This window comes from Serratia sp. PL7 (assembly GCF_945957435.1).
The window spans coordinates 57672-106400 of the sequence record NZ_CAMFLB010000030.1 but is presented as its reverse complement, the minus strand read 5'-3'; the positions used below and the strand labels follow the sequence as shown (position 1 = coordinate 106400).

27 protein-coding genes (1 of these 27 cut by a window edge) are annotated in these 48729 nt (G+C 56.7%); 12 read left to right on the top strand and 15 right to left on the bottom strand.

Annotated elements, in window-relative coordinates; genetic code table 11:
- Positions 1–331: 331 nt before the first annotated feature.
- The 5 genes from csrA to pncC form a co-directional block, all read right to left on the bottom strand.
- The gene (gene csrA / locus N6G83_RS47680) at positions 332–517 is read right to left on the bottom strand and encodes a carbon storage regulator CsrA (RefSeq protein WP_004091602.1); all 186 of its coding nucleotides are present in this window, start codon (positions 515–517) and stop codon (positions 332–334) included.
- A gap of 254 nt (positions 518–771) precedes the next feature.
- Positions 772–3399, bottom strand: coding sequence for an alanine--tRNA ligase (gene alaS / locus N6G83_RS47675; RefSeq protein ID WP_211136619.1), 2628 nt, complete (start codon positions 3397–3399; stop codon positions 772–774).
- 131 nt (positions 3400–3530) lie between these two features.
- The gene (recX, locus tag N6G83_RS47670) at positions 3531–4064 is read right to left on the bottom strand and encodes a recombination regulator RecX (RefSeq protein ID WP_065686950.1); all 534 of its coding nucleotides are present in this window, start codon (positions 4062–4064) and stop codon (positions 3531–3533) included.
- A 58-nt stretch (positions 4065–4122) separates the two neighbouring features.
- Complete coding sequence (recA, locus tag N6G83_RS47665; RefSeq protein ID WP_065686951.1) at positions 4123–5187, bottom strand: recombinase RecA; 1065 nt, start codon at positions 5185–5187, stop codon at positions 4123–4125.
- 112 nt (positions 5188–5299) lie between these two features.
- A complete protein-coding gene (gene pncC, locus N6G83_RS47660) occupies positions 5300–5788 on the bottom strand; it encodes a nicotinamide-nucleotide amidase (RefSeq protein ID WP_024530726.1) in 489 nt (162 codons plus the stop codon).
- A gap of 203 nt (positions 5789–5991) precedes the next feature.
- Here pncC and N6G83_RS47655 point away from each other — a divergent pair, with 203 nt between their 5' ends.
- From N6G83_RS47655 to N6G83_RS47635, 5 genes are all read left to right on the top strand, one after another.
- Complete coding sequence (locus N6G83_RS47655) at positions 5992–7383, top strand: MFS transporter (RefSeq protein WP_074032097.1); 1392 nt, start codon at positions 5992–5994, stop codon at positions 7381–7383.
- A 684-nt stretch (positions 7384–8067) separates the two neighbouring features.
- Complete coding sequence (locus N6G83_RS47650; protein WP_260524219.1) at positions 8068–24519, top strand: Ig-like domain-containing protein; 16452 nt, start codon at positions 8068–8070, stop codon at positions 24517–24519.
- Between the two features lie 188 nt (positions 24520–24707).
- Positions 24708–26105 (top strand): TolC family outer membrane protein, encoded by a 1398-nt coding sequence (locus tag N6G83_RS47645; RefSeq protein WP_211136436.1) that lies wholly within the window; start codon positions 24708–24710, stop codon positions 26103–26105.
- Between the two features lie 26 nt (positions 26106–26131).
- The gene (locus tag N6G83_RS47640) at positions 26132–28270 is read left to right on the top strand and encodes a type I secretion system permease/ATPase (protein ID WP_211136437.1); all 2139 of its coding nucleotides are present in this window, start codon (positions 26132–26134) and stop codon (positions 28268–28270) included.
- Positions 28271–28280: 10 nt separating this feature from the next.
- Positions 28281–29450, top strand: coding sequence for an HlyD family type I secretion periplasmic adaptor subunit (locus N6G83_RS47635; RefSeq protein WP_046808076.1), 1170 nt, complete (start codon positions 28281–28283; stop codon positions 29448–29450).
- A 57-nt stretch (positions 29451–29507) separates the two neighbouring features.
- Here N6G83_RS47635 and dinQ read toward each other — a convergent pair whose 3' ends face one another.
- Positions 29508–29591: a damage-inducible type I toxin DinQ gene (gene dinQ / locus N6G83_RS55005; RefSeq protein ID WP_363135933.1), complete on the bottom strand. Its 84-nt coding sequence runs from the start codon at positions 29589–29591 to the stop codon at positions 29508–29510.
- 387 nt (positions 29592–29978) lie between these two features.
- Entirely contained in the window at positions 29979–31058 is a 1080-nt protein-coding gene (mltB, locus tag N6G83_RS47630; RefSeq protein WP_098928622.1) for a lytic murein transglycosylase B, read from the bottom strand.
- A 264-nt stretch (positions 31059–31322) separates the two neighbouring features.
- Here mltB and N6G83_RS47625 point away from each other — a divergent pair, with 264 nt between their 5' ends.
- The 4 genes from N6G83_RS47625 (at position 31323) to N6G83_RS47610 (ending at position 36340) form a co-directional block, all read left to right on the top strand.
- The gene (locus N6G83_RS47625) at positions 31323–32060 is read left to right on the top strand and encodes a carbonic anhydrase (protein ID WP_098928624.1); all 738 of its coding nucleotides are present in this window, start codon (positions 31323–31325) and stop codon (positions 32058–32060) included.
- A gap of 201 nt (positions 32061–32261) precedes the next feature.
- Positions 32262–32735, top strand: coding sequence for a (2Fe-2S)-binding protein (locus N6G83_RS47620; RefSeq protein ID WP_074031689.1), 474 nt, complete (start codon positions 32262–32264; stop codon positions 32733–32735).
- Complete coding sequence (locus N6G83_RS47615; protein WP_211136438.1) at positions 32732–35002, top strand: molybdopterin cofactor-binding domain-containing protein; 2271 nt, start codon at positions 32732–32734, stop codon at positions 35000–35002. The genes N6G83_RS47620 and N6G83_RS47615 overlap by 4 nt, the downstream gene beginning before the upstream one ends.
- Before the next feature lie 6 nt (positions 35003–35008).
- Entirely contained in the window at positions 35009–36340 is a 1332-nt protein-coding gene (locus N6G83_RS47610; protein WP_211136439.1) for a c-type cytochrome, read from the top strand.
- A 377-nt stretch (positions 36341–36717) separates the two neighbouring features.
- Here the strand turns inward: N6G83_RS47610 and N6G83_RS47605 are convergent, their stop codons facing one another.
- The 3 genes from N6G83_RS47605 to N6G83_RS47595 are packed head-to-tail and all read right to left on the bottom strand — an operon-like array spanning position 36718 to position 39983.
- Positions 36718–38061 carry a sigma 54-interacting transcriptional regulator gene (locus N6G83_RS47605; protein ID WP_074031679.1) on the bottom strand — a complete coding sequence of 448 codons (1344 nt, stop codon included), beginning with the start codon at positions 38059–38061 and terminating at the stop codon, positions 36718–36720.
- The gene (locus N6G83_RS47600) at positions 38048–39820 is read right to left on the bottom strand and encodes a PAS domain-containing sensor histidine kinase (RefSeq protein ID WP_211136393.1); all 1773 of its coding nucleotides are present in this window, start codon (positions 39818–39820) and stop codon (positions 38048–38050) included. The genes N6G83_RS47605 and N6G83_RS47600 overlap by 14 nt, the downstream gene beginning before the upstream one ends.
- Complete coding sequence (locus tag N6G83_RS47595; RefSeq protein ID WP_260524218.1) at positions 39810–39983, bottom strand: hypothetical protein; 174 nt, start codon at positions 39981–39983, stop codon at positions 39810–39812. Before N6G83_RS47595 ends, N6G83_RS47600 begins: the two co-directional genes overlap by 11 nt.
- 154 nt (positions 39984–40137) lie before the next feature.
- Between N6G83_RS47595 and N6G83_RS47590 the strand changes: the two genes are divergently transcribed.
- From N6G83_RS47590 to N6G83_RS47580, 3 genes are all read left to right on the top strand, one after another.
- Positions 40138–40590 (top strand): periplasmic heavy metal sensor, encoded by a 453-nt coding sequence (locus N6G83_RS47590; protein WP_074031669.1) that lies wholly within the window; start codon positions 40138–40140, stop codon positions 40588–40590.
- 329 nt (positions 40591–40919) lie between these two features.
- Positions 40920–41387, top strand: coding sequence for a glycine zipper 2TM domain-containing protein (locus N6G83_RS47585; RefSeq protein WP_199062777.1), 468 nt, complete (start codon positions 40920–40922; stop codon positions 41385–41387).
- A gap of 148 nt (positions 41388–41535) precedes the next feature.
- The gene (locus tag N6G83_RS47580) at positions 41536–42990 is read left to right on the top strand and encodes an alpha/beta hydrolase (protein WP_211136391.1); all 1455 of its coding nucleotides are present in this window, start codon (positions 41536–41538) and stop codon (positions 42988–42990) included.
- 44 nt (positions 42991–43034) lie between these two features.
- Here N6G83_RS47580 and N6G83_RS47575 read toward each other — a convergent pair whose 3' ends face one another.
- The 5 genes from N6G83_RS47575 to N6G83_RS47555 all read right to left on the bottom strand — a co-directional run.
- Entirely contained in the window at positions 43035–43613 is a 579-nt protein-coding gene (locus N6G83_RS47575) for a helix-turn-helix transcriptional regulator (RefSeq protein ID WP_199062775.1), read from the bottom strand.
- A 123-nt stretch (positions 43614–43736) separates the two neighbouring features.
- Entirely contained in the window at positions 43737–44909 is a 1173-nt protein-coding gene (locus tag N6G83_RS47570; RefSeq protein ID WP_211136390.1) for a fimbrial protein, read from the bottom strand.
- A gap of 108 nt (positions 44910–45017) precedes the next feature.
- Complete coding sequence (locus N6G83_RS47565) at positions 45018–47666, bottom strand: fimbria/pilus outer membrane usher protein (RefSeq protein WP_211136389.1); 2649 nt, start codon at positions 47664–47666, stop codon at positions 45018–45020.
- Between the two features lie 75 nt (positions 47667–47741).
- Positions 47742–48443 (bottom strand): fimbria/pilus periplasmic chaperone, encoded by a 702-nt coding sequence (locus N6G83_RS47560; RefSeq protein ID WP_211136394.1) that lies wholly within the window; start codon positions 48441–48443, stop codon positions 47742–47744.
- Between the two features lie 54 nt (positions 48444–48497).
- Positions 48498–48729, bottom strand: partial view of a fimbrial protein gene (locus N6G83_RS47555; RefSeq protein WP_074031659.1) — the 3' end only. The gene runs 314 nt beyond the window's last position; the window shows 232 of its 546 coding nt (coding positions 315–546); its start codon lies off the right edge, out of view; it ends in the stop codon at positions 48498–48500.

Sequence of the window (48729 nt, the reverse complement as noted above, 5' to 3'; positions counted from 1 at the left end):
GTACGCTTCTTGCGAATCGTGCCTAACTTGCTTTAGAGAAGCTCATCGGCACTGCGTGGCGCACATATTACTTTCGTGGGTTTATAAGTCAAACAATTTTTCCCAACTCTTGCGCGTTTGCACAAATCACAGGCAACATGAGTGATTTCACGGCAAAAAGAGTGCTTTATCAACAAGAAAATGCCGTGTTACCGCGGATAAGAGTTTGATCGCAGGAGAAAGATTATTGTCAAAAAGTGGGGGCAGATAACGATAAGTGTGAAAAGGAGGGGGAAAGCGGGTCAGTAAAAGCAAGAAGCGTCTCGTTATAGAACGAGACGCTACTTAGAAATCAGTAAGTCGTCTGTTGAGACTTCTCGGCCTGGATGCGCTGGTAGATTTCTTCGCGGTGAACAGACACCTCTTTGGGGGCATTCACACCAATACGAACTTGGTTGCCTTTAACCCCTAGCACTGTGACCGTAACCTCATCGCCAATCATGAGGGTTTCACCAACTCGACGAGTCAGAATTAACATTCTTTGCTCCTTGAAAGATTAAAAGAGTCGGGTCTCTCAGTTTCCCCGCCATTATCCATTATATGCAGTGAAAACGTAAGTCAAGAACCCACAATAAATGTAAGCAGACTTGGTGTCACTCCAGATTAAGAATAAGTTTAGCCGACCTGGAAAACTTTGTTCCCGCAATTGTCACTACATTGTGTTAGCACAGTCTAAAAACGCCATAAGCCACAGTGGCTTACGGCGTCAGTAACGCGCCTATTTATTTATATTCACAGTTTCGCGGCCACCCAGGCCTCTACGCTGTTTAATGCCGCAGGCAAGGCGCTGGCATCACTGCCCCCAGCCATTGCCATATCAGGGCGTCCACCGCCCTTGCCGCCAACCTGCTGTGCGATGTTGCCGATCAGCTCGCCGGCCTTAACCCGGTCGGTCAGATCTTTGGTAACACCCGCAATCAGGCTGACTTTGCCTTCTTCCACCGTGGCTAACACGATGATCGCAGAACCCAGCTGATTTTTAAGATCGTCAACCATGGTACGCAGGATCTTCGGCTCAACGTTATCCAACTGGCTGACCAGCAGCTTCACGCCATTGACCAGCGTAGCCTTACTCGACAACGAAGCGCTTTCCTGTGCAGCTTGCTGATCTTTCAACTGCTGCAGCTCTTTTTCCAGCGCACGAGTGCGATCGAGCACCGCACGCACTTTATCACTGAGGTTATTGCTGTCACCCTTCACCAAGTGAGCAACATCTTGTAACAGGTCACTTTGCTGATGCAAGGTCGCTATCGCCCCTTCACCCGTTACAGCTTCAATACGGCGGATACCGGCTGCTGTACCAGATTCACTCTGGATGCGGAACAGGCCGATGTCACCGGTACGGTTGGCATGCGTACCGCCACACAGTTCGGTAGAGAAATCGCCCATGGTCAGCACACGCACGTGATCATCGTACTTCTCGCCAAACAGCGCCATCGCGCCTTTCTCTTTGGCATCGTCCAACGCCATCACTTCGGTCTGCACCGACAGGTTACGACGGATCTGCTGGTTAACCAAATCTTCTACCGCGCGGATTTGTTCTGGCTTCATCGCTTCGGAGTGTGAGAAGTCAAAACGCAGGTACTTGTCGTTAACCAACGAGCCTTTTTGCGCTACGTGCTCACCCAGGATCTGGCGCAATGCCGCATGCAACAGGTGAGTAGCGGAGTGGTTCAGGCGGATACGGTTACGGCGTTCGCTGTCGATCACTGCATCAACGCGGTCATTCAGCTTCAGCGAGCCGCTAGCCAGCTTGCCCAGATGACCGATAGCCTGGCCATATTTCTGCGCATCGCTCACGACGAATTCGCTGCCAGCCGTTTTCAGCACGCCTTTATCGCCGACCTGACCACCCGATTCGCCATAGAATGGCGTTTCGTCCAGCACCACCACGGCTTCTTCACCCGCATGGATCTCAGCCACCGGCTGACCATCACGGAACAGTGCGGTAACTTTCGCCTGTTGCTCTTCGCGATCGTAACCATTGAACTGGCTTGCGCCGTCAACACGGATCAGACTGTTGTAGTCCGCGCCAAAACCGCTGGACTCACGCGCACGGCGGCGTTGAGCCTCCATCGCCAGCTCAAAGCCTTGCTCATCAACCTTAAGGCCACGCTCACGGCAGACGTCGGCGGTCAGATCCACTGGGAAACCGTAGGTATCATACAAACGGAATGCCGTTTCGCCATCCAGGGTATCGCCCTGCAGCTTGGCCAGTTCGTCGTCCAGCAGCGCCAAACCGCGCTCCAGCGTACGGGCAAACTGTTCTTCTTCGGATTTCAGTACCTGCTCAACCTGAGCCTGCTGGCGTTTCAGCTCGTCAGCGGCCGGGCCCATCACTTCGATCAACGGAGCAACCAGCTTATAGAAGAAGGTATCCTTCGCGCCCAACATGTTGCCATGACGGATCGCGCGGCGAATGATACGGCGCAGCACGTAGCCACGGTTTTCATTCGACGGGATCACGCCATCGGCGATCAGGAAGGCACAAGAACGGATATGGTCCGCAATCACGCGCAGCGACTTGTTACCCATATCGGTTGCGCCGGTCAGTTTAGCGACGGCGGCAATCAGGGTGGTGAACAGATCGATTTCGTAGTTGGAATTGACATGTTGCAGCACCGCAGCGATACGCTCGAGGCCCATACCGGTATCCACCGAAGGCTTCGGTAACGGCAGCATGGTGCCATCAGACTGACGGTTGAACTGCATGAACACGATGTTCCAGATCTCGATATAGCGATCGCCATCTTCTTCCGGGCTACCCGGAGGGCCACCCCAGATATGGTCACCGTGATCGAAGAAGATCTCGGTGCACGGGCCGCATGGGCCGGTGTCGCCCATCTGCCAGAAGTTATCGGAAGCAAAGGCCGCGCCTTTGTTATCGCCGATGCGGATGATACGTTCCGCAGGCACGCCAATCTGCTTCTGCCAGATGTCGAAAGCTTCGTCATCGGTTTCATAGACGGTGACCCACAGCTTTTCTTTCGGCAGGTTGAACCAGTTTTCACCGGTCAGTAGTTCCCACGCGTAGCTGATGGCATCGTGCTTGAAATAGTCACCGAAGCTAAAGTTGCCCAACATTTCAAAGAAAGTATGGTGACGGGCGGTATAGCCGACGTTTTCCAGGTCGTTGTGCTTGCCACCGGCACGCACGCAACGCTGTGAAGTGGTGGCACGCGAGTAGGCGCGCTTGTCCAGCCCCAGGAAAACGTCTTTAAATTGGTTCATGCCGGCATTGGTAAACAGCAATGTCGGATCATTGTTAGGTACCAGGGAGCTGCTTGCTACAACCTGGTGGCCTTTACTATGAAAGAAATCGAGAAACGCTTGACGGATCTCAGCGGTGCTCTTGCTCATAATTTTCCCGGAAAGACTAGAATAACGATGCGTGAAAGAGGCTCGACATCCTGACGATATCCTCTGGCTCACGAACTAAATGTGGGGATAAGATAAATTTTCTTCGGGGGGAAGTAAAACGCCGTGTGCATTCATTGCTCAAAATCACGGTAAATCGACTGAATTTCTTCCTGGAAGAAGCCGCGATAGAGCAGATAGCGCAACACCTTGGCTTTCTCTTTCCATTCTACCGGTAACGGATCGCCAAATTTGCGCAGCGCGATCTCCCTGGCTTGCTCACACCAGTCGATTTCGCATTCTGCCAAGGCATCCTGCACCATCTCTTTATCCACGCCCTTTTGCATCAGTTCTGAGCGAATGCGTTGCGCGCCATATCCCTTGCGGCTGCGGCTGGCGATAAAGCTATTGGCGAAACGCCGATCGTCCAGCCAGTTATGCTGGTAGCAATAGCTGATCACCTGTTCAATGATTGCGGGATCGACGGGTTCTTCGGGGGGAGTTGTAGGGGATTTGCTACCGAATCTGGCGTTCGCCATAAATGGCGGCGCCGCAAGTTTGCGGCGCAGTTCGGCTTCACTATGATCGCGTTGTGACAATAGCCGCATCGCACGGCTAATCAACGTATTTTGCTGATTACCAACAGATTGGGAACCTACATCATTCATATCTGCAAGCCTTGGTGATCGGTATACGCCCTAAGGGGCGTATACCCACCGGCAAAGATTAAAACTCTTCGCTGGTTTCTGCTTCGTTGTCATCGGCCTTCTCGGCACTGGCAGCAGCCGGTTCACCATTGCTGTGCAGCAACAGGTCACGCAGTTTTTTATCCAGTTCCGCAGCAATGGCCGGGTTTTCTTTCAGGAAGTTACAGGCATTGGACTTACCCTGACCGATCTTCTCACCGTTGTAGCTGTACCAGGCACCGGCCTTCTCGATCATCTTGTGTTTCACACCCAGATCGACCAATTCGCCACGGCTGTTGATCCCTTCGCCATACAGGATCTGGAACTCTGCCTGTTTGAACGGCGCAGCGATTTTGTTCTTCACCACTTTCACGCGGGTTTCGCTGCCGATAACTTCATCACCTTCTTTGATCGCACCGATACGGCGGATATCCAGACGGACAGAAGCGTAGAACTTCAGGGCGTTACCCCCGGTGGTGGTTTCCGGGTTACCGAACATCACGCCAATTTTCATACGGATCTGGTTGATGAAGATCAGCAAGGTGTTGGCGTTCTTCAGGTTACCGGCCAATTTACGCATGGCCTGGCTCATCATACGTGCCGCCAGCCCCATATGTGAGTCACCGATTTCGCCTTCGATTTCCGCCTTCGGCGTCAGCGCCGCTACGGAGTCGACGATGATGACGTCAACCGCGCCGGAACGGGTCAGCGCATCACAGATTTCCAGCGCCTGCTCACCGGTATCCGGCTGAGAACACAGCAGATTGTCGATATCCACGCCCAGTTTCTTGGCGTAGATAGGATCCAGCGCATGTTCGGCATCGATAAACGCACAGGTTTTACCTTCGCGCTGCGCAGCGGCAATAACTTGCAGAGTCAGGGTGGTTTTACCGGAGGATTCCGGGCCATAAATCTCGACGATACGGCCCATTGGCAAGCCACCTGCACCCAGTGCAATATCGAGTGACAGCGAGCCGGTGGAGATCGTTTCTACGTCCATGGAGCGGTCTTCACCCAGACGCATGATGGAGCCTTTGCCGAACTGTTTCTCAATCTGGCCCAGTGCCGCAGCTAACGCCTTTTGCTTGTTCTCATCAATAGCCATTTTTGCTCCTTCGTTGCGCAATGTCAGAGTGACTCACATTGCCGCTGAATGTATGTTGTGCAGGAAATTGTCGCTAATTATACTGTATGGTCATACAGTATCAAGCCTAATTTTACAAAAATTCATCAAGCGCCGTTTGCAGCGCAAAAAGGGTTGCCTGCAGACGCACCGCGTCACGATCGCCGGTAAATTGCATTTTGCGTGCCAGCACCCGGCCGGAACGTTCGGCAAAACCAAACCAGACGGTGCCCACCGGTTTTTCCACACTGCCACCGTCTGGGCCGGCAATGCCGCTGACCGAAAGCGCCAGATCGGCCTTGGCCGCATGCATCGCGCCCTGCGCCATCTCACGCACCACTTCCTCACTGACCGCGCCATGAGCCTGCAGGGTCGCTTCCGCCACCCCTAGCAGTTCGTGCTTTGCCGCGTTGCTATAAGTGACAAAGCCGCGATCGAAATAGGCCGAGCTGCCAGCGATATCGGTAATTGTCTTGGCAATACCACCGCCCGTACAGGACTCTGCGCAGCTGATCCAACGCCCACTGGCCTTTAGCCTTTGTCCGACGGCAATACTGAGCTCACGCAACCGTTTCTCACTCATGGCCTCTCCTTTTAATCAATCAAGGTATATGCGCCTGATGGTAGCATTTATCAAGCCTCTGCGGCATTTTACCGGCCGAAATGCCAAGCGCTTCGCAGTGCTGCGGTTTTAAGCCGTTGTACTAACTGCTAGTATCGGGGATACGTCCAGCTTGTTGCGGCAAACCCATTTGCCTCAATCTTCGACTAAAACAGGAAGGCCGAGTGAAAAAAACGTTAGGTGTATTCTTTCCGCTGTATACCACCACCCTGCTGATGCTGCTGGGTTCAGGGTTACTGACCACCTACATTTCCCTGCGGTTAACCTCCATCAACGTCAGTGGCGCCCTGATCGGGGCCATTATCGCCGCCAACTACATCGGCCTGGTGATCGGTGGCAAGGTCGGCCACTTTCTGATTGCCCGCGTAGGGCATATCCGCGCCTATGTCTCCTGCGCCGGGATCATTACCGCAGCGGTGCTGGGCCACGGCCTGACGGAATACATCCCGGTTTGGGTGGTACTGAGGCTGATTATCGGCCTATGTATGATGTGCCAGTACATGGTGCTGGAGAGCTGGCTGAACGATCAGTCCGAATCCAATCAGCGCGGCATGGTATTCGGCTTTTATATGGCGGCCTCTTATCTTGGCATGTCGCTGGGGCAGATCGTATTGATGCTGCAAGCCAACCTTGGCATCAGCACGCTGCTGCTCATCGCGCTGTGTTTTTCCCTTTGCCTGGTGCCGATTGCTCTGACAACCCGCACCAATGCCCGACATATGTCGCCCGCCCCCATGGAGCTGCGCTATTTTGTGCACGCCATCCCTAAAGTGTTGGCCACCACGCTGGTGATCGGCATGGTGGTAGGTTCCTTCTACGGGCTGGCGCCGGTATATGCCAGCCAGCAGGCATTAACCACTCAGCAAACCGGTCTGTTTATGGCGATTGCTATCTTTGCCGGGCTGGTGGCGCAGTTTCCGCTGAGCTGGCTGTCAGACCGTTACAACCGTACGCTGCTGATGCGGGTTAACGCACTACTGCTGGTGATTGCCGCCTTGCCACTCGCCCTATTGCCCCATATCGATTTCCCGGTGTTACTGATCGTCGGCTTCATGGTCAGCATGTTGCAGTTCACCCTGTATCCGCTGGCGGTAGCGCTGGCCAACGACATGATTGAGCCAGAACGCCGCGTTTCCCTGGCTGCCTGCTTGCTCATGGCGTTTGGCGTGGGGGCCAGCATCGGGCCGCTGGCCGTCGGTGCGTTGATCCAGCCTTTGGGTGGGAACATCCTGTACGTGTTTTTCGCGCTGTGTGGTCTGTTGATTATGGCTTGCAGCAGAACGGTCAAACAGGATGAGTCGCAGTTTGTACAGGATGCGCCAGTGCCCCATATCGCCATGCCAGACAGCCTCTCCAGTTCCCCCCTTTCCCCGGCATTAAACCCGACGTTCGATGAGCAGACCATTCAAGATACGATGCCCGCGCCGGAGGCCGCTCCCGATCCGCTAGCAGAAGCTCCATTGACTGAATCGCTCACGGAAGAAGAGCCTGCCCATCCTCAAGGTGCGGATCCTGAAGAAGACACCGGGCTGAAAAAAGCCTACACCATGCTATAGGTCAGCCAGGCGTGGTCCGCCACGCCTCCTCACCCCAGAATATGAAGGTTTTCTTATGACGCATAGAGAAATCAGTAGCATAACTAATAAATAAAAAGTATTGGCCTCACACTTTCAAAAAACATCTCTTTATTATCAAGAAAAAATATGTCAATAAAACCCGTAAAAACCATTAATTTTGTAATGCCATTATCTTATTTACCCCACCCGGTAGCACCACTTACAAAATAAGTAAAATCTTTAACATAAAAAAATTAAATGATTGATTACAATCAATTAAACATGTAGTAACAGCTAATTTTAATGGTAATTAAAATACAAGTTATCTAATTTAAAATTAAATCACCCCGCTGAATTAAGAAACCATCAATTATCGATGGGTACTTACCCATCGTGGTAAATAAGAATTTTTATCAATATCAAATCAGCACAATAATCATTGCCACCTATGGCATTTTTATCAAAGCTCGCTTATACCTTACCTCACAGATAAGTTAGGAAGATTAATCTTAAAACCCCTTCAGGGATGAGTTTATAGTTAACTTTGTATTAATTAGTCATCAAAACACCAGGTTAAATTTAGCTCTAGGGCCCCCCCTTGGGCATTCCAGCGCGCCTACAAAAGCCACACCAGCGGCTTTGGCGCGCTATGCAAATTAACTTTGGCGTTCAGAGGCTAACCACATGGCACAATCCAATTTTACCCTTGGGGCTGTTGATATTATTGCTCGTCACGGCGGTGCAAAAATCGCAGACGTCGCAACCGGTACCCGTTCCGTAAGCCTGACGCAAAGCAGCATTGTGCGGATCCATGGCACTCAGGCTTTGGTGAGCAGCTATGAACGCCAAGGTAACGATCTGATCGTGCACATGAAAGATGGCACAACGGTGCGTTATCAGAGCTTCTTTGAACTGGACGCCGACGGCAAACACAGCGAATTGGTGTTTGATGATGGCAATGGTGCCATTCAGCACGCGATATTCCCGGCAACCGCCGCTACCGCCGACCCCATGCTGATCACACCGCAGTTTGAATCACTGTCTGACGTTTCGCCTCTGCTGATTAACAATCATGAATTGTCCAACGGTGCCATTGCCGCCATTCTGGCTGGCCTGGCGCTTGGGGCTGGCGTCGCCATCGCTACCGGGACGGGGAAGAACGACCACCGCAATGACGAACCGTCCGTACCGCCAGAACAACCTACCCTGACCGTCGGAAAACTGGGTCAGGACAACGTTCTGAACGCCAGTGAAGTTAAAATTGCCCAGTTGCTGAGTGGCCTGACCACCGGCGTTGCTGCGGGCGCGACCATCACGCTGACGCTCAACGGTAAAAGTTACACTACTACCGTCGGGGCCGATGGCAAGTGGAGCTTTGATTTCAGCTCTACAGCGCTTGCTGGCCTGAAAGACGGCAATTATCAACTGACGGTTAAAGTGACTAACCAGGATGGGATCAGCGTCGAAAAAACGATCAGCGTACTGGTCGATACCACCCCGCCTGTCTTAACCGTCAACAAACTAACCGGCGATGACCATCTGACCGGTGCCGAGTTAAAAGCGGCACAGGCGCTGAGCGGTACCGGCGAAGCCGGGCTGACAATAACCATTACCCTGAACGGAAAAACCTACACCACGACAGTGGGTAGCAATGGCAAGTGGAGCCTGCAACTGCCTGCGGCAGATCTGGCTTTGCTGAAAAACGGTAACTACGAGTTAATCGTGACCTCCGTCGATAAAGCGGGCAACCAAACCACGGTCGATCATCAGATCTCGGTTGATACCACCGTAGTTAATCCTACCCCTCAGATCACGATTAGCGCCCTGACCGGCGATAACGTGATCAACGCCAACGAAGCGAAAAGCACCCAAACGCTGAGCGGCCATACGCAAAATGTCGAAGCGGGGCAAACCGTTACCATCACCTTGAACGGCAAAACCTATAGCGCCGTGGTTCAAGGCGATGGCAGTTGGTCGCTTTCACTGCCTGCCGCCGATCTGGCCGCGCTGGCCAATGGTTCGATCACGCTCAATGCCACCGTCACCGACAAAGCAGGCCAAAGCGCCAATGCGCATGAGAACATCACCGTCGATTTGACCGCCCCCGTTCTGACCGTCAACAAACTGGCCGGAGACGATGTACTCAACGCCGCCGAGGCGCAAACATCACAGACCCTGAGCGGCACCAGCAATCCAGGCCAGAGCATTGTCGTTACCCTGAATGGTAAAACCTACACCGCAGTTACTGGCGCGGATGGCAAGTGGAGCCTGGTACTGCCTGCCGCAGATCTGCAGGCGTTGGCCCAAGGGGATAATCCCCTCACCGTGACGGCCACCGACAGCGCAGGTAACAGCACCACCGTGACGGAGCACTTGCAGGTAGATACCGTGCCACCGGTGCTGACGCTGGATAAATTTACCGGCGATGATGTCGTCACCGCCGACGAGCAAAAATCCGCGCAAAATATTACTGGCACCGCCTCCGTCAGCGAAGCCGGGCTAGTGGTCAGCGTGTCATTCAATGGCAAAACCTATACCGGGATCGTAGGCGCAGATGGCAAATGGAGCATCAGCGTGCCTGCCGCAGATATGGCCGCCCTGACCAACGGCAGCTATGAGATGGTCGCCACGCTTAGCGATCAGGCTGGCAATACGACAACCACCGCGCCGCAGCTTATCACCGTAGATAACCAACTCTCGGCCATCAATATCGGCATTGTCTCTTCCGACGATAAGCTCAACGCCGTCGAAGCCGGGCTTCCTCTTGCCATCAGCGGCACCACGGCCAACGTCGCCACCGGGGCTACCGTTACCGTCACGCTCAATGGCAAAACCTATACCGCGCTGGTACTGGCCGACGGCAGTTGGACATTGCAGGTGCCTAGCGCCGATCTGCAACTGCTGGCCGAAGGCAACAACACCATTTCTGCCAGCGTGACAGGCAACGATGGTTCTACCGTAACCACCACGCACAATCTGGACGTTTACACTCATGATTTGCCTGCGGTGACACTGGACACGCCGTTTGGTGATGGCATCCTGAATGGCGCAGAGGCGGGTCAGCCACAGACGCTTACCGGCACCACCGGCATCACCAGCCCGGGGCAAACCGTTACCGTGACCTTGGGCGGTAAAACCTATACCGGCACCGTGGACGGCAGCGGCAACTGGAGCGTCAGCGTTCCTGCTGCCGATCTGCAAGCGCTGCCAGACGGCACGCCGGCCTTGACCGTCACGGTTACCGATACTGCCGGTAACAGCAATACGCTGAATACCACCGTCACCGTCGATACAACCGCGCCTACCCTCACCGTGGGCCTGATTGCTGGCGATGACGTGCTGAACGCCGCCGAAGTGCTGGTGGCACAGAGCGTCTCCGGCAGCGCCTCAATCGCGGATGCGGGTCGCACCGTCACCCTAACCTTGAACGGCAAAACCTACACCGCCGTGGTGCAGCCAGATGGTTCGTGGAGCGCCAGCGTGCCCGCTGCCGATCTGCAAGCGCTCAGCGACGGTAGCCACAACCTGGTGGCGATCCTCACCGATGCCGCAGGCAACAGCACCAGCGTCACCCACAGCATCAACGTCGATGCCAACCCGGCCAACCTGCCGACCGTCAGCATCGGCGTATTTGCCGGTAACGACATTGTCGACGGTGCGGAAGTCAAAACCGCTCAGACCCTGTCTGGTACCTCCACCCATGTGGAAGCGGGCCAGATCGTGACCATTACGCTGAACGGTAAAACCTATACGGCGACCGTCTTGGCGGATGGCTCCTGGAGCACCAGCGTACCGGCTGCCGATCTGGCGCTACTGGCCAACGGCCAGACCACCATTACCGCCACCGTCAACGACAGTGCAGGTAACCCAGCCAGCGGCAGTCATCAGGTGACCGTCGATACCGACCTCAGCGGGCTGTCGATTGCCGTGATTGCCGGTGATGACAAACTCAACCTGGCGGAAAGCCTGCTGCCGTTGGCCATCAGCGGTAGCAGCACCAACCTGGCCGTGGGGGCTACGGTTACCGTCACCCTGAACGGTAAAACCTACACCGGCACCACGCTGGCAGACGGCTCCTGGAGCGTCTCCGTGCCTGCCGCCGACTTGGCGTTGCTGGCCGATGGCACCACCACCGTGACCGTCACCGCCACCGATCAGGCTGGTAACCCGGTCAGCGACAGCCACAACCTGGGCGTATTTACCCATAGCCTGCCAGAAGCCACCCTGAATACACCGTTTGGCGATGGCATTCTGAACGGCACGGAAGCGGGTCAGCCGCAGACCCTCACGGGGTCCACCGGCATCACCACGCCGGGGCAAACCGTTACCGTGACCTTGGGCGGTAAAACCTATACCGGCACCGTGGACGGCAGCGGCAACTGGAGCGTCAGCGTTCCTGCTGCCGATCTGCAAGCGCTGCCAGACGGCACGCCGGCCTTGACCGTCACGGTTACCGATACTGCCGGTAACAGCAATACGCTGAATACCACCGTCACCGTCGATACAACCGCGCCTACCCTCACCGTGGGCCTGATTGCTGGCGATGACGTGCTGAACGCCGCCGAAGTGCTGGTGGCACAGAGCGTCTCCGGCAGCGCCTCAATCGCGGATGCGGGTCGCACCGTCACCCTAACCTTGAACGGCAAAACCTACACCGCCGTGGTGCAGCCAGATGGTTCGTGGAGCGCCAGCGTGCCCGCTGCCGATCTGCAAGCGCTCAGCGACGGTAGCCACAACCTGGTGGCGATCCTCACCGATGCCGCAGGCAACAGCACCAGCGTCACCCACAGCATCAACGTCGATGCCAACCCGGCCAACCTGCCGACCGTCAGCATCGGCGTATTTGCCGGTAACGACATTGTCGACGGTGCGGAAGTCAAAACCGCTCAGACCCTGTCTGGTACCTCCACCCATGTGGAAGCGGGCCAGATCGTGACCATTACGCTGAACGGTAAAACCTATACGGCGACCGTCTTGGCGGATGGCTCCTGGAGCACCAGCGTACCGGCTGCCGATCTGGCGCTACTGGCCAACGGCCAGACCACCATTACCGCCACCGTCAACGACAGTGCAGGTAACCCAGCCAGCGGCAGTCATCAGGTGACCGTCGATACCGACCTCAGCGGGCTGTCGATTGCCGTGATTGCCGGTGATGACAAACTCAACCTGGCGGAAAGCCTGCTGCCGTTGGCCATCAGCGGTAGCAGCACCAACCTGGCCGTGGGGGCTACGGTTACCGTCACCCTGAACGGTAAAACCTACACCGGCACCACGCTGGCAGACGGCTCCTGGAGCGTCTCCGTGCCTGCCGCCGACTTGGCGTTGCTGGCCGATGGCACCACCACCGTGACCGTCACCGCCACCGATCAGGCTGGTAACCCGGTCAGCGACAGCCACAACCTGGGCGTATTTACCCATAGCCTGCCAGAAGCCACCCTGAATACACCGTTTGGCGACGGCATTCTGAACGGCACGGAAGCGGGCCAGCCTCAGACGCTTACCGGCACCACCGGCATCACCACGCCAGGCCAGACCGTTACCGTGACCTTGGGCGGTAAAACCTACACCGGCACCGTGGATGGCAGCGGCAACTGGAGCGTCAGCGTTCCTGCTGCCGATCTGCAAGCGCTGCCAGACGGCACGCCAGCCTTGTCTGTAGTGGTCTCCGATGCCGCCGGTAACAGCAATACGCTGAACACCACCGTCACCGTTGATGCCACTGCGCCTACCCTCACCGTGGGCTTGGTTGCCGGGGATGATGTGCTGAACGCCGCCGAAGTACTGGTAGCACAAACCGTGTCCGGCACTGCCTCGGTCGCCGATGCAGGCCGCTCCGTCACCCTGACCTTGAACGGCAAAACCTACACCGCCGTGGTGCAGCCAGATGGATCGTGGAGCACCAGCGTGCCCGCTGCCGATCTGCAAGCGCTCAGCGATGGCAGCCATAACCTGGTCGCTACCCTCACCGACGCGGCGGGCAACAGCACCAGCGTCACCCACAGCCTCAATATCGATGCCAACCCGGCCAATCTGCCAACGCTGAGCATCGGCGCATTCGCCGGGGACGATATCGTTAACGGAGCCGAAGCGCTGGTCACCCAGGCCCTGTCAGGTACCACCACTCATGTAGAAGTGGGCCAGACCGTTACCCTTACCCTGAACGGCAAAACCTACTTCACCACCGTGCAGTTAGGCGGCAGCTGGAGCGTTAACGTTCCGGCGGCCGATATGGCGTTGCTGGCCAATGGCCAGGCTACCATCACCGCCAGCGTCAGCGATCTGGCAGGTAACCCGGCCACCAGCAGCCATACCATCAGCGTCGATACGGCGGTGGAAAGCATCGCCATTAACCTGATTGCCGGTGACGATAAGCTGAACCTGACCGAGGCCTCACAGCCACTGACCATCAGCGGGACCACGGTCAATGTGAACGCTGGCCAAACCGTTACCGTAACCTTGAACGGCAAGACCTACACCGGCGTTGTTCTGGCTAACGGCAGTTGGAGCGTATCGGTGAACAGCGCCGATCTGCTGGCGCTGCAAGACGGCCTGACAACGGTCACCGCCAGCGTCTCCAACCCGGGGGTCGATACGGTCAGCAACAGCCATTCACTGGATGTGCATATCCATGCCCTGCCGGAGCCAACCATCAATCTGCCGTTTGGTGATGGTTTCCTCAATCAGGCTGAGGCCGCCACAGCACAACTGCTGAGCGGCAGCACCGGCATCCCTGGTGCGGGACAAAGCGTGATCGTCACTCTGGGTGGAAAAACCTATACCGCAACCGTGGATGGCAGCGGTAACTGGAGCGTTTCCATCCCATCGGCCGATCTGCAAAACCTGCCAGCGGGCAGCAATACCATCAGCGTATCCGCTACGGACTCCGCGGGTAACAGCGTGCCTGGCAGCACTACGGCACAGGTCGATCTGGTGCCACCAACTCTGGCCGTCAAGCCGTTTGCCGGGGATGACAAGGTTAACGCACTGGAAAGCCTCAGCGACCAGGTGGTTTCCGGCACGGCTTCCATCGCCGACGCCGGCCGTACCGTCACAGTGACCTTCAACGGTAAGTCCTATACCGGGGTAGTCGCCAACGACGGCACCTGGAGTGCCACCATCCCAAGCGCCGATCTGCAAGCGATAGGCGATGGCAGTTATCCATTAACCACCACCTTGAGCGATGCGGCGGGCAACACCACCACCGTCACCCATAACGTGACGATCGACGCCAATCCGCTGGATCTGCCAACCCTGAGCATCAATGTGTTTGCCGGTAACGATATTATCGACGGCGCAGAGGTGAAAACCAGCCAGACTCTGAGCGGCACTACCACCCACGTGGAAGCGGGCCAGTTGGTAACCATCACGCTGAATGGCAAAACCTACACCGCCACCGTGCTGGCAGACGGTACCTGGAGCACCAGCGTGCCCGCCGCCGATCTGGGCCAACTGGCTCAGGGCAGCAGCACCATTAGCGTCACCGTCAGCGATACCTCCGGCAACCCGGCAACAGCAACGCATAACGTGGTGGTCAACACGGCCCTGAGCGGCATCGCCATCGATGTGATTGCTGGTGACGATAAGCTGAATCTGGCCGAAAGCCTGCTGCCATTAACCATCAACGGTAGCAGCCTCAACCTGGCCATCGGCGCAAGCGTGACCGTAACGCTGAACGGTAAAACCTACACCGGCATTACGCTGGCGGACGGTTCCTGGAGCGTGCTGGTACCACCGGCCGATCTGGCGCTGTTGGCAGACGGCAATATCAACCTGAGCGTTTCTGCGGTCGATCAGGCCGGTAACCCGGTCAGCAGCAGCCATACGCTGGGCGTGTTTATCCATAATCTGCCAGACGCCACTCTCAATACGCCGTTTGGCGATGGCATCTTGAACGGTACGGAAGCGGGCCAACCGCAGACCATCACCGGCTCCACCGGCATCACCACGCCGGGGCAAACCGTGACCGTAACCCTTGGGGATAAAACCTACACCGGTACGGTGGACGGTAGCGGCAACTGGAGCGTCACCGTTCCGGTTGGCGATTTACAGGCGTTGCCGGATGGGACACCAGTGCTCAACGTAGTGGTCACCGATTCTGCGGGCAACAGCAATACCCTGAATGGCACAGTCTTGGTCGATAAGGTCGCTCCGACCCTCACCGTTGGCGTGATTGCCGGTGATGACGTGCTTAATAGCGCAGAGGTGCTGCTCAACCAGACCGTTTCGGGCACCGCCTCCATCGGGGATGCAGGTCGTACCGTGACGCTGACGTTGAACGGTAAAACCTACACCGCAGTGGTTCAGCCGGACGGCTCGTGGAGCACTTCTCTGCCAACCGCCGATCTCACCGCACTGTCCGATGGCAGCTATAACCTGGTCGCCACCCTGACCGATAGCGCCGGTAACAGCACCAGCGTCATCCACGCCATCGGGGTTGATGCCAGCGCGTTGAACGCACCGGTGCTGACCATCGGCACCTTTGCGGGCAATAATATTATTGACGGTGCCGAGGTGCAGGCAACGCAAACCCTGAGCGGCAGCAGCCTGAATGTTGAAGCCGGGCAGATCGTTTCCATCACCCTCAATGGCAAAACCTATACCGCCACCGTGCAGGCAGACGGTTCCTGGAGCACCAGCGTACCGGCGGCCGATCTGGCTCTGCTGACCAACGGCAGTTTAACGATCACCGCCGACGTAACCGATAAAGCCGGTAACCCGGCCAGCGCCACCCATGACGTTACGGTCGATCTCACCCAGAGCGCCCTGGCGATTGCTCCAATCACCGGCGATAACCAGTTGAACGCCATCGAAGCCGCCGCAGGGATCAGCATCAACGGGAGTTCCACCAACGTTGCCGCCGGTGCGACGGTCACCATTGCACTGAACGGTAAGTTCTACGAGGCGATAGTGCAGGCCGATGGCAGTTGGACGACGACCGTTCCTTCAGCCGATCTGACGATCCTGGGCGATGGCAACCTGACCGTCACCGTCAGTGCCACCGACGAAGCGGGCAATCTGGTCACCGGTTCGCAGCAGTTGGGTGTGCTGATCAACAGCCTGCCGGTTGCCACCTTGAACACGCCGTTTGGTGATGGCTATCTGAACAAGGCGGAATCCACCAGCGATCAAACGCTGAGCGGCACCACCGGCGTCAGCGGTAGCGGGCAAACCGTCAGCGTGGTACTGGGAGGGAAAACCTATACCGGCATCGTCGATAACAACGGCAACTGGAGCGTGAGCGTACCAAGTGCCGATCTGGCGGCCCTGCCTGACGGCCCAACCAGCATTGGGGTCACCGTCGGCGACGTGGCTGGCAACACTTCCAGCATCACCTCCAGCGCCACGGTCGATCTGACCGTGCCGGTGCTGACCATCAACACCGTCAGCGGTGATGACATCATCAACATCGCCGAAAGCCAGCAAGCGCTGCAAATCACCGGTACTGCACCGATCAACGACAGCGGCCAACCAGTGGTAGTGAAAGTCACCATCAACGGCTTGACCTATAACGGGCTAGTGCTGGCGGATGGCAGTTGGAGCGTCACCATTCCGGCTGGCGATTTGGCTAACCTGCCGAACGGTATCTCCTCCATCACCGCCACCTTGACCGACGCCGCTGGCAACACCGGCAGCGTCAGCCACGGCATCACCCTGGATACCGACCCGGCCCAGGCACCGCTATTGACCATCAACACCCTGTCCGGCGATGACTACCTCAGCCTGGCGGAATCCAACCTGCCGCTGACCATCAGCGGGGGTAGCCAGCGCGTCGAACAAGGGCAACAGGTTACCGTAACGCTCAATGGCAAAACCTATACCGCCATCGTCGGCGCGGACGGCAGTTGGAGTCTGCAGGTTCCGGCTGTGGATGTGGGGGCCTTGCCAGACGGTAAAGACACCATCACCGCCACGGTTAGCGATACCTCTGGCAACCAGGCTACCGCCAACCACAACCTCACCGTGATCACCGATGCGGGCAATCTGCCGCAGCTGTCGGTCAACGTGATTGCCGGTGATGACATCATCAACGCCAATGAGGCGAATGCTGCCATCATCATCAGCGGGGGATCCAGCCATGTGCAGCCTGGCCAGGTGGTCAGCGTGCTGCTTAACGGCAAAACCTACACCGCAGTGGTACAAGCAGACGGCAGCTGGAGCGCGACGGTTCCATCAGCCGACGTGCAGGCATTGCCACAAGGCTCGCAGACCGTGACAGCCTCGGTGACCGATATCGCCGAGAACCCGGCCAGCGCCACCCATAACGTCACTGTTGACACCGTGCCACCATTACTGGAGATCGATATCTTCGCTGGTGACGGCATCCTCAACCTGGCGGAAGCGCTGCTGGGGCAAGTGTTGAGCGGGCATACCGATCCGGGCCTGACCGTTACCGTCACGCTGGGCGCCAACGTTTACACCGCCCTGGCGGATCCAACGACCGGTGCGTGGAGCGTGAATATCCCAAGCAATATCCTGCAAGGGCTGTTGGATGGCAACGTGACCATCGGTGTGAGCGTCACCGACGCCGCAGGTAACGGCGTATCAGACTCCATCACGGTGGCGGTCAATACCCATACGCTGCCATCATTGACGTTGAACCCGTTGTTCGGTGACAACATTCTTAATATTGCCGAACTGGGCGTCGCGACGCCAATCGGCGGTGCAGCGGCCAACCTGCTGGTTAACACCCCGGTCGTGGTCAAGATTGGCACCTACGTAGTGAACGGTATCGTGAATAACGATGGCACCTGGAGCGCGCTAATCCCAGCCAATGCCCTGGCCTTGCTGGCAGACGGCACCGTGCAGGTGGTGGTCTCCGCCGTGGATGCGGCGGGTAACCCTGCCAGCGCCGGTGGTTCGCTGGAGATCCTGTCGCATATCCTGCCGAATCCAACCATTAACCTGCCGTTTGGCGACGGCGCACTGAACCTGGTGGAAGCCGGGGTCAATCAGCTGTTGACCGGCACCACCGGCATTATCGGCAACGGTCAAACGGTGGTGGTCAGCCTCAACGGTAAAGACTACAACGCCACGGTCGGCAATAACGGCCAGTGGAGTGTCACCCTGCCAACCACCGATCTGCTGGGGCTGCTGGATGGCCCACACACCATCAGCGTGGTTGCCACCGATAAAGGCGGCAACAGCCACGGCGTGACGCTGGACTTTGACAGCATCCTCACCGGGCTGCCGGTGGCCGGGTTCGACACGCCGTTTATCGATGGCATTGTCAACCACGCCGAAGCCTTGCTGGGCGGAGCCCTTACCGGCACCACCGGCATCGCCAGCAATCTTGGCCAGACCGTGAAAGTGAACGTTAACGGCCTGACCCTGAACGCTACGGTAAATGCTGACGGTAGTTGGACGCTGCCACTCGACAGTGCCACCCTGCTCGGCCTGCCGGACGGCAACTGGCCGGTCACGGTGACGGTTACCGATGCAGTGGGTAACACCAACAGCACTACCGGCTCGCTGGAGATCCTGGTCAACAAGCTGCCGTTGCCAACCCTGGACTTACCGTTTGGCGATGGCCTGCTGAATATTGCCGAAGCCGCGCTGACGCAAACCCTGACCGGCAAAACCGGTCTGATCGGCAGCGGCCAGATCGTCACGGTGACGGTGGACGAAGGTCTGCCAAATCAGCAGACCTTTACCGCTCAAGCCGATGGGCTGGGTGGCTGGTCTCTGCAACTCACCGCAGCACAGCTTGCCGTGTTCACCAACGGGCAGCATACCGTTGAGGTCACCGTCGAGGACCGTGCTGGCAATACGGCTACCACCGCACCGCTGGACGTTAACGCCCTGCTGACGCTGCCGACTCCTACCATCATTCCGCCATTTGGTGTTGACGGTGTGCTGAGCATCAGCGAAGCCGCCGGTGCGCTGACGATCACCGGCACCACCGGGGTGAATGGCGCAGGCCAGGCGGTGAAAGTGGTGATCGATGTCAATGGCGTCAGTTACAACGCGCAGGTTGATATCGACGGCAACTGGTCGTTACCGCTGCCTGCGGCCACCCTGAGCACCTTGCTGGATGGGCCACACGTGCTGACCGTCACGGCGACCGATGCCGCGGGCAACACCAACAGCAGTAGTCTGAACTTCTCCAGCGATCTCACCGCGCCGGTGCCAACCATCAACACACCGTTTGGTGACGGTTTCCTCAACCTGGCCGAGGCCAACCTGGGGCAAATCCTCACTGGCAGCGCCGGTGACGCAGCAACCGTTAGCGTGAAGATCGGTAGCCAAACCTTTACCGCACAGGTCAGCGGCGGCAACTGGAGCCTGGCGTTGACGACACCGCAGTTAACAGCATTGGCCGAGGGCGATAACACCATCACCGTGACCGCCACGGATGCCGCAGGCAACCAAGGCACGGCTGGTTCTTCGGTACATATTTCGGTCAACACACTGCCGTCCGTCACCATCAGTAACTTCACGGCGGATAACATCATCAACTATGCCGAGAGCCAATCGGTACAGCTGATAACCGGTACCTCCACCAACGTCGCGGTTGGGCAACAGGTGACCGTTACGCTCAACAGCAAAACCTATACCGGGGTGGTGTTGGCGAATGGCAGTTGGAGTGTATCGGTGCCACCAGCCGATCTGAAAGCCCTGAGCGGGACACCAAGCATCACGGCTCAGGTCAGCGATCAGGCCGGGAATATTGCCGTCGACAACCACAACTTCACCGTTAACCTGACGCCTCCGGGCCAGATTATTACCGTTGATCCGATCACCGGCGATAACATCGTTAACGCCAGCGAAGTCGGGTTGATCATCAACCTGACCGGCAAAGTGGTTGGTGGGATCGGGCTTGGTCAGGTAGTAACCATTATCGTTGGTGGTTTACCACTGGGGATCCCGGTTACCACCCTGGCGGATGGCACCTTCAGCACTGTGGTGACCTTCCCGGTTGACGGCAATATCGTGGTTTCGGCCAGCACCACCTTGCTGACACCACTGCCAACGGTGTTTACCGCCAGCGAAACCGTGTTGGTCGACCGCATTCCACCGACGCTCACCATCAATACCTTTGCGGGTAACGACGTGTTGAACGCCAGTGAAAGCACCGTCGCCCAGGCGATCTCCGGTACCGCTTCGGTCTCGGAAGCAGGCCGCATTGTCACCGTCACGCTGAACGGCAAAACCTACAGTGCGCAGGTCAGCGGCGCCGGCACATGGTCGGTCAACGTGCCACCGGCAGATCTGGTTAACCTGCCACAGGGCAGTAGCACCATTAATGCCACCCTGTCCGACGCAGCAGGCAACACCACGCCTGCAACACACGTCATTACCACCGATACCACGGCACCGCTGCTGTCGGTCGATCTGCTGACCGGGGACAATATCCTGACGCTGGTAGAAGCCTTGCTCGGCCAGACATTGACCGGGACCGGCGGCATTGGCGAAACCGTCACCGTTACGCTGGGGCCATTGACCGCCAGTGTGGTTGTTGGCCCGGATGGCAAATGGAGCATTCCGCTGCCGTCGCTCGATCTGCAAAGCCTGACCGATGGGCCGCAGATCATCGGCGTCACCCTGACCGACACCGCTGGCAACAGCAGCCATACCGACGTGACGCTGAACGTTGCGCTGAACAAAACGCTCGGTGCGGGGGTTAACGCCCTGTTTGGCGGTGATGGCGTGCTGAACCTGGCCGAATCGCTGCTGACTCAGGTGATCAGCGGTAACGCCACCGGCGATTACAACGGTGCGGTGGTGCATGTCACCGTTGCCGGGATAACGCTGGATGCCAACGTGGGCGGCAACGGCCAGTGGAGCGTCTCGCTGCTGCCAAGCCAACTGAGCCTGTTGGGTGACGGTCTGGCGCAGATACAGGTGCAAATCGTTGATTCCCACGGCAACGTGGTCAACGACCTGATCGATATCGATGTCCTTACGCAGAACCTGCCAGTGATCGGCCCGGTCACCGCCTTTGGCGATGGCCTGCTGAATGCGGTAGAAGCCGGTGTATCACAGACCATCAGCGGGGTGATTAACGGTCTTGGTATCGGCGGCGGCAGCGTTAACGTCAGCCTGGGCACCAAAACCTATACCGCTAGCGTGGGTGCGGGTGGAGCCTGGAGCCTGTCGATCCCACCACTGGATCTGGCCGCCCTGAGCGACGGCAATCTGGCGCTGGGCGTCTCGGTGACCGATTCTGCCGGTAACGTGGTGAGCAAAAACATCGATATCACCGCCATCATCCACAATCTGCCGCACATCGTGCTGGATCCGATCTTTGGCGACGGCATCCTCAACGTAGCGGATCTGCTGCTCAACCAGACCATCAGCGGCACCGTCACCAATCTGGCGAAGGGTGCCACCATCAATCTGGATATTGCCGGTTCGCAAACGCTGACGGCCACCGTAGGCGATGGTGGCAAGTGGAGCGCCACCGTCACGCCGGATATCCTCGGTATCCTGCAAGGGCTGGGCAACGGTAACTTTACCGTCACCGCCTCGGCGACCGATGCGGTGGGTAACACCACCAGCGCCACTGCCGGGCTACAGCTGGATGTGAAACTGCCGGTGATTACGCTCGATCCGCTGTTTGGTGGTGATGGCTTCCTCAACGCAGCTGAAGCGTTGGTAGCGCAAACCGTCAGCGGTACCGTGGCCTTCGCCAGCGCAGGTGCGCAGGTACAGGTTTCTCTTGGCGGTAAAAACTTCCTGACCACCGTCGGTGCCGACGGCAAGTTCAGCCTGGTGCTGCAACCTGCCGATCTGCACACCCTGCTGGACGGCAATATCAACGTTGGCGTTTCGGTGCTGGATGGCTCCGGCAACACCGGCGTGCTGAATACGGCGATTAATGTGATCGTCAACAAGCTGCCAACGCTGGCGCTGAACCCGCTGTTTGGCGGCGACGGCTTCCTCAATGCGGCCGAAGCGCTGCTGACCCAGACCATCAGCGGTACCACCACCAATGCGGCGGCGGGTTCCCAGGTGGTGATCAAGGTCGGTACGCTGCAACTGAACGCCACGGTCGGTGCCGACGGTAGCTGGAGTACCACCATCAATCCGCTGCAGTTGGCGGATCTGGCGGCGGGTAACCTGATCGTCAGCGCCACGGTCACCGATCCGGCAGGTAACACCAGTGGTGCCAGCGTAGGCCTCAACGTGGCGACCATCCTGCCAACGCTGACGCTGAACCCGCTGTTTGGCGACGGTACGCTGGATCTGAGCGATCTGCTGTCACCGCAGATCCTGAGCGGCAACGCAGGTAACGTGTCGGCCGGGACCACCATCACCTTGACGCTGGGCAGCCACACCTACACCACCAGCGTCGATGCCACTGGCAAATGGCAGTTGCCGATCCCAACTCTGGATCTGCAAGGGTTATTGGATGGCCTGACCAACGTCACCGCCAGCCTCACCGATGCGGCAGGTAACACCGTGAGCAAGGTCAGCCCGCTCAACGTGCTGATCAACGCCCTACCAACCCTGACGCTCGATCCGCTGTTCGGCGGTGACGGCCTGCTGAATGCACTGGAAGCGACCAGCAACCAGATCATCAGCGGTCACGCTACCAACGCACCGGGTTCGACCATTCAGATTCACCTTGGTAGCAATACCTTCACCACCCAGGTGAAAGCCGATGGCAGTTGGTCACTCAGCCTGACACCGCTCAACCTGTCCAGCCTGCTGGATGGCAATCTGTCACTGGGGGTTTCGGTCACCAACTCCGCAGGGAAAACCGGCAGCATCAGCGCCGATCTGGGCGTAGGCATCCATAACCTGCCGACCGTCAGCCTGGGCAGTCTGTTTGGCGATGGTTTCCTCAACCTGAGCGAAGCCAACCTGAACCAACTGATCGGCGGCACCACCACCAACGCCATCGGTGGTAGCGTCAGCGTTAATGTGGGGGGACTGGTATTGAGCGCTGCCGTAGGCAACGACGGGAAATGGAGCGTCAGCGTTCCTACCCTGAACCTGGTCAATCTGGCAGATGGACCATTGTCGGTTGGCGTTACCGTCACCGATCGCTACGGTAACACCAGCTCGGCCAACGCCAACGCCACGGTGAAAATCCACGCGTTGCCGCTGTTGGGTATTGATGCTCTAGGAACCCTGACTGGCGCGCTAGGCATTCTGACCAACGGCCTGACCGTCAGCGGTACCAGCCTGAACGTGCAGCAAGGCGCGAAGGTTAGCGTGACCTTGCTGGGCAGTACCTTGCAAGGCACCGTGGATGCCACCGGACATTGGACGGTGAAATTCGACACCACCAACGCCCTTAAGGGTCTGAACGTGCTCAACCTGATCCCTACCCTGTTGGGCACCGTAGTGGCGGCTTCGGTCACCGACCTGGCGGGCAACGGGGTCAGCGTTTCTGCGGGGCTGACATCCGGTATCGAACTGCCACTGCTGATGACCGCCAACGCCGCGGTCGAAACGCTGTCGCTGGATACTTCAGGTTCTGAAAACACCACTACCGACAGCACTACCGATCACACAGCGGTACAGCATGCTCAGGTAGCCGCCGTGCAACACACCACGACAGAAACCAGCACGCCAACCAGTGAGGTCAGCAGCACTCCTACTACCACGGATACCAGTGAACCAGCCACCAGCACGCTGGTGGTGAACCCAACGCTGCCGGTGGATACCACAAGTGAAACCAAGGTTGAAGACAGCACCTTCAGCATTGGCGGCGTCACCATCAATCTGGCGGATGGCACCACCGCCAGCGGCGACACCATTCACGGCAGCAGCGGTAACGATGTGATCCACGTCAACGCCCTCGACTTCCTGTCGATCGACGGCGGCGCGGGTATCGATACCCTGGAGCTGGATGGCAAAAACCTCAACCTGGATCTGACGGCGCTGGGCCTGAAGGTGCAACACATCGATATCTTCGATTTAGGCACCAGCGGCACCAACAGCATCACGCTGGATCTGCACGAAGCGCTGACCGTGAAGGACGCTTCCAGCGACGATCTGCTGATCAAGGGGACTACCGGCGACCAGGTCAATCTGACCCAGGGCGAAGGCGGTACCTGGAGCACCGTAGGTCAACGGACGGTAGACGGCCAAGTGTTTGATGTTTACCACAACTCAGCCCTCGAAAGCGGCAACACCCTGGGAGATGTTCTGGTGCAGCAAGGCCTGCACGTCAATCTGGTGTAGTACCCGGCCCATCTGTCAGCCACTGGCTCGCACCACGCCGCGAGCCAGTGACATGGGAATGACAGAGCCAAGGCCAATGCAGTGCGGCGGTACCGTTCGGGAGACGGGCCGCCGAAATTAACGATCGTCACAATAACAAAGCCGAAACGGCACAACGTGCGGTTATCGGCCCAGACGTGGTAGCGATAATGAAAAAACACCCTTATGACACGGATGGATATCGGCTCACGCTTCGGCGTGCGGCCACAATCGGACTGTTTTTGGGCGGATTAGGCGGGCTGACAGGTCAGACTCTCGCCGCACCGCAGGTCGAATTTAACTGGCAAGCTGCACCGACTGAACGTTCGGTGATGACGCTCACTTTACAGGAGGCGATCCTGCGAGCCTTTGCGCGTAACCCGCAAATCGCCCAGGCTTCGGCACAGATTAACGTGGGTAAAGCCGATCTGGCGCTGGCGCAAAGCGCCTGGTTCCCGCAAATTGCCCTCAACAGCAATTTTGGCAAATCCAGCCAGACCGACTCCTCCGGCACCTTGAACAACAACGCCTCAGCAGGCGTAACCCTGAACCAGTTGCTGTATGACTTCGGCAAAACCAGCGGCAGCATTGAGGAGCAAAATAACCTCTCCGACGCCTATCGCTACACGCTGTACCAAACCATGACCGAGGTGGGCCAGCAAACGCTGCAGGCTTACCTGCAGGTCAAACGCTATCAGGACTTGAGCACTGCGGCGGAGCGCAACCTGGTGTCACTGAACCGGGTCAAGGAAATCGCCGAGCTGCGGGCCAATGCTGGCCTCAGTTCGCAATCCGACGTGTTACAGGCGCAAACCCGCATCGCCGGGATGAACGCCACGCTGGAACAGTATCGCGCCCAGCACCGTTCGGCCCTGGCGCAGCTTACCGTATTGACCGGCGTCGTGCCGGATAAACTGCCGGACCTGCCGCAGCAACTGTTGCAACAGAAAATCACCCTCAAGTCGCTGCCCTATCAAAAAAGCAATGCGGTGCTCAGCGCCCAGGCCAAGCAGGAGGCCGCTACCCAGCGCATTCGCCAGGCCGAGGCCCAGCACTGGCCTACCATCTCGGTCCAGGCTGGCCGTACCCGCTATGAGAGCGATGGCAAAGACGCCCAATCCTATTGGAACGATCAGTTGCAGCTAGTGGTGCAAGCCCCGATCTATCAGGGCGGCGCGGTCAATGCCAAGGTCGAGGCCGCCGAGGGCGATCGTCAGGCGGCACAGGCTCAGGTCGAGGCCGCCAAGCTGGACATGAACCAGAAAGCCTCCACCGCCTATGCGGATCTGATTGGGGCGCAGCAGCGAGAACTGGCCGGAGCACAGCAGTTGAGCAGCGCGGACTACACCCGCAGCGTCTACCAGGACGAGTACAAGCTCAGCAAGCGCAGCCTGAACGACCTGCTCAGCGTGGAACAAGACGTACTGCAGGCAGAAAGCTCACGCGTCATCGCCCTGTACGACGGCTGGGACGCAGCGGTGCGCTACGCCTCTGCGGTCGACAACTTATTGGATATGTTGGGTATCGAGCGCCAACGAGCCAGTGGCGACAACTTACCGTCGCTATAGTCTGAATGATTTTGCCAGGAGCGCTTATGTCACAACCTGCATCACTCGAAGCCTGGATCGCAGCCATGGCCCGGGCGGCCAACGGCTACGGTCTGGCTGTCGATATCAAATCCGTCCGCCAGCAAATGCGCTGGTATGAACAACTGCCGGCCCCGCGCCACCTGGAACGCCTGGGCCACCTGATGGGGCTTAGCGTCAGCTTGCAGCCACGGGAGAAAGTCCGCTGGCGTAACGAGATCCTGCCCGCGCTGATCGAGATCGATGACGGCGGCCTGATGGTGATCGAATCCCTCGACAGCGAAGGCAAGGCGCTGTATTGGCTCAACGACAGCGGCGACGTGCAACGAGAGGCCGAGCTGGTGGAACTGCTGCTGAAAGGGCAAGGCACCATCGTGCTGCTGGGAGCGGCGAAGCGCGGGCAGGATGCGCGCATCGACGACTTCGTACAGCCCTACCGCAAACACTGGTTCTGGCAACACTTTCGCGGGGCCAAACGGCAAATCGGCGAGATCTCGCTGGCATCAATCATCAGCAACGTGCTGGCACTCGCCGGTATTCTGTTTTCGATGCAGGTCTATGACCGGGTTATTCCGGCTCAGTCTTACTCCACCCTGTGGGTACTGTTCTTTGGGGTGCTGATCGCAGCGGCGCTGGAGTATGCCATCCGCCTGTCGCGCACCGTGATCTCCGATCTGATGGGCAAGAAAATCGACCTGAAGATCTCCGGTATGCTGTTTGCCCGCGCCCTGGCAATCAAAAACGAAGCGCGGCCAAAATCGACCGGCTCGTTTATCTCGCAGTTGCGGGAGATCGATCAGGTACGGGAATTGCTGACCTCCACCACCGTGGGTGCGGCGGCGGATATGCCGTTCGTGCTGCTGTTCCTCGCCATTATGGCGCTGGTAGGTGGCCCGCTGGTGTTTATCCCCATGCTGGCAATCCCGCTGATCGTCATTCCTGGCATCATGCTGCAATGGCCGATGGCCAAGCTGGCGAAGGAAGGTATGCGGGAAAGCGCTCTGCGCAACGCGGTGCTGGTTGAGTCGATCGAAGGGGTTGAGGATATCAAGGCACTGCAAGCCGAGCCCTACTTCCAGCGCCAATGGGAGCAGACCCACGCGGTCAGCGCCAACATCGGTATGCAGCAGCGGCTGTGGGGCGCGCGGCTCAGCGGTTGGGCCTCAACGGTACAGCAACTGACCTATGCCGGGATGCTGGTGTTTGGCAGCTATCTGGTGCTCGCTGGCGATATCACTACCGGTACCATGGTGGCCTGTAGCCTGCTTTCCTCACGCACCATCGCCCCGTTGATGCAGTTGACCATGGTGTTCTCACGCTGGCAGCACGCCAAAACCGCCATGACAGGCCTTGACGATCTGTTGAAGAAACCGCTCGATAAGCCTGAAGAGGGCAAGATGGCTCATTGCCCGGTGCTCAGCGGCCATTTCCAGCTGCGCAATCTGCAATATAGCTACGACGTGGAGAAAGGGGAAAACTCGATCACCGTCAATAATCTGGAGATCAAACCCGGCGAACGGGTAGCGATCCTCGGCAAAGTCGGCGCGGGGAAATCGACGCTGCTGAAGCTGCTCTCCGGCCAGGCCAGCGCCACCCGGGGCAAGGTGATCATCGACGGGGTCGACATCAGCCATATCGATCCCAGCGATGTGCGCCGCCAACTGGGCTTTCTCTCGCAGGAGTCGCGGCTGTTTTTCGGCAGCCTGCGCCAGAACCTGATGCTCGGGCATCCTCATGCTACCGAATCGGAAATGCTCCAGGCGCTGCGGATCTCGGGGGCACTGAGCCTGGTGCAACAGGACGCCGCCAGCCTGGATCGCATTATTCATGAAGGAGGCCGCGGCTTGTCCGGCGGCCAGCGCCAGATGGTGTTGTTGAGCCGTATGATCCTGCGCAACCCGCAAATCGTGCTGCTGGATGAACCCACCGCCTCCATGGATGAACAGCTGGAAGAGTACGTGATCCGCCAGATGCACGGCTGGCTGAGCGGCCGCACGCTGGTACTGGTCACCCATCGGCCAGCGCTGCTGAAGCTGGTGGATCGCATTGTGGTGCTGGATAACGGCCGCGTGGTGGCCGACGGGCCACGGGACCAGATCCTGCAGGCAGCCAATAAGCCGATCAATAAAGAACAGGGCGTAGCATGAGGAGCAAGCAATGAGCAATATCACCATGCAAGACGATCTGGCACGCCAGGGGCGGCGGCACTCCTCGGTACTTTGGTTGACGCTGCTGGGGATGATCCTGTTTGTGGTCTGGGCCTATTTTGCCATACTCGATGAGGTCACCGTCGGCACCGGCAAGGTCACGCCCTTAAGCCGGGCGCAGCTGATTGAGAGCCTGGACGGTGGGATTATCGATCACCTGTATGTGCACGAAGGGGACATCGTCAACAAGGGCCAGAAACTGGCGCAGTTGGATGTGAAACGCTTTCAGTCCAACTATGGCGAGGCCTTTTCCCGCGTGCGGACCCTGCGCGCCTCCGCCGAACGCCTGCGTTCCGAGCTGACCGGCGAGCCACTGCAGTTCAGCGCCGATACCCTGAAGGAGCCAAGTCTGGTGGCCCGTGAACGCCAGCTGTATGAGTCCCGCAAGCGCAACCGCGATGAAACCGTCAGCAATCTGCAACAGTCGATGCAGTTGGTCCAGCAGGAATTACGCATGACCGAACCGCTGGTCGCCAAAGGGGCTGCCGGCCAGGTTGAAGTAATCCGCCTACGGCGGCAGGTTAGTGAGCTGAGAGGCAAGATTGACGAGGCAATCAACCAATATGCCGTGCGGGCGCGTGAGGAGCAGGTAAAAAACAACGCCGATCTCGACGCCCAGTTAGAACTGGTGAACGGTAAGGAAGATCAGTTGGATCGTGCCACCATGGTCTCGCCTGTGCGTGGGATCGTGAAGGATATTCAGGTGACCACCGTGGGCGGCGTGTTGCAGCCGGGTGGCAAACTGATGGAGATCGTGCCGTTGGAAGATCAGTTGCTGATCGAAACCCGCATCAACCCAAGGGATATCGCCTATATCCGCCCTGGCCTGCCAGCAACCGTCAAGGTGACCGCCTACGACTCTTCGATCTACGGCAACCTGAATGGCGAGGTGGAGAACGTTTCCCCGGATACCATTCAGGACGAGGTCAAACGTGACCAGTATTACTACCGGGTTTACGTGCGCACCAAGCAGGCAGAACTGATGAATAAGGCGGGCAAGAAGTTCCCGATTGTGCCGGGGATGGTGGCCAGCGTGGAGATCAAGACCGGGCAGAAAAGCGTGCTGGATTACCTTATCAAGCCGCTGAACAAGGTGAAAGAGTCACTGCGGGAACGGTAATTATTAAAGGCCAGAGAGTGGTTAGCCTCCCTGGCCTTATTTACGTTTCCACCTTCATCAGTCGATGAATCTGCGGATCAGTTCCAACAGCGCAACCAGCGCTTTCAGAACGATGAGAACTTTATCAATGAAAGTTTTCATCCGTTACTCCTTAAAAAGGAGTGAGAGCACTACCGCTTACCCTTCCATTGCCTGTCGCGGCAGGTATCTCATTGTTAGATGATGATGTTCTCACTCCAGCCAGAGCACCGAAACCGGCACCACCCGTAATTCAGCCAGGACTTAGAAAGCGTCATGCACAATCCCAGAGCAATACCATCAACAGAGCTAACCAGCCGATTATACCCACCTTTAGTTCCGACGCCCCATCCCCAACTTGCGAAATTACCTTTAAGGTAATAATATTGGGTTGTTAGATGATGATGTTCTCATCCTGGCCAGAGACACCAACTCAGGCCGGAAAGTAAAAAAACCCGATTCACCATCGGGTTTTTTTACGCCTGAAACTCGCTCAAAAATCAGAAAAACTCACTGCCCGCGCCGAGCCCTGCCCACCGCTTCCCCCAACTGCCACACCGCCATCGAATAATGCACGCTGTGGTTATAGCGGGTGATGGCGTAGAAGTTCGGCAGGCCGTACCAGTATTGATAACGGTTGCCCATATCCAGACGCAGCAGGCTGACCTGCTGATTACCTTCCAACGAGCCTTGCGGCGTCAAGCCCGCTGCGGCCAGCGTAGCGACCGAGTAGTTGGTTTTGAAACCAGTCTCTAAACCAGGAGCTTGGCCATTAGCCGGCACCGCCACCGTTGCCCCACGCGTCCAGCCATGAGCTTTGAAGTAGTTGGCTACGCTGCCGATGGCATCCACCGGATCCCACAGGTTGATATGGCCGTCGCCGTTGAAGTCCACCGCATAGCTCTTGAACGACGAAGGCATAAACTGGCCATAGCCCATCGCACCAGCGTAGGAGCCGCGCAGGGAAAGCGGATCGTCACCTTCGGCACGCGCCATCAGCAGGAAGGTGGCCAACTCACCGCTAAAGTAGTCGGCACGGCGTGGGTAGTTAAACGACAGCGTCGCCAACGCATCGATAATGCGCGTTTTGCCCATCACCCGGCCCCAGCGAGTTTCCACCCCGATAATGCCCACGATAATTTCTGGCGGTACACCGTAAACCTGATAGGCGCGCTGGAGATCCGCCTCATATTTATTCCAGAACACCACCCCATTCTGCACGTTGTCCGGCGTCAGGAACTTGTTGCGATAGCGGATCCAGGCACCGTTTGGTGACGTCGCTGGCTTGCCAGCGGGTGCCTGCTTATCCATCAGAGCCACCACCCAGTCCAGCTGTTTGGCCTGGGCCAGTACGTCATGCAACTGCTGGCGCTCAAAGCCGTGCTCCTGCACCATCTTGTCGATAAAGCGCGCCGTTGCCGGATTATTGGCAAAGTCGCCGCCCAGTGGATGAATGGCATGCTCCGGTTCAAGCACAAAGCCACTCTGCACCAGGCTATCTGGGGGGGCCAGTTGCTCGGTAGGTTTAGGCTCGCTGCTACAGGCAGCCAGCAAAGGAATTAGGGGTAAAAGCGTAAACAGGTGACGCATTGGATATCCATATAGGCCAGGCAAAAAAAGTTGTCACTATGTTAAGCCATTGTCTGGCGCGAACAAACAGGAATCTGGTCCCCGGCGGCCTCATTTTTTTCATAAAATACCCAGCAAAAAATAGGGTCACATATACACTTATAAGTGCTTACCTTTTTCAAGGCTATACACTTTCAATACCACTACGCCAGGTTGTTTCATTGCCCTTGGAATCCGGCTAATCAACGTGTTTTCCTCCAAAACAGTACACAAGGAATAACGTATATGAGTAAGCTCCCCGATCAAGAACCGCCACGCCGTGCCCTGCTAAAACGTACCGCAGCCCTTTCAGTATTAGCTATGACCGGCATTGCCGGTTTCACCGCACCTTCAGTGGCCTTTGCCGCCGCGATGACCAAAGAACAGCGCGATAAAATGACGCCGGACGATATCATCGCCAGCTTTAAACAAGGCAATATGCGCTTTCGGGAAGGCAAAATGCAGCAGCATGACTATGTCGCCCAGAAGCAGGCCAGCGCTCAGGGGCAGTTCCCAGCAGCGGTCATTTTAAGCTGCATTGACTCACGCGCCCCGGCAGAAATTCTGTTTGACGTCGGCATTGGCGAAACCTTTAACGCACGCGTTGCTGGTAACATTCAGAATGACGACATTCTGGGCAGCATGGAGTTTGCCTGTGCTGCTGCCGGAGCAAAAGTGGTCCTGGTGATGGGGCACACCGCCTGTGGTGCGATAAGAGGCGCTATCGAGAATGTCGAGCTGGGTAACCTGACCGGATTACTCAACAAGATCAAACCGGCCATCGACAAAACCGAATTCAAAGGCGACCGCAGCGGTAGCAACTATGAGTTTGTCGATGCCGTCGCCAAAACCAATGTCGAGATGACCATCGCCGATATCCGCAAAAACAGCCCGGTGCTGAAAAAACTGGAAGAGGAAGGAAAAATCAAGATTGTAGGCAGCATGTACCATCTGGACGGCGGCAAGGTTGAGTTTCTCGCTTAACCCCTGGCTAACCTCTCACAACAGCGGTGGGCATTGGCTCGCCGCTGCTTATAACTCTTATTGATTATCAATGCATTACATCACATCCTGTTTCAATAATTATTCTGCGAATCATTAAAAATCCCTCTTTTGATCAAACAAGCCCCTAGCCATCAACATAGAATTCACAAAAAATTAAACTCATCAAGGATAGGGTTTTACATGGAAATTAAGGTTAATGGCCGTTTGGTCGCACTGAGCAATATCCCACCAGAGACTCCCCTGCTGTATGTCCTACGCAACGATCTACAACTCAACGGCCCCAAATATGGCTGTGGCCTGGGTGAATGCGGTGCCTGTACCGTACTGATCGACGGCGTTGCGGCCCGCTCTTGTTCCACCCCGCTGTCTGCTGCCCAGGGCAAAACGATCACCACGCTGGAAGGGCTAAGCCAGGAAGGCCATTTACATCCGGTGCAACAGGGCTTTATCGATGAACAGGCCGCGCAGTGTGGCTACTGCACCAATGGCATGATTATGACGCTGGTGGCGCTGTTTGAACGCGATCCCCAAGCCAGCGAGCAACAAATCAAAAACGAATTAGCCTTCAACCTGTGCCGTTGCGGTACCCATCTGGAAATTCTGGCTGCGGCGCAACAGGCCAAGCGGCTACTGGCCGAGCGCGGTGCCCAATGATGGAGATGCAGATAACCCGTCGCCGCCTGCTGCAGGCGGGTGGCGTAGTGATGGTCAGCAGCCTGTTACCCTTAAACGCGCTGGCGGGCAGCCCTGCCGCCGCAGGTCAAGCGATCCCTCTGGACCGTATCAGCAGCTTTATTGCCCTCAGTGCCGACGGCAAAGTGACCGCGTTTAACGGCCACGTCGATCTCGGCACCGGCATACGCACCTCACTGGCGCAGATTGTCGCCGATGAACTGGACGTGGCTTTCGACGATGTTACGCTGATCCTGGGCGATACCAATCGTACGCCCGATCAAGGCCCAACCATCGCCAGCGCCACCATTCAGGTAACCTCGGTTCCCTTGCGTCAGGCGGCAGCGCAGGTACGGCAATTGCTGGTGGAACTGGCAGCTATGGCCTTCAAGCGCCCGGCCGCACAGCTGACAACCGCCAATGGCTTTGTCTTTGCCCCAGATGCCCCCTCAACCCGCCTGAGCTACGCCGAACTGGCGCGTGGGCAGGATCTGCATCTGCCGCTGAACAGCAATGTGGAGCTGAAAAGCCCGCAAAGCGGCCAGTATGTGGGCAAACCGGTCGCGCGCGTCGATATTCCGGCCAAGGTTCGCGGCCAACTGACCTATGTGCACGATATGCGCCTACCAGGCATGTTACATGGCCGGGTGGTGCGCCCGCCTTATGCCGGAGCAGACAGCAGCGCACCATTGGGAAAAGCGATGATCTCCGTCGATCGGGGATCCATCGCCCACCTGCCCGGTATTGTCAAACTGGTGGTCATCAATGACTTTATCGGCATCGTAGCCGAGCGTGAGGAGCAGGCGATCGCAGCCATGCGCCAACTAAAGGTGCAATGGCAGCCCTGGGCCGGGTTACCCGATCTGTCTTTGGACAAGCTGCACGCTACGTTGGAAGCCATGCCGAAAGCCGAGCGAATTTTGCGCGACGATCCGGGCACCACCGACGCCCTTGCCGCAGTCACAACGCAGGTCAATGTCGACTACGTTTGGCCTTATCATTTACATGCCTCCATCGGCCCTTCCTGTGCCGTGGCCGAGGTAAACGCGCATCAGGTGGAAATCTGGTCTGGTACGCAAAATCCCCACGACCTGCGCAAAGACATTGCCAAATTGCTTGGCCGGGAGCTGGAACAGGTGCACATCAACCGCATGGAAGCTTCCGGCTGTTATGGCCGTAACTGTGCCGATGACGTTTCGGCAGATGCGGCCTTACTGTCGCATGCCACTGGCAAGCCGGTGAGGGTGCAGTTGATGCGCGAGCAGGAAGCGGGTTGGGAGCCAAAAGGTACCGGGCAATTGATCCGCGTACGTGGCGGGCTGGATGCCAACCATCAGGTCGCCGCCTATGAGCTGAGAACCAGCTATCCCTCCAACAACGCCGTTACCCTGCCGCTGGTATTAACCGGCAAGGTCGCCAATCGGCCAGATGTGCAGCAAATGGGTGATCGTACCGCCGTGCCTCAGTATGAATATCCGCATATGCGGGTAATTGCGGAAGATGCGGCCCCCATCGTGCGGGCTTCCTGGATGCGTGGCGTGTCGGCGCTGCCGAACGTGTTTGCCCATGAAAGCTGGATCGACGAATTGGCCTACCTCGCCAAACAGGACCCGATCGCCTACCGGCTGCAATATTTAACCGATCCGCGCGCCATTACGTTGATCCACGCGCTGAAAAAACAGGCCAACTGGCAGGATGGCCCCGCCCATCGTAATCCAGTGGACGAGGATCAAGAAGTGGTCAATGGCCGAGGTTTCGCCTATGCCCGTTACTTCCACAGCAAATTCCCCGGTTTTGGTGCCGCCTGGGCGGCCTGGATCTGCGATCTCAGCGTTAATCGCCGCAACGGGCAGATCAAACTGAACAAGATCTACGTTGCCCACGACTGCGGGCAAATCGTCAATCCGGCCGGGGTGCGCCATCAGGTGCATGGCAACATCATCCAGTCTGCCAGCCGGGTCCTGAAAGAGTTTGTCACCTTTGACGGCAGCGGAGTGACCTCACTGGATTGGGGCGGTTACCCTCTGCTGCGGTTTGACGAACTACCAGAGGTGGATATCCAACTGCTGGATAACCCACATGAGCCGCCGATGGGGGCCGGTGAATCCGCCTCCGTACCTAGCGCTGCCGCCATCGCCAATGCGTTATTTGATGCGCTGGGCGTCAGACTGCGTGAAGTCCCCTTCACCCCGGAACGGATCCTGAAGGCTTTAGCTACTGCCACCTCTTCCAGCCATGCAAACAGGTAACACATTATGCACAAGATAAAGAAAATCGCCGGGCTGGGCGCGCTGGCCGTTGCCATCATCGTCGCGGTAGGTGGGATTGCCACCTGGCAGCCAGAAATGGTGCAAACCGAGCCCCTGAATACCCGCAATTTCAGCCAGGCGCAGATTGAAAAAGGTGAGCGCCTAGCCGCTCTTGGCGATTGTGCGGTGTGCCACACCCGCCCCGGTGGTGAACGCAATACCGGCGGGCTGGCGATGGAGATCCCGTTCGGCACCATCTATACCAGCAATATTACGCCCGACCTGGAAACAGGAATTGGCAGATGGTCCTATCCCGCCTTTGAACGCGCCATGCGTCACGGGGTCGATCGCCAGGGCAATTACCTCTACCCGGCTTTCCCCTATACCGCCTTTACCCGCACCAGCGACGAAGATCTCAAGGCACTTTACGCTTACCTGATGACGCAGCCAGCGGTGCACTACCAGCCGCCGAAAACCTCATTACATTTCCCCTTCAATATCCGTCAGGGTATCGTGACCTGGAACTGGCTCTATCTGACGCCCGGTGCCATGCAGCCAGAGGCCAGCCAGAGTAAAGAGTGGAACCGGGGAGCCTATTTGACGGAGGGGCTGGGCCATTGCAGCGCCTGTCATTCACCACGAAACTTTCTGTTTGGGGAGCAAGGGGGCAGCGAACATCTAAACGGCGGTGTCGCAGAAGGATGGACCGCTCCGGCTCTGACGGCCAACGATCAATTACCGCTGGCCTGGAGCAAGCAAGATTTAGTGACCTTTATGCAAACCGGCTACTCGGCTAACCACGGCGTGGCAGCAGGGCCGATGGCACCAGTGATCGAGGAGGGGCTTTCTCAGTTGCCATCAGAAGATTTACAGGCCATTGCTACCTATCTGAGTTCCTTCCATCCTCAGGATCAAAGCCTGCCCGGTAAGGCCGCAGAGATCAGCCGATTAGCGGAGCAAAGGGTAGAGCCGCTGTCATCACAGGGGGCCCGAATTTTCTCCGGGGCCTGCATGGCTTGTCACTCTCAGGAGAAAGGCGCGCAGATGCAGGGCGTACGCCCTTCCCTGGTCCTGAACAGCAACCTGTATAGCGACAGCCCGGATAATGCCATCCGCGTGGTACTTTCCGGTATCCAGCATCCGGCCAAAGGCGAATTGGGTTATATGCCTGCGTTCCGGTATAACCTCAACGACGAGCAAATCGCTGCGCTGCTGCAATATCTGCGGCAGGACTTTGCCAAGCAAAAACCGTGGCCTGATGTGCAGCAACGGGTGGCTGAGCTGCGAGCGGAAACCGCCCCCTCACCCCAACCCTCTCCCACAGGGAGAGGGAGCTGATACGGCGTTGTGATCAGGTATGGGAAGCGATCTGTGACACCGTCTGGATAATCAATGGTCAGCCGGAGATCGCTGCTCCCCTCACCCCAACCCTCTCCCACAGGGAGAGGGAGCTGATACGACGTTGTGATCAGGTATGGGAAGCGATCTGTGACACCGTCTGGATAATCACTGGTCAGCCGGAGATCGCTGCTCCCCTCACCCCAACCCTCTCCCCAAAAAGGAGATGGAGCTGAACGGAGCGCGTGGCAGGGGGCAAAGTCATTCTGTAACTATTTAATATAAAGACAAATTGCTGTAATTCAGTGGGGACTCGAGCGGTCCCCTCTCCCTGTGGGAGAGGGTTAGGGTGAGGGGGTGTGAACAGAAGCCAGAAGCTACTTCTGTAACTTGGCCAACAGCGTCTTACGGGTAATGCCGAGCTGTTTGGCCGCCTCGGTCTTGTTACCGGCAGTTTGTTCAAGCGCCGCCAAAATCGCCTGTTTCTCTACCTGTTCCAACGGCTGGATCGCTTGGCCACATTGGCGATCCGGCTGCACATCGGCGCACTGGCTGACGCTCAGCGGCAGCTCTTTTTCACTGATAAAGTCCCCACTCAGCAGGATCACCCCACGCTCAACGCTGTTCTCCAGCTCACGCACGTTGCCCGGCCAGGGGTATTTCAGCAGCATATCCATCGCCAACGGGGTGAATCCCTTGACCGTCTTACGGTTACGCTCGGCAAATTTGGCCAGGAAGTGCATCGCCAACAGGGGAATGTCTTCGCGGCGCGCCCTCAGCGGCGGGCTGTCCACCGTCACCACATTCAGCCGATAGTAGAGATCCTGGCGGAATCTGCCAGCCTCCACGTCCGCCAACAGATCCCGATTAGTTGCCGCGATCAGGCGTACATCCACCGACAGGGTCTGATTACTGCCCACCCGCTGGATCTCCCGCTCCTGGATCGCCCGCAATAATTTCGCCTGCATCAACGGCGAGACTTCTCCAATTTCGTCCAGGAACAGCGTGCCCTGGTCAGCCTCCATAAAGCGCCCTTCCCGGCGTTTGTCGGCACCGGTAAATGCCCCTTTCTCATGACCGAACAGCTCCGACTCCAACAGAGATTCGCTCAAGGCGGCGCAGTTGATGCTCACCAATGGCCGATCCTTGCGCAGGCTATTGGCGTGTACGGCCCGGGCTATCAGCTCCTTACCGGTGCCTGATTCGCCGCTGATCAACACCGTTGCTTCGGAAGGGGCGATCATGGCGATCATTTCCAGCAGTTTGCGCATCGGTTCACTGCGGCCAATAAAATTTTGCTGTTCGAACCGCAAGCGCTGCTTCAGATCCTGGTTCTCGCTTTTTAACGAGGTATGCTCCAGCGCGCGTGCCAGCGTGAGCTGCAACGTATCGAAATCGAGAGGCTTGGTCAGATAGTCATAAGCCCCCGCCTTAATCGCTTCCACGGCAGACTCCACGTTGGAATAGGCAGTCATGATCAGGATCGGGATCGCCGGGTTATAGCTTTTGATGGCCTTCAGCGCCGCGATGCCGTCCATTTCCGCCATCCGCACGTCGCTGAGGATCAGATCAAACGGTTGCGCCATGACCTGCTCCAACGCTTGTCGGCCGTTATGCGCCACGCTGACCCGGTAACCCCAGCCGTTTATCAGCGCCTGGAGGATGGTGCAGTGGCTGAGATCGTCCTCAACCAGCAAAATATGTGCATTAGGCGTCTGCATGAGCCTCTCCCTGCAGTGTTTGGTGACTAAGTGGGATCACCATTGTAAAGCGTGTGCCCGTTGGTTGGCCGCTGGTCACGGCGATCGTCCCCTGATGCTCCTCGATCACTTTCTGCACCATGGTTAGCCCCAGACCTGTGCCCGTCGCCTTGGTGGTGAAGTAAGGGTTAAAGATTTTTCCAAGGTCGTCGGGTGGGATACCAGCACCCGAGTCGCTGACGGTAATGCGCATCGCCCCATCCTTGGTCACTTCAACGTCAACCTCGAGTACGCCTTCCGAGCCAATCGCCTGGATGGCATTGAGATAGAGATTCAGCAACACCTGAGTAAGGCGATCGGGGTCGATCTCCACCAGCGGCAAAGCTTCATCACAACGGGAACGGAGGACGATATTGTTACTCTCTGCATCCTGGCGGATCAGGTGCAGCGAATGTTCGATCACCTCGTTAATCGCCACCCGCTGAAAACGCAGATCGGCAGGGCGCACCAGCGCCAGTAACTCGGTGATCACCCGGTTGAGACGATCGACCTCTTTCGCCATCACCTTGGCCAGTTCATGCTGTTCGCTACCCGCAGGCGAACGGTCGGCAAAATACTTGGCGAAGCCTTTGATGGAGGAAAGCGGATTGCGGATTTCGTGGGCCACGCCAGCCGCTAAATCGCCGATAGCCGCCAGCTTTTCTTTGCGGCGGATCTCCTCTTGCAGTTGGCGAATTTCCCGCATATCGCGGAAGATAAACACGTTGCCCAGAAAATGGCCGCTGTGATTAACAATATTCGCCACGCCTAGGCTCAACGGCAGGCTCTGCCCGCCAGCCAGCCGATAGTCAATATCCTGTTCGATAATCGGCTGGCCGTGGCTACTTTTCTGCGCCAGTTGCTGCCATTCGGCGGGCAGCACCTGATGGCTGGGCTGGCCAAACAGCTCGGCGGCACGACAACCCAACATCACTTCTGCCGCATGATTAACCACCCGGATCTGGTGCTGCTCATTGGTGGTGATCAAGCCCATCGGCAAGTTACTGATAATTTCGCTGGAGAAGGCCCTTGAGTCCTGCAACTGCTGGCTGGAACGCTGATAACGCCGCCCCCAGAACAGCGCCAACACACTGGCTAACGCCAGCAACAACAGGATGGACAGCAAAATCGAGGTGTTGCGCATATCCTTTGCCTGGGCGGCATCCAGCGCGACGGTGTCTAACGCCGCAAAAATGACGGCCTGCTCATCATCCTGAAACTCGGCAGCCTCCTGCATACGCGATCGGTTCATCATATGGCCGGCGTGGCCGCTACCACGTTTGAGCGGCTTAAACCAACGGTAGGCTTCGAAAGCATTCTGCTGCTGAGCCTGTGGCTCATCAAAAACCGTCATATGCCATTGTGCATCGCTGGAGACTTTCAGCTCAGCCATCTGTTGCGGGCTATACAGCTGCTGGCCAACGCGTTGCGGATCGCTGTGCGCCAGGATGCGGCCAGAGCGATCGGTAATGGCGATGTACAGCACGTTCGGCTGATAGGCCATCTCCTCCAACAGGGTTTGGCGCTGATCGTGACGCCAACGCATCCCCATACCGGTACGGGCACCGGATTCAAACGAGCTCATCAACACCGCGCTTTTTTCTCGTAGCGTTTGGATCTCCACCTCACGACCACGCTGCAGATCTTTAATGGCCAGGGTGATGATAATGCCGAGCAGTAACGCGACCGCAGCAATCGCTATCCAGGCAGGTAAGGGCGTCGATTTGGTTTTAAATTCCATTGGCTTCCTCTGCAACCGGCACGCCAGCGTGCGGGTAATTATTACCCACACTATCAGTATGGCGAGTAAAAATAACCCATTTTATCTCTGGATTGCGACCAGCAAACGGCCATCCTCCACCGTCAGTTATTTTTATTACTGTCATAAACTTAACGCGCTGCATGCTGACACTCCTGGGCTGGTACCCGTTGGTTGGAGCTAGCCCAGCCAAAAAGGCGATCCTGGATCTATACAATTCCCATGCCAGCCTGAAGCTGGCACGACGGTTGCAATGAAAGAAATGGAATCCATGAACCCTAAACAAAAGGAAATCAATCATGACGCTAACTAAAACCACCTTCGCCGCCATTATCTCCGTTGCCCTGCTAGCCGGTGTTAGCACTACTGCGCTGGCGCAAAATGGTTACCACGCAAACATGACCAATGCACAGGGAACTCATCAGGGGATGGGTTATCAGCACGGTAACCGTGCGAACTTGACGCCTGAACAGCAAGCCGTCAGCCAGAAAGCCTTTGATGAGTTCCAGTCGAAAACCGCCGATCTGCGCCAACAGCTGATGTCCAAGCAATACGAATATCAGGCGCTTCTGACCAGCAAGCCTTTGGATGAACAAAAGGTCTTGGCCGTGAGCAAAGAAGTTACCGCATTGCGTGACAACCTGTACCAACAACGCGTGGCGCTGGATACCGATCTGGCCAAGGCCGGCGTGCCAATGATGGGCCGTGGGATGGGCGGAGCTGGGATGGGCGGCGGACGCGGCTGCCGTTAAGCCCTAACATTACCCTCAGATAAAATCGGGAGAACGCCAGACCTGTTCTGGTTTCTCCCACCAATTCTTCGCAATTCCAGGATTGTTCAGGCTACCCCCACCATTGATTCCTCCCTTAAGAACAATTAATAAGACTGATTTAAGACTTATTAATGAGAATATTCTTGGGAAATTGACGCAAAACAGCATACTAAAACGCTTAATCTCTATTCTTACGCCCGAATATAATTTTTTGTCGTATCACCTGAATAAAATCAAGTTCCTGCCATACTTATTTGCATGAGACAGCGACTGTCTCTTTGCGCACTTAACTTGCTCGGAGTTATCTCATGAATAAAACAATCATTGTTGTCGCTCTTGCTGCCGCCGTTCTCAGCGGATGTAACGCTAATCGCACCGCTTCCGGCGATACCTTTACAGCAGCACAGGCCAGGCAGGCCAACTTCGTCACTTATGGCACACTGGTCTCCGTGCGCCCGGTCACCATCCAGGGGGGTGATGGCAACAACGCCGCTGGAGCCATCGGCGGGGCTGTGGTAGGTGGCTTCCTGGGTAACACCGTGGGGGGTGGAACAGGGCGCAATCTGGCAACGGCGGCAGGTGCCGTTGGGGGCGCAGCTGCTGGCTCAGGTATCCAAAGCGCCATGAACCGCAGCGCCGGGGTGGAACTGGAAGTGCGCCGGGATGATGGCGTGAATATCGTGGTCGTTCAGGCACAGGGCTCAACCCAGTTCCATAACGGGCAGCGCGTCGCACTGGTGACCAATGGCAGCACCACCACCGTATCACCACGCTAAAGGGAACAAGTTGCTTCACGGTTTAGGTGTCAGGCCGCAACATGGCCCCCTTGCTGATAGGATACAGAATTCAGGGACGAACTCCCCTTGCGGGGTAAAAGCGAGTTTTCCGGCTCGGCCATTACAATAAAAAACGGAGTTAAACCTGATGTTTATCAAATGGATTAAACGCATTGTCTTGCTGCTGGTGGTGTTAATCGTCGGTGCGCTGGGCATGCGAGTTTATGAAACTCAGCGTGGGCCATCACTACAGCTTTGGCATACCTTTGTCCCCAATGAAATGCGCGCCGATGAGATCGATAAGGCCAGTTGGGCGGATTATCTGACTGCCGAGGACGCCATTTTCAAAGAGGTCCGCCAGAATGTGACCGACAAGCTGGACAGCAGCCAGCAGACCTCGTTGAACCGCTACTATGCCGGCAGCCCGATCTATCCCGAGAAATTCCCCACCGACTGGAACCGCTCCTACATCATGATGCCGGACGGCAAACCGAAAGGTGCTGTCGTGCTGTTGCATGGTTTGACCGATACCCCTTACAGCCTGCGGCATATCGCGGATAATTACCGTGAATATGGCTATGTGGCGGTCGGTATTCGTTTACCGGCGCATGGCACCGTACCGGGAGCACTGACCGATGTGGATTGGCAGGATTGGATGGCGGCCACCCGCTTGGCGATCCGTGAAGCCAAGCGCCTGGCAGGTGACGACGTCCCGCTGCATATCGTTGGTTTCTCAAACGGCGGCGCGTTGGCGATGAAATACACGTTAGATGCGTTGGATGACCCTCGGCTGACCAAACCCCAGCGTGTAGTGCTGATTTCTCCGATGATCGGCGTCACCAGCTTTGCCCGTTTTGCCGGTATTGCCGGTTGGCCTGCCATCTTCCCGGCGTTTGCCAAAGCCGCCTGGCTGGGAATTGTGCCGGAGTTTAACCCGTTCAAATACAATTCGTTCCCGGTGAACGCGGCACGCCAGTCCTTCCAGCTAACCCAGGCATTGCAAAAGCAGATTGCCGCCGATTCGCGCAATGGCAAAATGGGCGAATTGCCACCGATTCTGACGTTCCAATCGGTGATGGACTCGACTGTCAGCACCCGTGCGGTGATTACAGCGCTGTATAACCATCTCCCCGCCAACGGCAGTGAGGTGGTGTTATTTGATTTAAACCAGGCGGTAGCGTTTGGGCCGTTACTCCGAAGCTCATCCTATACCGCGCTGCCGCGGCTGCTGCCACCGCCACCGCGTAACTATACGGCCACCATCGTCACCAACGTGACACCGGAAACTACCGATACCGAGGCGCGTACCATCCTCGCAGGGCAAACGGCAGAGACCACCGTTCCGCTCGGTATCACCTATTTGCCGGATATCTTCTCGCTGTCGCACGTGGCGTTGCCGTTCCCGCTGAGTGATTCCCTGTACGGGCGCTACCCGGAACCGCGCAATCAATACGGCATCAGCCTGGGGACCTTTGCCGCACGTGGCGAGCGGGCGGTGCTGGTGGTCGGGCTGGATTCGCTGATGCGTCTGTCCTCCAACCCGTTCTTCCCTTATATGCTCAAGCGTATCGATGACAACATCGGCCCGGCACCAACAAAATAGGGCAGGTTAACCCGGCCAGTACCCAATCGGTGCTGGCCGGGGTTTTAACCGGCAAAAATGGCTGAATTGAGCACGCTGGTTTTTATAGGGCACGCCTGAAACAGGTTACGCACCCCCAGTTTATGCAGCGCATTGCGCCGGTGGGTATACACGGTTTTGGTTGAGATACGTAAGCTGTGGCCGATGGCCTGCATATTCATGCCATCGATCATAGACAGCAGTACGGCCTTCTCTCTGCGGGTTAAGCTATCCTGGAGAAAAGTAGCAACGGGAAGCTCCCCACCGACTATCTTGACTAACTCATTAAACACTGCGTCTACATCAGCACCCTCTGCAAAGGCAACATGCCGCCCAAAATCCAGGTTGAATTTTATTTTCATTTCACGTGGCAAAAAAATTATTTTGCCCGGAAATTTGGCAACAGCAATCAAGAACGACATTTCACTCATTGAATTCAACATATGAAAAACCAGCACATCCTCTTTGCCAAAGCTACTAGCACTGGTGTTTTTCAGTTCATTGAGCGCCATTAGATTAATCACCCTACCCTCGGCATACAAATACGCCTTGAGCCCAACAAAAAAATAATAATTATCGGTAATTATATTAATTCTTCCAGACATATCAATGGCACTCCTTTATGAAAAATAAATCTCCATCTCATTGTTAGCACAGCAAGCAGATACTAAAATCTGGCGAGCGGAACGTTTGTATAGTCATGAGTTATGTTATCCACAGGCCGCAATTCAATAATAGTTAATGGTAAATACCACTTTGCCATTCGCCTTGCCCGGCGTCGGTGCCGAAGCCGTTTGAATATATCGGGCGGACAGCGGGACACGAATGGTCGGGCTGCCATCTTTCGGCAGCGTCATAGCCTGTTCAGTTGAAAAATTAAACAATGTCGGCGTCTGGCTGCTCTCCCCCCAACCGAGCTGGATGCCTACGCCCGATGCCGCACCTGGAACCGTCGAGTCGATTTCCATCACGCCATTGGCAGCATCGATCACCGAAGTTGCCGGGGTTAATCGCACACCAATACTGTTACTGGTTGAGTTGGCTACAAGCCCGGTGCCGGTTGTGTAATCGAACATCAGCGTACTGTTATCAGCATTATAAAAACCGTAGAAGGTTGGGCAATTGGTCAGCCTAATTGACGCATCAAGCCAAGGAGTGGTCGAACCTATTCGGTTAAAATACTCTCCGATGTCATATTCACCCATTGCAACAGCGACCAGCGGTGTGCTACAGGTCTGTGCCGACACCGTTAATTGCCCCTGAAATTGAACCTGGGTAACCGTGATAGGCAATCCAGTTGTCGAGGCATGATACAGCGGATTAACAATAGTCAGGCCGGCTACCGGAAGTTTCGACGCATCCAAGGTATGATTCCCAGGCGAAATAACACCGGTTTTAATCAGTGAGACGTAGATGACCCTATTCGCCATATAAGGCTTATAATGCCCCCCAGTTATCGGGCTCTCGACATCGTTGGGAAACTGATAGTTTGGTTGGCCAACCTTGGCCGCATCACCATTATTGCTGCGGGAGATGGCAATGCCTATACCTGGAATGCCGGTCTCATATACCGCGCCACCGAAAGGGCTGCCTGACCAACTGGAAAGCGGCATAGGCGCCTGCTCAATACTCCAGGCAACGTTAAGCCACATTGAGGCAGGGTCCAACGTGGATGTACAGTCCATCACACTGATACCGGTTGAACCACTAATCCAGCGCCCTTGATAAATTACCGTTCCGACAGGAATATCTGCCCCTGCAGAAATCGCGGGAGGGGTTAGTTGAACGATATCGGTACGGGAGCTACCACCTATCGCAGTACAGTTTACCACCGCCCAGGCGCTGTTGCTGGCTACCATGAACAAAAGTAGCCCAATTGTACGCTGCATTATTCTCTTCATTCTTTCACCTCTGGCACAACCGTATGCGCCACACTTGCTATATTTTATATAATCTGCACGACATAATTTATTTGGCTTCACCAGCCGAATAGCTGTCATACCGGACGGCTAGCCTTGGTTAACAGCCGATATCGCATCATTGTTCGCCAGTTTCACTCTCTGGGAACCGGCTGATGTCGTCGCCGCACAAGGAGAGTTGAATTGCTGTATCTGCGCCTGGCCCTTGGCTACAGGCATCAGCACATAGCTGACGGTGCATTGCATCTCACCGCCTTCACCCCATTTCACTCGCAACTGGCCCTTGTCTTGCGACACACGCGCATACAGCTGCCCGCCCTGGCCCACTGAGCCTACGCTGTTGCCTTTGCTATCAAAGATATCGGCCCCAAACGGTACCGGCTCCCCTTGATAGGTCGCGTTCACCAGAATTGGCGTCCCCTGCTTAGTTGTATATTTCATCTTCACTACCGCACCGGAATATGGCGCGACTTTCTGGCTGGTGTTATCCAACTCCACACCGGCCGCCGTCCCTTTCGGATCGATACTGATCTCGTTCATCTGGTACGGATTCAGGTATGGCACTATCGCGTACCCCCGTGAATCGATGCTCACGCCCGGATATGAGGAAACTTTCGCTCCCTCTGCACCCTTGGCTTCCACTAGCGCGAAGGTGTCGGACGTGTACGGCGTAAAGGTCACTCCACCAGAGTGGGCGATCACCGTGCCGTTCATCCCGGCAGAGGCGCTTTGATAACCTTTACCGGTACTGTAAGTACCGCTCAACGCCGTGGCCGGGGTACGATAGTTACCGCTCAGCGAGCCGCTGGAGCCCATGCCCTGATTGGCATTCATTGCCGTCACGCCGTAGCTGAACTGATTATCCATTCCAGCAGTGCCGGATACCGTAGCCTGCTGGCCATAACGGCCGCTGCTGTCATGCGACAAATCCATCCGCAACTGTGGCGTGTGGGTTTCGTCGCTACGCCCCAACGGCAGGCTGAAGCTCAACAGATAGTTGGTCTGCGCCGTGCCCAGGCTGGAGAAACTGCGGTTAATGCTCAGGCCGTAGGACAGGTCCTTGTAGCGATTGTTGTAACCCACCTGGTACTGCTTCTCGCTGCCGTCTTTGTTCCAGTAATTCTGCAAGGAGCCGCTGATATACAACTGGCCCCAGTTCTCCGGCAGACCTTGTCCCGCGGTCACCGTCAGGCGATTTTTGGCTCGCGAGATCGACTCCGGCGAAAACCCTTCTGCTACCGCGTCACGAGTCTGCATCGCGGTCATAAAATCCATAAAGCCATCGGTTGAGAAGCGGTACGCCGCCAACGACAGGTTGCTGTTGGTTTCGCTGATCAGCTTGCTATAGCTCACCTTATAACTTTGCCCACTCAGGCTATTATCCGCCTCATGTCGGCCATTGGCGTCGGTGCCGTTCCCCAAATGGGTACGCGCCTGCGTAACGTCAAAAGCCCAGGCACCAATCGGCGTGCCTACCGCCGCACCCAACTGCAGTGCGTAGTAATCCTGGCTGGCCTGCAGGCCACCGTAACCGGTGATGGCGTTAGTTAGCCCCAGTTGATAGGTGCCCTGATACAGCGCCGGTTTCTCACGCAGGTTATCGCTGCGGACTTCACCTGCGGTGATCGAATAACGTGATGACCCAGGTCTCAGCAGTTGAGCCACCGAGGCATAAGGCACGCTGAAAGTCTGCTCGGTACCATCGGACTCACGTACAGTGACCTGTAGATCCCCACCGTAACCGGTCGGGTACAGATCGTTGATCAGAAATTCGCCCGGCGTGACCGTAGTTTCATACAACACCTGGCCGCCCTGACGCACGGTAACGCGGGCGTTGGTGCGGGCAATGCCACGGATATCCGGCGCATAACCGCGCAGGGACTCCGGCAACATCCGCTCATCACTGGCCAGTTGAATACCGGTAAACGGCAGCGTATCGAACAGTTGCCCGGTAGTGTTCGATTGGCCCATCAACACGCGCGCCTTGAGCACTGGAATATCGCGCTGCAAATAAGTGTTGAGGTTGCTGTACTGGTTTGGCCCATTGTCCATCCGGGTATAAGACCCGTTGTGACGTAGATACCAGGCACCGACATTCAGCCCGGCGTTCACACCGGCAAACAGTGAATTAAAGGTATTGCCGTGCGATTCGCTGGTGTAGCCGTTGACGTTGTAGCCCATCAAAAGTGCCGGTACGCCGCTGTCCCACAGCTCCGGGCTAACAGTGCCACGGGCGGTGTTGAGCATGTAAACCTGCGGAACCACAATATCCAGGCGTTGCTCATTACTGTCGTAATTCACCTGAGCCTCTGGCAACTGGCTCTGGAGATCGAAACAGACTTCCCCCTTGCTCAACAAGGTTAAAAAATCCGCTGGCAGTTTGGCGTAATCAAACGCAATGTTTTTAATCAGTTCGCGGGTCAGACAGGGATAAACGCTTTTATCTGCTCGCGCTTTGAATTCAATGTCAGTATTGCTGATCGGTTGATTATTAACATATAAAGCCGTTTTATAGACCCCAGGCAGGCCCGAGGAACCGTTGGCAAAACGACTAAGGTCAACCGACTTTTCATCATCCACATTCAGGAAAGAGGCATCGAATTCAAGATTTTTGGCAATATCTTGTGATGTCGAAGCCGCGATCTCAGCATTAACGTTAGCCGCAAAAAAAGTTGATAAAATAGCTAGGGCCAGTGGAGATAGCTGAGCACACAGGCCATATTGAAAATATTTAGACATAGATATCCCTTCAAGAACTGATTCCTGAATAGCGGTCAACAAATTAATGCGAGAGTGTTTTATATAGCGGGGACGTTATTTTATCACTGCATCAAAAATATTAACCGCACCGTAATCATTTACGAAACTCCCTGTAACCTTACTACCTGCACTACCCGCCAAGTCCAATGTCATGGTGCTACGAGGGGCCACCATCGCATAGTCAAGTTTTTTACCATTCACCGACAGGTTGACCAACGAGACATAATAAGGCGTTGGATTGCTGGCCTGTACCCGATTACCCTGGCTGTTCCAGGTTAGCGCTTTAGCCGCTTCATTGGCGTTACCTTGCAGACCCGCTGGGCGATAGAACAGCTTGATGCGCGAACGGAACGCCATCTGCAAGCGGTTCTCTGTCACTTTACCCTGGGCTTTAGCCGGGACTTCCAGCACGTTAAGCCAGAACACCGATTCTTTATCCATCGGCAGCGAACCACCGGCGTAGCTAATACGTAACGTCTGGCCTTTACTTGGCTCCACACGGTTCATCGGGGGCGTCAGGACAAACGGCACCTTGATCGCTGCCGGTTTGGCGTCGGCGTCACCGTTATCGATCCAGCTTTGCAACAACACCGGTGATGGACCGCCGTTACTGATTTTGACGCTGACTTCTTTAGCGTCAGAGGGGTAAATCACCCGAGTACCACTAATCACCACACTGGCCAAGCTACTGACGCTGAATAAGGCTGCGGTGGCAAGCGTGCCAACTTGCAGCACATTAGTAGAGAGAAGCTTCATCATTAACTCCGAAAACTGACAGATTGGGAGGGGGATACCCCCTCCCACAGTCCATTACTGGTACTGAATAGAATAAACAACGTTGCTGACTACGGTACCCGCAGTGGTTGCTGCCTCTGCATAGTAGCGAACAATGTACGGCAGAGTAGTGCTACCACCGGTAACGTCTTTATAGGTCATCGCGGTAACCTGATCTTGGCTACCGGCTTTGATCACGGCCTGAGTCGGGCTTGAAGCGTCAAGCAATTGCAGGCTGACGTTGGTTGCACCACCGGTAGTGTTAAGC

What these genes read in the sequence shown, in the direction of transcription:
- csrA (WP_004091602.1), bottom strand. Translation starts at nt 517, where the DNA reads ATGTTAATTCTGACTCGTCGAGTTGGTGAAACCCTCATGATTGGCGAT.
- alaS (WP_211136619.1), bottom strand. Translation starts at nt 3,399, where the DNA reads ATGAGCAAGAGCACCGCTGAGATCCGTCAAGCGTTTCTCGATTTCTTT.
- recX (WP_065686950.1), bottom strand. Translation starts at nt 4,064, where the DNA reads ATGAATGATGTAGGTTCCCAATCTGTTGGTAATCAGCAAAATACGTTG.
- recA (WP_065686951.1), bottom strand. Translation starts at nt 5,187, where the DNA reads ATGGCTATTGATGAGAACAAGCAAAAGGCGTTAGCTGCGGCACTGGGC.
- pncC (WP_024530726.1), bottom strand. Translation starts at nt 5,788, where the DNA reads ATGAGTGAGAAACGGTTGCGTGAGCTCAGTATTGCCGTCGGACAAAGG.
- N6G83_RS47650 (WP_260524219.1), top strand. Translation starts at nt 8,068, where the DNA reads ATGGCACAATCCAATTTTACCCTTGGGGCTGTTGATATTATTGCTCGT.
- N6G83_RS47645 (WP_211136436.1), top strand. Translation starts at nt 24,708, where the DNA reads ATGAAAAAACACCCTTATGACACGGATGGATATCGGCTCACGCTTCGG.
- N6G83_RS47640 (WP_211136437.1), top strand. Translation starts at nt 26,132, where the DNA reads ATGTCACAACCTGCATCACTCGAAGCCTGGATCGCAGCCATGGCCCGG.
- N6G83_RS47635 (WP_046808076.1), top strand. Translation starts at nt 28,281, where the DNA reads ATGAGCAATATCACCATGCAAGACGATCTGGCACGCCAGGGGCGGCGG.
- dinQ (WP_363135933.1), bottom strand. Translation starts at nt 29,591, where the DNA reads ATGAAAACTTTCATTGATAAAGTTCTCATCGTTCTGAAAGCGCTGGTT.
- mltB (WP_098928622.1), bottom strand. Translation starts at nt 31,058, where the DNA reads ATGCGTCACCTGTTTACGCTTTTACCCCTAATTCCTTTGCTGGCTGCC.
- N6G83_RS47625 (WP_098928624.1), top strand. Translation starts at nt 31,323, where the DNA reads ATGAGTAAGCTCCCCGATCAAGAACCGCCACGCCGTGCCCTGCTAAAA.
- N6G83_RS47620 (WP_074031689.1), top strand. Translation starts at nt 32,262, where the DNA reads ATGGAAATTAAGGTTAATGGCCGTTTGGTCGCACTGAGCAATATCCCA.
- N6G83_RS47615 (WP_211136438.1), top strand. Translation starts at nt 32,732, where the DNA reads ATGATGGAGATGCAGATAACCCGTCGCCGCCTGCTGCAGGCGGGTGGC.
- N6G83_RS47610 (WP_211136439.1), top strand. Translation starts at nt 35,009, where the DNA reads ATGCACAAGATAAAGAAAATCGCCGGGCTGGGCGCGCTGGCCGTTGCC.
- N6G83_RS47605 (WP_074031679.1), bottom strand. Translation starts at nt 38,061, where the DNA reads ATGCAGACGCCTAATGCACATATTTTGCTGGTTGAGGACGATCTCAGC.
- N6G83_RS47600 (WP_211136393.1), bottom strand. Translation starts at nt 39,820, where the DNA reads ATGGAATTTAAAACCAAATCGACGCCCTTACCTGCCTGGATAGCGATT.
- N6G83_RS47595 (WP_260524218.1), bottom strand. Translation starts at nt 39,983, where the DNA reads ATGCAGCGCGTTAAGTTTATGACAGTAATAAAAATAACTGACGGTGGA.
- N6G83_RS47590 (WP_074031669.1), top strand. Translation starts at nt 40,138, where the DNA reads ATGACGCTAACTAAAACCACCTTCGCCGCCATTATCTCCGTTGCCCTG.
- N6G83_RS47585 (WP_199062777.1), top strand. Translation starts at nt 40,920, where the DNA reads ATGAATAAAACAATCATTGTTGTCGCTCTTGCTGCCGCCGTTCTCAGC.
- N6G83_RS47580 (WP_211136391.1), top strand. Translation starts at nt 41,536, where the DNA reads ATGTTTATCAAATGGATTAAACGCATTGTCTTGCTGCTGGTGGTGTTA.
- N6G83_RS47575 (WP_199062775.1), bottom strand. Translation starts at nt 43,613, where the DNA reads ATGTCTGGAAGAATTAATATAATTACCGATAATTATTATTTTTTTGTT.
- N6G83_RS47570 (WP_211136390.1), bottom strand. Translation starts at nt 44,909, where the DNA reads ATGAAGAGAATAATGCAGCGTACAATTGGGCTACTTTTGTTCATGGTA.
- N6G83_RS47565 (WP_211136389.1), bottom strand. Translation starts at nt 47,666, where the DNA reads ATGTCTAAATATTTTCAATATGGCCTGTGTGCTCAGCTATCTCCACTG.
- N6G83_RS47560 (WP_211136394.1), bottom strand. Translation starts at nt 48,443, where the DNA reads ATGAAGCTTCTCTCTACTAATGTGCTGCAAGTTGGCACGCTTGCCACC.